This is a genomic window from Gilliamella sp. wkB195 (genome assembly GCF_001690445.1).
In the GTDB taxonomy this organism is placed as follows: domain Bacteria; phylum Pseudomonadota; class Gammaproteobacteria; order Enterobacterales; family Orbaceae; genus Gilliamella; species Gilliamella apicola_E.
Window position 1 is genome coordinate 1 of sequence record NZ_LZGP01000007.1, and the last position, 57,671, is coordinate 57,671.

At 34.6% G+C, this 57,671-nt stretch carries 59 protein-coding genes and 2 rRNA genes (1 of these 61 running past the window's edge); 33 read left to right on the forward strand and 28 right to left on the reverse strand.

Going from position 1 to position 57,671, the window contains the following annotated elements; genetic code table 11:
- The 13 genes from A9G08_RS01360 to gltP form a co-directional block, all read left to right on the forward strand.
- Nucleotides 1-483, forward strand: a 23S ribosomal RNA gene (locus tag A9G08_RS01360); the annotation flags it as partial.
- A gap of 151 nt (nucleotides 484-634) precedes the next feature.
- Nucleotides 635-750 (forward strand): 5S ribosomal RNA (gene rrf, locus A9G08_RS01365).
- Between the two features lie 116 nt (nucleotides 751-866).
- Nucleotides 867-1,427: a YgjV family protein gene (locus A9G08_RS01370; protein ID WP_065561971.1), complete on the forward strand. Its 561-nt coding sequence runs from the start codon at nucleotides 867-869 to the stop codon at nucleotides 1,425-1,427.
- A 98-nt stretch (nucleotides 1,428-1,525) separates the two neighbouring features.
- Entirely contained in the window at nucleotides 1,526-2,098 is a 573-nt protein-coding gene (rppH, locus tag A9G08_RS01375; RefSeq protein WP_065561972.1) for an RNA pyrophosphohydrolase, read from the forward strand.
- A complete protein-coding gene (lgt, locus tag A9G08_RS01380; RefSeq protein WP_065561973.1) occupies nucleotides 2,095-2,964 on the forward strand; it encodes a prolipoprotein diacylglyceryl transferase in 870 nt (289 codons plus the stop codon). Before rppH ends, lgt begins: the two co-directional genes overlap by 4 nt.
- Complete coding sequence (thyA, locus tag A9G08_RS01385) at nucleotides 2,961-3,755, forward strand: thymidylate synthase (RefSeq protein WP_065561974.1); 795 nt, start codon at nucleotides 2,961-2,963, stop codon at nucleotides 3,753-3,755. The genes lgt and thyA overlap by 4 nt, the downstream gene beginning before the upstream one ends.
- A gap of 239 nt (nucleotides 3,756-3,994) precedes the next feature.
- Nucleotides 3,995-4,939 carry an LpxL/LpxP family Kdo(2)-lipid IV(A) lauroyl/palmitoleoyl acyltransferase gene (gene lpxL / locus A9G08_RS01390; protein WP_065561975.1) on the forward strand — a complete coding sequence of 315 codons (945 nt, stop codon included), beginning with the start codon at nucleotides 3,995-3,997 and terminating at the stop codon, nucleotides 4,937-4,939.
- 38 nt (nucleotides 4,940-4,977) lie between these two features.
- Nucleotides 4,978-6,060: a 23S rRNA (cytidine(2498)-2'-O)-methyltransferase RlmM gene (gene rlmM, locus A9G08_RS01395; RefSeq protein ID WP_065561976.1), complete on the forward strand. Its 1,083-nt coding sequence runs from the start codon at nucleotides 4,978-4,980 to the stop codon at nucleotides 6,058-6,060.
- A 20-nt stretch (nucleotides 6,061-6,080) separates the two neighbouring features.
- Nucleotides 6,081-7,934 (forward strand): penicillin-binding protein activator, encoded by a 1,854-nt coding sequence (locus A9G08_RS01400; protein ID WP_176701503.1) that lies wholly within the window; start codon nucleotides 6,081-6,083, stop codon nucleotides 7,932-7,934.
- Nucleotides 7,897-8,271 carry a YraN family protein gene (locus A9G08_RS01405; protein ID WP_065561978.1) on the forward strand — a complete coding sequence of 125 codons (375 nt, stop codon included), beginning with the start codon at nucleotides 7,897-7,899 and terminating at the stop codon, nucleotides 8,269-8,271. The genes A9G08_RS01400 and A9G08_RS01405 overlap by 38 nt, the downstream gene beginning before the upstream one ends.
- A 16-nt stretch (nucleotides 8,272-8,287) precedes the next feature.
- On the forward strand, nucleotides 8,288-8,866 hold the full coding sequence (locus A9G08_RS01410; RefSeq protein WP_065561979.1) for an SIS domain-containing protein: 579 nt from the start codon (nucleotides 8,288-8,290) through the stop codon (nucleotides 8,864-8,866).
- Between the two features lie 97 nt (nucleotides 8,867-8,963).
- Nucleotides 8,964-11,657: a DNA topoisomerase (ATP-hydrolyzing) subunit A gene (gyrA, locus tag A9G08_RS01415; protein WP_065561980.1), complete on the forward strand. Its 2,694-nt coding sequence runs from the start codon at nucleotides 8,964-8,966 to the stop codon at nucleotides 11,655-11,657.
- A gap of 91 nt (nucleotides 11,658-11,748) precedes the next feature.
- On the forward strand, nucleotides 11,749-13,059 hold the full coding sequence (gene gltP, locus A9G08_RS01420; protein WP_176701505.1) for a glutamate/aspartate:proton symporter GltP: 1,311 nt from the start codon (nucleotides 11,749-11,751) through the stop codon (nucleotides 13,057-13,059).
- A 122-nt stretch (nucleotides 13,060-13,181) separates the two neighbouring features.
- Here the strand turns inward: gltP and rpmG are convergent, their stop codons facing one another.
- A complete protein-coding gene (rpmG, locus tag A9G08_RS01425; RefSeq protein WP_034884348.1) occupies nucleotides 13,182-13,349 on the reverse strand; it encodes a 50S ribosomal protein L33 in 168 nt (55 codons plus the stop codon).
- A 15-nt stretch (nucleotides 13,350-13,364) separates the two neighbouring features.
- A complete protein-coding gene (rpmB, locus tag A9G08_RS01430) occupies nucleotides 13,365-13,601 on the reverse strand; it encodes a 50S ribosomal protein L28 (protein WP_025314527.1) in 237 nt (78 codons plus the stop codon).
- Nucleotides 13,602-13,983: 382 nt separating this feature from the next.
- Here rpmB and aroE point away from each other — a divergent pair, with 382 nt between their 5' ends.
- The 4 genes from aroE (at nucleotide 13,984) to argA (ending at nucleotide 17,514) form a co-directional block, all read left to right on the forward strand.
- Nucleotides 13,984-14,814: a shikimate dehydrogenase gene (aroE, locus tag A9G08_RS01435; RefSeq protein WP_065561982.1), complete on the forward strand. Its 831-nt coding sequence runs from the start codon at nucleotides 13,984-13,986 to the stop codon at nucleotides 14,812-14,814.
- Between the two features lie 133 nt (nucleotides 14,815-14,947).
- Complete coding sequence (locus tag A9G08_RS01440) at nucleotides 14,948-15,301, forward strand: Aca2/YdiL-like domain-containing protein (protein WP_065561983.1); 354 nt, start codon at nucleotides 14,948-14,950, stop codon at nucleotides 15,299-15,301.
- Nucleotides 15,302-15,502: 201 nt separating this feature from the next.
- On the forward strand, nucleotides 15,503-16,018 hold the full coding sequence (gene aroL / locus A9G08_RS01445; RefSeq protein WP_065561984.1) for a shikimate kinase AroL: 516 nt from the start codon (nucleotides 15,503-15,505) through the stop codon (nucleotides 16,016-16,018).
- Between the two features lie 167 nt (nucleotides 16,019-16,185).
- The gene (gene argA / locus A9G08_RS01450) at nucleotides 16,186-17,514 is read left to right on the forward strand and encodes an amino-acid N-acetyltransferase (RefSeq protein WP_065561985.1); all 1,329 of its coding nucleotides are present in this window, start codon (nucleotides 16,186-16,188) and stop codon (nucleotides 17,512-17,514) included.
- Nucleotides 17,515-17,554: 40 nt separating this feature from the next.
- Here the strand turns inward: argA and A9G08_RS01455 are convergent, their stop codons facing one another.
- The 11 genes from A9G08_RS01455 to A9G08_RS01505 all read right to left on the reverse strand — a co-directional run bounded on the left by A9G08_RS01455 (nucleotide 17,555) and on the right by A9G08_RS01505 (nucleotide 28,256).
- Nucleotides 17,555-18,808: a PTS ascorbate transporter subunit IIC gene (locus tag A9G08_RS01455; protein WP_065561986.1), complete on the reverse strand. Its 1,254-nt coding sequence runs from the start codon at nucleotides 18,806-18,808 to the stop codon at nucleotides 17,555-17,557.
- Between the two features lie 616 nt (nucleotides 18,809-19,424).
- Entirely contained in the window at nucleotides 19,425-20,837 is a 1,413-nt protein-coding gene (locus tag A9G08_RS01460; protein WP_081299443.1) for a glycoside hydrolase family 28 protein, read from the reverse strand.
- Nucleotides 20,838-20,994: 157 nt separating this feature from the next.
- Entirely contained in the window at nucleotides 20,995-21,966 is a 972-nt protein-coding gene (locus A9G08_RS01465) for a sugar-binding transcriptional regulator (protein ID WP_065561987.1), read from the reverse strand.
- A gap of 102 nt (nucleotides 21,967-22,068) precedes the next feature.
- On the reverse strand, nucleotides 22,069-23,313 hold the full coding sequence (locus A9G08_RS01470) for a zinc-binding dehydrogenase (RefSeq protein WP_065561988.1): 1,245 nt from the start codon (nucleotides 23,311-23,313) through the stop codon (nucleotides 22,069-22,071).
- Nucleotides 23,314-23,470: 157 nt separating this feature from the next.
- A complete protein-coding gene (locus A9G08_RS01475; protein ID WP_065561989.1) occupies nucleotides 23,471-24,307 on the reverse strand; it encodes a mannose/fructose/sorbose PTS transporter subunit IID in 837 nt (278 codons plus the stop codon).
- Between the two features lie 17 nt (nucleotides 24,308-24,324).
- Complete coding sequence (locus A9G08_RS01480; protein WP_065561990.1) at nucleotides 24,325-25,131, reverse strand: PTS mannose/fructose/sorbose transporter subunit IIC; 807 nt, start codon at nucleotides 25,129-25,131, stop codon at nucleotides 24,325-24,327.
- A gap of 24 nt (nucleotides 25,132-25,155) precedes the next feature.
- Nucleotides 25,156-25,650: a PTS system mannose/fructose/N-acetylgalactosamine-transporter subunit IIB gene (locus A9G08_RS01485; protein WP_065561991.1), complete on the reverse strand. Its 495-nt coding sequence runs from the start codon at nucleotides 25,648-25,650 to the stop codon at nucleotides 25,156-25,158.
- Nucleotides 25,651-26,070, reverse strand: a complete 420-nt coding sequence (locus A9G08_RS01490; RefSeq protein WP_065561992.1) for a PTS sugar transporter subunit IIA — start codon at nucleotides 26,068-26,070, stop codon at nucleotides 25,651-25,653.
- Between the two features lie 214 nt (nucleotides 26,071-26,284).
- Entirely contained in the window at nucleotides 26,285-26,962 is a 678-nt protein-coding gene (mutH, locus tag A9G08_RS01495) for a DNA mismatch repair endonuclease MutH (protein WP_176701504.1), read from the reverse strand.
- 69 nt (nucleotides 26,963-27,031) lie between these two features.
- Nucleotides 27,032-27,580 (reverse strand): NADPH-dependent FMN reductase, encoded by a 549-nt coding sequence (locus tag A9G08_RS01500; protein WP_065561994.1) that lies wholly within the window; start codon nucleotides 27,578-27,580, stop codon nucleotides 27,032-27,034.
- Nucleotides 27,581-27,659: 79 nt separating this feature from the next.
- Complete coding sequence (locus tag A9G08_RS01505) at nucleotides 27,660-28,256, reverse strand: Dps family protein (protein ID WP_081299444.1); 597 nt, start codon at nucleotides 28,254-28,256, stop codon at nucleotides 27,660-27,662.
- Nucleotides 28,257-28,524: 268 nt separating this feature from the next.
- Here A9G08_RS01505 and srlA point away from each other — a divergent pair, with 268 nt between their 5' ends.
- From srlA to srlR, 6 genes are all read left to right on the forward strand, one after another.
- Nucleotides 28,525-29,073, forward strand: coding sequence for a PTS glucitol/sorbitol transporter subunit IIC (srlA, locus tag A9G08_RS01510; RefSeq protein WP_065561995.1), 549 nt, complete (start codon nucleotides 28,525-28,527; stop codon nucleotides 29,071-29,073).
- 31 nt (nucleotides 29,074-29,104) lie between these two features.
- Nucleotides 29,105-30,094 carry a PTS glucitol/sorbitol transporter subunit IIB gene (gene srlE, locus A9G08_RS01515; RefSeq protein ID WP_065561996.1) on the forward strand — a complete coding sequence of 330 codons (990 nt, stop codon included), beginning with the start codon at nucleotides 29,105-29,107 and terminating at the stop codon, nucleotides 30,092-30,094.
- Nucleotides 30,095-30,189: 95 nt separating this feature from the next.
- On the forward strand, nucleotides 30,190-30,558 hold the full coding sequence (srlB, locus tag A9G08_RS01520; protein ID WP_065561997.1) for a PTS glucitol/sorbitol transporter subunit IIA: 369 nt from the start codon (nucleotides 30,190-30,192) through the stop codon (nucleotides 30,556-30,558).
- 10 nt (nucleotides 30,559-30,568) lie between these two features.
- Nucleotides 30,569-31,348 carry a sorbitol-6-phosphate dehydrogenase gene (gene srlD / locus A9G08_RS01525; RefSeq protein WP_065561998.1) on the forward strand — a complete coding sequence of 260 codons (780 nt, stop codon included), beginning with the start codon at nucleotides 30,569-30,571 and terminating at the stop codon, nucleotides 31,346-31,348.
- Nucleotides 31,349-31,422: 74 nt separating this feature from the next.
- Nucleotides 31,423-31,791, forward strand: a complete 369-nt coding sequence (locus A9G08_RS01530; RefSeq protein WP_065561999.1) for a transcriptional regulator GutM — start codon at nucleotides 31,423-31,425, stop codon at nucleotides 31,789-31,791.
- A 100-nt stretch (nucleotides 31,792-31,891) separates the two neighbouring features.
- The gene (srlR, locus tag A9G08_RS01535) at nucleotides 31,892-32,671 is read left to right on the forward strand and encodes a glucitol operon DNA-binding transcriptional repressor SrlR (RefSeq protein ID WP_065562000.1); all 780 of its coding nucleotides are present in this window, start codon (nucleotides 31,892-31,894) and stop codon (nucleotides 32,669-32,671) included.
- 177 nt (nucleotides 32,672-32,848) lie between these two features.
- On the opposite strand, the gene serA is transcribed toward srlR, so the two are convergent.
- Nucleotides 32,849-34,090, reverse strand: a complete 1,242-nt coding sequence (gene serA / locus A9G08_RS01540; RefSeq protein WP_065562001.1) for a phosphoglycerate dehydrogenase — start codon at nucleotides 34,088-34,090, stop codon at nucleotides 32,849-32,851.
- A 70-nt stretch (nucleotides 34,091-34,160) separates the two neighbouring features.
- Nucleotides 34,161-34,820, reverse strand: coding sequence for a ribose-5-phosphate isomerase RpiA (rpiA, locus tag A9G08_RS01545; RefSeq protein WP_065562002.1), 660 nt, complete (start codon nucleotides 34,818-34,820; stop codon nucleotides 34,161-34,163).
- A gap of 208 nt (nucleotides 34,821-35,028) precedes the next feature.
- Between rpiA and A9G08_RS01550 the strand changes: the two genes are divergently transcribed.
- The 4 genes from A9G08_RS01550 to A9G08_RS01565 all read left to right on the forward strand — a co-directional run bounded on the left by A9G08_RS01550 (nucleotide 35,029) and on the right by A9G08_RS01565 (nucleotide 38,119).
- Entirely contained in the window at nucleotides 35,029-35,934 is a 906-nt protein-coding gene (locus A9G08_RS01550) for a LysR family transcriptional regulator ArgP (RefSeq protein ID WP_065562003.1), read from the forward strand.
- A gap of 76 nt (nucleotides 35,935-36,010) precedes the next feature.
- Nucleotides 36,011-37,081 (forward strand): uroporphyrinogen decarboxylase, encoded by a 1,071-nt coding sequence (gene hemE / locus A9G08_RS01555; RefSeq protein WP_065562004.1) that lies wholly within the window; start codon nucleotides 36,011-36,013, stop codon nucleotides 37,079-37,081.
- On the forward strand, nucleotides 37,078-37,671 hold the full coding sequence (locus A9G08_RS01560) for a YjaG family protein (protein ID WP_065562005.1): 594 nt from the start codon (nucleotides 37,078-37,080) through the stop codon (nucleotides 37,669-37,671). The genes hemE and A9G08_RS01560 overlap by 4 nt, the downstream gene beginning before the upstream one ends.
- A gap of 175 nt (nucleotides 37,672-37,846) precedes the next feature.
- On the forward strand, nucleotides 37,847-38,119 hold the full coding sequence (locus tag A9G08_RS01565; RefSeq protein WP_065562006.1) for an HU family DNA-binding protein: 273 nt from the start codon (nucleotides 37,847-37,849) through the stop codon (nucleotides 38,117-38,119).
- 120 nt (nucleotides 38,120-38,239) lie between these two features.
- Here the strand turns inward: A9G08_RS01565 and ybaK are convergent, their stop codons facing one another.
- From ybaK to glyQ, 4 genes are all read right to left on the reverse strand, one after another.
- On the reverse strand, nucleotides 38,240-38,725 hold the full coding sequence (gene ybaK / locus A9G08_RS01570; protein ID WP_065562007.1) for a Cys-tRNA(Pro) deacylase: 486 nt from the start codon (nucleotides 38,723-38,725) through the stop codon (nucleotides 38,240-38,242).
- 96 nt (nucleotides 38,726-38,821) lie between these two features.
- Nucleotides 38,822-39,646, reverse strand: a complete 825-nt coding sequence (locus A9G08_RS01575) for a hypothetical protein (protein ID WP_065562008.1) — start codon at nucleotides 39,644-39,646, stop codon at nucleotides 38,822-38,824.
- 60 nt (nucleotides 39,647-39,706) lie between these two features.
- Nucleotides 39,707-41,779, reverse strand: coding sequence for a glycine--tRNA ligase subunit beta (gene glyS / locus A9G08_RS01580; RefSeq protein ID WP_065562009.1), 2,073 nt, complete (start codon nucleotides 41,777-41,779; stop codon nucleotides 39,707-39,709).
- A gap of 10 nt (nucleotides 41,780-41,789) precedes the next feature.
- On the reverse strand, nucleotides 41,790-42,722 hold the full coding sequence (glyQ, locus tag A9G08_RS01585) for a glycine--tRNA ligase subunit alpha (protein WP_065562010.1): 933 nt from the start codon (nucleotides 42,720-42,722) through the stop codon (nucleotides 41,790-41,792).
- A gap of 202 nt (nucleotides 42,723-42,924) precedes the next feature.
- On the opposite strand from glyQ, the gene envC reads away from it, so the two are divergent.
- Together envC and A9G08_RS01595 are read left to right on the forward strand one after the other, a co-directional pair.
- On the forward strand, nucleotides 42,925-44,133 hold the full coding sequence (gene envC / locus A9G08_RS01590; RefSeq protein ID WP_065562011.1) for a murein hydrolase activator EnvC: 1,209 nt from the start codon (nucleotides 42,925-42,927) through the stop codon (nucleotides 44,131-44,133).
- Entirely contained in the window at nucleotides 44,130-44,927 is a 798-nt protein-coding gene (locus tag A9G08_RS01595; protein WP_065562012.1) for a divergent polysaccharide deacetylase family protein, read from the forward strand. The genes envC and A9G08_RS01595 overlap by 4 nt, the downstream gene beginning before the upstream one ends.
- Before the next feature lie 6 nt (nucleotides 44,928-44,933).
- Here A9G08_RS01595 and rapZ read toward each other — a convergent pair whose 3' ends face one another.
- The 4 genes from rapZ to dsbB form a co-directional block, all read right to left on the reverse strand.
- Nucleotides 44,934-45,782 (reverse strand): RNase adapter RapZ, encoded by an 849-nt coding sequence (gene rapZ / locus A9G08_RS01600; protein ID WP_065562013.1) that lies wholly within the window; start codon nucleotides 45,780-45,782, stop codon nucleotides 44,934-44,936.
- Nucleotides 45,783-45,875: 93 nt separating this feature from the next.
- A complete protein-coding gene (locus tag A9G08_RS01605; protein ID WP_065562014.1) occupies nucleotides 45,876-46,472 on the reverse strand; it encodes an XTP/dITP diphosphatase in 597 nt (198 codons plus the stop codon).
- Between the two features lie 74 nt (nucleotides 46,473-46,546).
- Complete coding sequence (gene rluA / locus A9G08_RS01610) at nucleotides 46,547-47,203, reverse strand: bifunctional tRNA pseudouridine(32) synthase/23S rRNA pseudouridine(746) synthase RluA (protein WP_065562015.1); 657 nt, start codon at nucleotides 47,201-47,203, stop codon at nucleotides 46,547-46,549.
- Nucleotides 47,204-47,278: 75 nt separating this feature from the next.
- Nucleotides 47,279-47,812 carry a disulfide bond formation protein DsbB gene (gene dsbB, locus A9G08_RS01615; protein WP_065562016.1) on the reverse strand — a complete coding sequence of 178 codons (534 nt, stop codon included), beginning with the start codon at nucleotides 47,810-47,812 and terminating at the stop codon, nucleotides 47,279-47,281.
- A gap of 146 nt (nucleotides 47,813-47,958) precedes the next feature.
- Between dsbB and rluC the strand changes: the two genes are divergently transcribed.
- Together rluC and A9G08_RS01625 are read left to right on the forward strand one after the other, a co-directional pair.
- Nucleotides 47,959-48,933, forward strand: coding sequence for a 23S rRNA pseudouridine(955/2504/2580) synthase RluC (rluC, locus tag A9G08_RS01620; RefSeq protein ID WP_065562017.1), 975 nt, complete (start codon nucleotides 47,959-47,961; stop codon nucleotides 48,931-48,933).
- 26 nt (nucleotides 48,934-48,959) lie between these two features.
- Nucleotides 48,960-49,619 carry a histidine phosphatase family protein gene (locus A9G08_RS01625; protein ID WP_081299445.1) on the forward strand — a complete coding sequence of 220 codons (660 nt, stop codon included), beginning with the start codon at nucleotides 48,960-48,962 and terminating at the stop codon, nucleotides 49,617-49,619.
- 61 nt (nucleotides 49,620-49,680) lie between these two features.
- Here the strand turns inward: A9G08_RS01625 and A9G08_RS01630 are convergent, their stop codons facing one another.
- The 3 genes from A9G08_RS01630 to proS form a co-directional block, all read right to left on the reverse strand.
- Nucleotides 49,681-51,135: a M48 family metalloprotease gene (locus A9G08_RS01630; RefSeq protein ID WP_065562019.1), complete on the reverse strand. Its 1,455-nt coding sequence runs from the start codon at nucleotides 51,133-51,135 to the stop codon at nucleotides 49,681-49,683.
- A 134-nt stretch (nucleotides 51,136-51,269) separates the two neighbouring features.
- Nucleotides 51,270-51,821 (reverse strand): tyrosine-protein phosphatase, encoded by a 552-nt coding sequence (locus tag A9G08_RS01635; RefSeq protein WP_065562020.1) that lies wholly within the window; start codon nucleotides 51,819-51,821, stop codon nucleotides 51,270-51,272.
- Between the two features lie 33 nt (nucleotides 51,822-51,854).
- Nucleotides 51,855-53,570, reverse strand: a complete 1,716-nt coding sequence (gene proS / locus A9G08_RS01640; RefSeq protein ID WP_065562021.1) for a proline--tRNA ligase — start codon at nucleotides 53,568-53,570, stop codon at nucleotides 51,855-51,857.
- Between the two features lie 170 nt (nucleotides 53,571-53,740).
- On the opposite strand from proS, the gene A9G08_RS01645 reads away from it, so the two are divergent.
- Together A9G08_RS01645 and A9G08_RS01650 are read left to right on the forward strand one after the other, a co-directional pair.
- Nucleotides 53,741-54,121, forward strand: a complete 381-nt coding sequence (locus A9G08_RS01645) for a hypothetical protein (protein WP_065562022.1) — start codon at nucleotides 53,741-53,743, stop codon at nucleotides 54,119-54,121.
- Nucleotides 54,122-54,358: 237 nt separating this feature from the next.
- Complete coding sequence (locus tag A9G08_RS01650; protein ID WP_065562023.1) at nucleotides 54,359-55,717, forward strand: L-serine ammonia-lyase; 1,359 nt, start codon at nucleotides 54,359-54,361, stop codon at nucleotides 55,715-55,717.
- 254 nt (nucleotides 55,718-55,971) lie between these two features.
- Here A9G08_RS01650 and mpl read toward each other — a convergent pair whose 3' ends face one another.
- Nucleotides 55,972-57,354, reverse strand: a complete 1,383-nt coding sequence (gene mpl, locus A9G08_RS01655) for a UDP-N-acetylmuramate:L-alanyl-gamma-D-glutamyl-meso-diaminopimelate ligase (RefSeq protein ID WP_065562024.1) — start codon at nucleotides 57,352-57,354, stop codon at nucleotides 55,972-55,974.
- A gap of 121 nt (nucleotides 57,355-57,475) precedes the next feature.
- On the reverse strand, nucleotides 57,476-57,671 hold the 3' portion of the coding sequence (gene recJ / locus A9G08_RS01660) for a single-stranded-DNA-specific exonuclease RecJ (RefSeq protein ID WP_065562025.1). It continues 1,535 nt past the right edge of the window; only the last 196 of its 1,731 coding nucleotides appear in the window; its start codon lies off the right edge, out of view — the gene reads right to left on this strand; it ends in the stop codon at nucleotides 57,476-57,478.

Sequence of the window (57,671 nt, forward strand, 5' to 3'; positions counted from 1 at the left end):
CATCGCTCAACGGATAAAAGGTACTCCGGGGATAACAGGCTGATACCGCCCAAGAGTTCATATCGACGGCGGTGTTTGGCACCTCGATGTCGGCTCATCACATCCTGGGGCTGAAGTAGGTCCCAAGGGTACGGCTGTTCGCCGTTTAAAGTGGTACGCGAGCTGGGTTTAGAACGTCGTGAGACAGTTCGGTCCCTATCTGCCATGGGCGTAGGAAAATTGAGAGGGTTTGCTTCTAGTACGAGAGGACCGAAGTGAACGCACCGCTGGTGTTCGGGTTGTGATGCCAATTGCATTGCCCGGTAGCTACGTGCGGAATAGATAAGTGCTGAAAGCATCTAAGCACGAAACTAGCCTCGAGATGAGTTTTCCCTGAAGAGATTCAGTAAGGTCCGTTTGAGACTAAGACGTAGATAGGTCAGGTGTGTAAGTGTAGTGATACATTGAGCTAACTGATACTAATGAACCGAGAGTCTTAACCTTACAACTCGGAGTTGTTTTGGGATACGCGAAGTTGAGATTAAGAAATCATCGAAAGATGGTTAAAGATTAATAAAACAGTTTGTTCCGGATTGAGCGATTGGTGAAGATATGTGATAATCATCATCAGTTGAAAAAGAGAAGACAGAATATGTCTGGCGGTAATAGCGCGGTGGTCCCACCTGACCCCATGCCGAACTCAGAAGTGAAACGCCGTAGTGCCGATGGTAGTGTGGGTATTACCCATGTGAGAGTAGGGTGCCGCCAGACTTTTAAATTAGAGCGAAAGCCCAGCAGCAATGCTGGGCTTTTTTGCATTCTACAATTAGTAAAAGTATATTCATGAATCATTTATTATTCAGATCCATTTGTCTAAGGAGTAAACAGTGGATAATTTAAACTTTTTATATCAATTTTTTGGTTCAGATTTTATTGAAAAATACACAACAGTTCCTCAACTAATTGGTATATTAGGTTATCTTGTCGGTGTTAGTGCCTTTTTGCAACGTAATGATAATGCATTTCGATGGCAATTAACGATTGTTAACGTCATTATGACGCTGCATTTTTATTTATTAGGTCCTGAATCCTATCCTGCTGCTATACTCAATATTGTAAATATTTTTAGAAATGTTACTTCGACTTATACTAAGAATTTTTTAGCAATGTTTTTCTTTATTGCATTGATGTGGATATTTTATTTTTTTACAACGCCGGATTGGAAGCAATTCATTAATTATTTCTCGGTTATTGGAACGACATTAGTCACCATTGCGCTATTTCGATTTGAACAACAAAAGATGCGATTACTTATATTATTGAGTAGTGCTTTATGGATCATTTATAGTTTATGGATAGGATCTTTAGGAAGCCTAGCGATAGAGATAACATTTGCGCTAATTAATATAATTACTATTATTAAATTATCTCAAAAATCTCGTATATAATATTAGATTTAGTCGATTAATATCAATTTCCTATTTATTTATTAGTGTATGTATGAAACAATTCAGTTATATAAAAAAATAAATTTTTGAGGTAGTCAGTGATCGATAATGATGGCTACCGTCCAAATGTAGGAATCGTTATTTGTAACAGGTATGGTCAAGTACTTTGGGCTCGTCGATACGGGCAAAATTCTTGGCAGTTTCCTCAGGGCGGAATAAAACAAAACGAAACGCCTGAACAAGCAATGTTTCGTGAACTTAATGAAGAAGTAGGATTACAACCCAAAGATGTAAGAGTTTTGTCGGTTACCAATGGTTGGCTAAGGTATAAACTACCTAAACGAATGATTCGTTGGGATAATCAGCCAGTGTGTATCGGCCAAAAGCAGAAGTGGTTTTTATTAGAATTAATATCTGATACATCGGTAATAAACTTAAATATTTCACCAACTCCAGAATTTGATGATTGGAAGTGGGTAAGTTATTGGTATCCTATAAGGCAGGTTATTGCTTTTAAGCGTGATGTATATCGTAAGGCGATGAAAGAGTTTTCTTTACCAGTTTTTACTATACAATCTGACATAGAAGATCCTATAACAAATCTTTCTAAGAAAAAACGATTTAACTTCTTTACTCATAAACGAAAAAATAAACAGCGTGTTAAAAAATGAACCAATTTTTACAATTCCCCAATTTTGATCCCATTGCTTTTTCAATCGGACCTATTTCCTTACACTGGTACGGTGCAATGTATTTATTTGGCATACTTGGCGCCTTATATTTAGCTAAGCGTCGAGCTAACAAACCAAATAGTAATTGGACATCGCAACAAGTTGAAAATTTACTATTCTGGGGATTTTTAGGTCTCTTCATTGGTGGACGATTAGGCTATATATTATTTTATAACTTTGATGCTTTTATTGATGAGCCTGCAATCTTATTTCGAGTTTGGGAAGGCGGCATGTCTTTCCATGGTGGATTGATTGGTGCAATTTGCGTAATTGCTATATTTGCTAAAAAGACCCAAAAAACATTTATGCAAGTAGCTGATTTTGTTGCACCGTTAGTTCCGATCGGTTTGATGTTTGGTCGTTTTGGTAATTTTATTAACGGTGAACTTTGGGGGCGTGTAACTAACTCATCAATTGGTATGTTATTTCCGACTTCGACTCATGCCGATTTTATGTTTGTACAATCACATCCCGAATGGTTTTCTTTATATAGCCAATTAAATGGTGTTTTACCAAGACACCCATCACAAATTTATGAAATGGTATTTGAAGGTATAGTCTTATTTATTATCTTGAACCTTTTTATCCGTAAACCACGTCCAACAGGTGCTGTGTCAGGGCTATTTTTGGTTTGCTATGGAATATTCAGATTCATCATAGAGTTCTTCAGACAACCAGATGAACAGTTAGGATTATTTTTGAATTTTATTAGTATGGGACAAATTCTCTGTCTACCAATGATTATTGGTGGGATATTGATCCTTTTATATGCATATAGATTTAACAATAAGGTTATCTCAAAATGAAACAATATTTAGCATTAATGCAAAAAATTTTAGATGAGGGAACACCTAAATCAGATCGAACAGGGACAGGTACATTATCGATCTTTGGTCATCAAATGCGATTTAATTTGCAAGATGGCTTTCCGTTGGTAACAACAAAAAAATGTCATTTACGTTCAATTATCTATGAATTGCTTTGGTTTCTTAAAGGGGATACCAATATTAATTATTTAAAAGATAACAAAGTAACGATATGGGATGAATGGGCAGATGAAAATGGTGATCTTGGCCCAGTTTATGGTAAACAATGGCGTGCTTGGGGAGCCGCTGATGGCCGTCAGATAGATCAAATCTCTCAATTAATTGAACAAATTAAACATGATCCTGATTCAAGACGAATGATCGTTTCTGCATGGAATGTTGGCGAACTGGATCAGATGGCATTAGCGCCATGTCATGCTTTTTTTCAGTTTTATGTTGCTCAAGGTAAACTCTCGTGTCAACTTTACCAACGTTCATGTGATGTATTTTTAGGATTACCCTTTAACATTGCCAGTTATTCATTATTGGTTCATATGATTGCTCAGCAGTGTGATTTAGAAGTTGGTGATTTTGTTTGGACTGGTGGTGACACACATCTCTATTCTAACCATATGGAACAGACCCATTTACAATTAAGTCGTGAGCCGAAACCATTGCCTAAACTTGTTATTAAACGTAAGCCACCTACAATTTTTAATTATGAGTTTGAAGATTTCGAAATTGTTGGGTATGACCCCTACCCTGCAATTAAGGCGCCTGTAGCTATTTAGAATCAAAAAAAGTTGAGGAGCGGCCTTTTTGAGCATGTTTCAATACAAAAATTACTAAAAATTATAGAGCAGGGATTAATCAATTTAATCCCTAACATCTTTTTAAAAACATTATCTTTACAAAAAAATCTATTAATAAAATGATGTTCCATCATGCTTAATTATTTTATTTTTCTGCCGCTTGATTCAAGATTGGTATATAATGATTCACTTTGTTTAAATTGTTATTTAATCTTAATATGAGTCAAGAAATTCATCCTACTTTTACAAAACGGTTATTACATCCTCGTTACTGGTTAACGTGGTTTGGTATTAGTGTTTTATATCTAATCGTATTGTTGCCATATCCAATAATTTATCAAATAGGAAAAGGCTTAGGATTGCTTTCAATGAAGTTAATCGGTAAGCGTAAAGAAACCGCAAAACAGAACTTGAAACTATGTTTTCCTGAAAAAACTGATCAAGAACGCGATAAAATATTAAGAGATAATTTTATTTCAACTGGACTTGCTATATTTGAAACGGGTATGGCTTGGTTTTGGTCAGATAAAAGACTTGCTAAACACTCTTCAATTGTAGGTGATTCGCATATCACTCGCATACAACAATCAGGACAAGGTGTTCTATTAATTGGGATTCATTTTTTAACATTAGAGCTAGGTGCACGTATTTTAGGAATGAGCCATCCTGGTGTTGGTGTCTATCGACCAAACGATAATCCCGTTATGGATTATATTCAATTAAAAGGACGGTTAAAATCAAACAAATATATGTTGGATCGCTATAATACTAAAGGCATGATTAGAGCACTAAAAAATGGTGAATTGTTATGGTATGCCCCTGATCATGATTATGGCCCTAAAAATAGTGTATTTGCTCCACTTTTTGCTGTCGAAAAAGCCGCAACCACAATAGGGACGAGAATTTTAGTTAAATTAGGTCAACCAGCAATTATACCTTTCACCCCTAAACGTGAAACAAAAGGTCATTATACCGTTTATGTGACTCCTGAACTTAAGGGATATCCTATCGATGATGATGTTCAAGCAGCCACGTTTATGAATAAAGCAATTGAACAAGAAATCCTTAAAGCACCAGAACAATATATGTGGTTGCATCGACGATTTAAAACTCGTCCTAAAGGTGATGCGCCTTTATATACTGATAAAGTTCAATCAGATTAATTTAACAAATTCGATTGTGAAAAACGATAAGATACGATATGCAAAAACTAAATAAAATAATTTTGTATTGCCGGCCTGGATTCGAAAAAGAATGTGCGGCAGAAATAACTGATAGGGCAATACAAAAAGAGATATTTGGATTTGCGAAAGTTAAAGAAAATAGTGGTTATATAATATTTGAATGTTACCAAGATGGTGATGCTCAATTGTTGATTAAAGAAATTTCATTTCGAACACTGATTTTTGCCAGACAAATGTTTGTTGCAGGTGATTTATTAGTTGATTTACCAACTGAAGATCGTATCACACCTATAATCGAGGCGTTATCTGGCATTGTTGATAAAGCTGGTGATTTGCGGGTCGAAGTTGCTGATACGAATGAAGGTAAACAGTTAGCAGGGTTTTGTCGAAAATTTACGGTCCCTCTTCGACAAGCTTTACGAACTAAGCGCATCCTTTTAAAAGTTCAAAATCCATCGCGACCAGTAATTCATCTATTATTTATTAACAATAATAGTTGCTATGTAGGATATTCTTTAAGTCAAAATAGTTCGCCTTTTTATATGGGAATACCAAGATTAAAATTTCCAGCCGATGCGCCAAGCCGTTCAACGTTAAAACTAGAAGAAGCTTTTCATATTTTTATTCCTTATGAAGAGTGGGATGAACGACTAAAAGGTGGTTTAAATGCAGTTGATTTAGGTGCGTGTCCTGGAGGGTGGACTTATCAATTAGTCAAAAGAAGCATGATGGTATATGCTATAGATAATGGTCCGATGAATGAAAAACTTATGGAGTCAGGGCAAGTTAAACATTATCGTGAAGATGGCTTCAAATTTATACCTAAAAAGCATAATATTTATTGGCTAGTGTGTGATATGGTTGAAAAACCAGCCAAAGTAACAGAATTAATTGCCAAGTGGCTTATTAATGGTTGGTGCCGAGAGACAATTTTTAATCTCAAGTTGCCAATGAAAAAACGTTATGAAGAAGTAAAACAAAATTTACAATTACTAATAAAAGAACTAAATAATAATCAAATCAATGTACAAATTCAGGCTAAGCAGCTTTATCACGATCGTGAAGAAGTGACTGTTCATGTGCAACGAATTTGGGGATGAAAATTTATAAGAGAATGGGTATGAAATTAAAACAATCCTTTTATGCTATTGTTATGTTAGCATTATTTTCGCTTTTAATTGGCTGTAATCTCAGCTTATCGAAAAGTGGTAAATATGATGAGACTAAAGATTCCAATTATTATTTGTCGCAAGCTGAATCAAGTTCAGGAAATGCCAAAATCGATTGGCAATTGTTAGCTGTGCGGGCTTTAATAAATGAGAATAAATTGTCTCAAGCAAACAAATTATTATCTGAGCTCCCTACTAATCTTAATGCTGAACAACAAAAAGACCAATTGTTATCTCAAGGCGAAATAGCCTCCAGAAAAGGACAGCCATTTAATCTTAATCAACTATCTGCTGATAAATTAAATGATTCACAATCATATCGTTATTATTCAATAAAATTAGCTTTAGATCGCAAAGCTAGAAATATAAATGAACAAGCTCATGATTATTTATCTTTACAAAAATTTGCCCCAGAAAAACATCAAAAGCAGATATTAAATAATACTTGGAAATTCTTTAGCAAACTATCTGCAAGTCAGATAAGTCAAATTTCTGCTGCTGATAATGAAGTAATATTAAGGGGTTGGATTGATTTAAGTTATACATATAAAAGTAATAATAAAAAAGCATTAGCTCAGTCAGGTGATAGTACTGATGTTGTTGATGCAACAAATAGTAGTCAAAGTGCACAATTAAAACAAGCTATTGAAGATTGGTCATCAAGATATCCAAATCATCCAGCTCAAGAGATTGTTTCGGCGCTAATAGGTGGCCAAAAGCTTTCTGTTGATAATGTAAATACGAAAACAGTTGCTTTATTATTACCTTTAAATGGCTCTTCTCGTATATTTGGTAATACAATTCGTCAAGGTTATGTTGATGCAGTTAAATTTTATCCACAAGAGCCGCAACAAAATGTTGTTGTTTTAGATACCGCATCATTACCAATGGAAAGCTTAATTGAACAAGCTCAAGCACAAAATGCTGAATTAATTGTTGGTCCATTATTGAAAGAAGAAGTCATTAAAATAAAACAGTTAGCACCTTCTATTCCTGTTTTAGCATTAAATAAAGTGGATGATGGCACTGTTTCCTCTAATAAGATGTGTTTCTTCGCATTATCTCCTGAAGATGAAGCAAAAGATGCAGCTGACCATATTTATGCTCAAAATAAGCAAAAACCACTGTTAATTGTTCCACAAACTGATTTAGGTAGACGAGTTGCTAAAAGTTTTGCTAAACAATGGTCACAAATTGCTAATGGTTCTCAAGCTTATGTCCAGTATGTTGGTAGTATCGGTACTTTAAGGGGCAATATGAATCATAATAGTGGAATAAGTTTAACTGGCCGCCCAGTCTCTTTTGATGATGGCAGTGCTACGACATCATCAAGTTCCGCTGGTTTTGACGCGATTTATGTTTATGCATCATATGACGAATTAACGTTAATAAAACCAATGCTTGATTTGGGAGCGGGCAAAACTATTGGTAATGGATCATCATCAGTTACGCTTTATTCTAGTTCTAAAAGCCATGTGGCAAGCGCTTCAAATGATTTTAATTATGATATGAATAAAACTGAGTATGCTGATATTCCATTGATTATTAAGTCATCTGATAGAACGTCTTCCCTTATCCCTGGCAATATTCAAAAAGATTATTCTTTAACTCGATTATATGCTATGGGTATTGATGCATGGAGACTAGCTAATCGTTTCAATCAATTGGATTCTTATCAACCTAATTTTTTAGATGGTATGACCGGTAAATTGTCAACAAGTAATCAATGCGAAGTAACGCGATCACTTTCTTGGCAAGAATATATTTATGAAGCATCTGATCAGTCCTCACAGCAAAGCGAATAGTAAAAAAATTGGTCAGTATTATGAACAATTAGCTTGCCAATTTTTAACCAAGCAAGGACTTGTATTATTGGAACAAAATAGCCTATACCAAATTGGTGAAATTGATTTAATTATGCGAGACAAGACCTGCTTGGTCTTTATTGAAGTTAGATATCGAAAAAATGCCCATTTTGGTGAAGCTGAAATGACAATATCGTTTAATAAACAATCTAAAATTAAACAAGCTGCACAACTTTGGATGTTAGAAAATAACTTTAATATTGAAGAAACAGAGTTTAGATTTGATGTTTTTGCCATAACGGGCAAAGATCAAAAATGGATAGTTAATGCGTTTTAATGGTTAGGTGAAAAACGTGCAAGATTTAATAAAAAATTATTTTACTGAAAGTATTCAAACTCAAATAGTGATGGCGGAATCACTAGGCTCTTCAATTGAAAAAGCAGCTAATATTATTGTTGGTGGATTACTTAATGGTAATAAGATTATGGGGTGCGGTAATGGGGCAGCAGCTGCCAATGTACAAAGCTTTACTTCACGCTTAATTACAAGTCTTGACATTGAAAGGCCAAGTATTCCTGCTATTGCTTTAGTTTCGGATAATGTTTTGTTAAGTGCAATATCAAATCATGAAGAGATATATGCGCGACAAATTCAAGCTTTAGGGCAACAAGGTGATATTTTGATTATATCCACTTGTGAAGGTAATAGTCGCTCAATTATTCGTGCCGTCCAAGAAGCTGTGATAAAAGATATGAAAATTGTTGCATTAACCGCATTTGATGGTGGTGAAGTTATCGGGCTGCTTGGTCAGAATGATATTGAAATTAGAATTCCATCTTACAAAAAGGTGATGGCTTACGAAATGCACACAATGATTTTGAACTGTTTATGCCAATTAATTGAAAATACTTTGTTTATTCATACAGAATAAGTTGAAATAAAAACAGTTTAGTTCTGCATTAATAGCGTTTTTTGTGCTATAATTATAAGCTATTTTAAGATTTAAATTAATAAGAGAACATGGTGTTATGACCGAACTAGCCAAAGAAATAACTCCCGTCAATATTGAAGACGAATTAAAATCCTCTTATCTTGATTATGCAATGTCTGTTATCGTCGGGCGTGCTTTGCCTGATGTACGTGACGGACTAAAACCCGTCCATAGACGAGTTTTATTTGCTATGCATGAAGCTGGATACGACTGGAATAAACCTTACCGAAAATCTGCTCGTGTTGTCGGGGATGTAATCGGTAAATATCATCCACATGGTGATTCTGCTGTTTATGACACTATCGTTCGTATGGCACAACCATTCTCATTACGTTATATGCTTGTTGATGGTCAAGGTAACTTTGGTTCTGTTGACGGCGACTCTGCTGCTGCAATGCGTTATACCGAAATTCGTATGCAAAAATTTGCCGGTGCATTGTTGACAGATCTTGACAAAGAAACCGTAGACTTCTCGCCAAACTATGATGGATCAGAAATGATCCCTGATGTCCTTCCAACTCGAATTCCTAATCTACTCATTAATGGTTCATCGGGTATTGCAGTTGGTATGGCAACTAACATTCCTCCTCATAATTTAGCTGAAGTGATTAATGGCTGCTTGGCATTCATTGAGGATGAAAATATCTCTGTCGATGGTTTAATGGAGTATATTAAAGGTCCAGATTTTCCTACCGCAGCATTAATTAATGGACGTAAAGGTATTGAAAATGCCTATCGAACTGGTCGTGGTATCATTTATATTCGTTCTAAAGCAACGGTTGAAGTTGATGATCACACTGGTCGTGAAACGATTATTGTTAATGAAATTCCTTATCAAGTTAATAAGAAAAAATTAATCGAAAAGATTGCAGAGTTAGTCAAAGATAAAAAAATTGAAGGCATTTCAGCACTGCGCGATGAGTCAGATAAAGATGGTATGCGTATCGTTATTGAAATTAAACGCGATGCCGTTGGTGAAGTTGTTCTAAATAATCTTTTTTCATTAACTCAACTACAAGTTTCTTTTGGTATTAATATGGTGGCTTTACATAAAGGCCAACCAAAACTATTAAATTTAAGAGAAATGATCGAAGCGTTTGTGCTTCACCGCCGTGAAGTGGTAACGCGTCGAACTATTTATGAACTTCGTAAAGCTCGTGAACGTGCGCATGTATTGGAAGGTTTAGCTATTGCATTAGCTAATATTGACCCAGTGATTGAATTAATTCGTGCTGCAGCTACACCTTCTGAAGCTAAAGCTAAATTATTATCACAAGCTTGGCAACTAGGTAATGTTGCTGCAATGCTTGAAAAAGCTGGTAATGATGCAGCTCGCCCAGAAGATTTAGCGCCAGAGTTTGGTATTCGAGATGGCCATTATTATCTTTCAGAAGCTCAAGCTCAAGCCATTTTAGATCTTCGTTTACATCGCTTAACCGGGCTTGAACACGAAAAAATTCTTGATGAATATAAAGAGTTACTAATTCAAATTAGTGGTTTACTCCATATTCTTGCAAGCCCTGAAAGATTAATGGAAGTTATTCGTGAAGAGCTTGAAGCGGTTCGCGATCAATTCCAAGATGCAAGAAGAACAGAGATTACTGCAAGCAGCGCAGATATCAATATTGAAGACTTAATTGCTCAGGAAGATGTTGTCGTTACACTTTCTCACCAAGGTTATGTGAAATATCAACCGCTATCTGATTATGAAGCGCAACGTCGAGGTGGTAAAGGCAAATCGGCAACAAAAATTAAAGAAGAAGATTTTGTTGAGAAGTTATTAGTTGCTAATACTCACGATACTATACTTTGTTTCTCTAGCCGTGGCCGTTTATATTGGATGAAAGTGTATCAATTACCAGAAGCCAGCCGAGGTTCTCGAGGTCGTCCAATTATTAATTTATTACCACTTGAAGCTGATGAACGCATTACAGCAATTCTACCTGTTCGTGAATTTGATGATGAACATTGTGTATTTATGGCAACAGCACAAGGTACGGTTAAGAAAACCTCTCTAATTGAATTTAGTCGTCCTCGAAGCGGTGGCATAATTGCTATTAACTTACGTGATGATGATGAACTTATTGGCGTTGATTTAACAAGTAATGAAACATCTGATATCGTTGATGATGAAGAACTAAACGATGATGTGGTTGTTGAAGAGACTGATAGTGATGATGAAGTCTCTCAAATCTCTAATACTGAAGACATTATGTTATTCTCTGCTAATGGTAAAGTGGTTCGATTCCCAGCGAATAAAGTTCGTTGCATGGGACGAACTGCGACAGGTGTTCGAGGTATTAAATTAGAAGGTGATGATAAAGTTGTATCACTAATTGTTCCTCGAGGAAATGGTGCAATCTTAACTGCAACTCAAAATGGTTATGGAAAACGTACTGAACAAGAATTATATCCAACTAAATCACGCGCTACAAAAGGGGTTATCTCTATTAAAGTGAGCGAACGAAATGGTGCAGTAGTTGGTGCAGTACAAGTTGAAGAAACTGACCAAATCATGCTGATTACTGATGCGGGTACCTTAGTACGTACTCGTGTATCTGAAGTAAGCATAGTGGGTCGAAACACTCAAGGGGTAACCTTAATTCGAACAGCTGAAAACGAAAAAGTGGTCGGATTACAACGAATTGCTGAAACGGAAGATGATGATGAATCGGAATTGTCCCAAGAGGCTTATGATAGTGATGATTCCGCTCAAGAATCCGAAGAATAATTTTTAATTATAAAAAAGGATTAGCCACACAGACTAATCCTTTTTTGTTTTCGAAAACCACGACAAGGAATAGAATTACATGTCTTTCTCAATAAAAAAAGTTGTAACTAATCTTGCTTGGCAAATATTAATTGCCTTGGTCTTAGGTATAGTGGCAGGTGCTTTTCTATATGAATTAGCTGATCCTAGTCATGTATTACATTCATATTATCAATTTGCAATTGTTAATATTTTCCAACCAGCAGGTGATATCTTTATCCGCTTAATTAAGATGATTGTATTGCCAATTATTCTTAGTACTTTAACGTTAGGTATAGCAGGCATTGGTGGTTCAAAACGTTTAGGAATGCTTGGTTTTAAAACTATTCTTTATTTTGAAATTATTACTACTATTGCTATTTTGTTAGGTCTTTTTTGGGGAAATTTCTTTGCACCTGGCGCGGGAATTGATTCTTCAACGTTAGCCTCAGCAGATATTAGTAAATATACTAAAGCTGCTGAAGAACTTAGCGGTAAACCGCATGGTTTAATAGTTATGATTTTAGATATGATCCCAGCTAATATCTTTAAAGCAATGTCTGATGGTGCAGTTTTACCTGTTATCTTCTTCTGTGTCTTTTTTGGCTTAGGCTTAATGTCGTTACCGGATAAACAGCGTGATCCATTTTTATTCTTGTTAAAAGTGGTATCAGATACAATGTTTAAAGTCACTAATATGATTATGCGTTACGCACCTATTGGGGTATTTGCATTAATCACGGTGACTGTTGCCAAATATGGATTCGCTTCATTATTGCCATTACTGAAATTGATTTTAACTGTTTATTCAGCAATGATTATATTTACCTTGGTCATATTAGGTTTAGTTTGTAAATTGTGCCGATTTAATATTTTTACCTTATTAAAAATATTGAAAGAAGAACTCGTCATTGCGTTTTCAACTGCAAGCTCCGAAACAGCTTTGCCTAAGATCATTGAAAAAATGGAAGCTTATGGTGCACCGAAAGCAATTACGAGTTTTGTTATCCCTACTGGATATTCATTTAATCTTGATGGTTCAACACTATATCAAAGTATAACTGTTATTTTTCTCGCGCAATTATTTGGTATGGATTTAAGTATTCTGGATCAAATTATCATTGTTATAACATTGATGATAGCATCAAAAGGGATAGCTGGTGTACCAGGTGCTTCAATTTTAGTGTTATCAGCTACACTTGGTAGTGTTGGTATTCCAATCGAGGGTATTGGTTATATTATGGGTGTTGAGCGTATTTTAGATATGGGTAGAACAGTAGTTAATGTTGTGGGTAATGCATTGGCTGCTATCGTTATAGCCCGCTGGGAACATGCTTTTGATGATAAAAAAGCAAGAGCATATGAGCAAGAATATTTAAAATAAGACATCATTTAATTTATAAAGCTTCAGTTGAAACTGGAGCTTTTTTATTAATTTAATCTAATTATCACAATCATAGATATAAAAAAACCCAGCTAAGCTGGGTTTTTTATTTAAAAGTAAAATTATTTAATTTTAGCTTCTTTATAAACAACGTGCTGACGAACAACAGGATCGTATTTTTTGATCTCCATTTTTTCAGGCATTGTTCTTTTATTTTTGCTAGTGGTATAAAAATGACCGGTACCAGCAGAAGAAACTAATCTAATTTTCTCACGTACACCTTTAGCCATGATATGGTTTCCTTATTAGTACTTTTCACCACGGGCACGAAGTTCAGCTAAAACTGCATCAATACCCTTTTTATCGATAGTTCGCATACCTTTAGCAGATATACGTAATTTTACAAAACGTTTTTCACTCTCAACCCAAAAACGGTGAGTTTGAAGATTTGGTAGAAAACGACGTTTAGTAGCATTCATCGCATGAGAACGATTATTTCCCACTAAAGGACCTTTTCCTGTTACTTGGCATACTCGTGACATGTCAATAATTCTCCGAAATTTCTATGCTTAAGCCTTGGGCGTAATATGTTAATGGAATTAACCTCGTCAGGCTTTTAGTTTGCTGCAGTTCTATTTGAGAAGCAGTCTAACCTCTCACACTACACCCATAATAATGAGGTAGCGAAGTATACGCTTTTACTGGTAAATTCTCAAGCATTATCTTATCTAAGCTTAAAAATAAGTTTTTAATTGAAAAAGATTAATAATTTTAAGTTCATTATTATGATTAAATAATTATCTCATAATTCAGATTGTTTTTGTTCAATATAAAACGATTTAATCTTATAATAACCTTGTTTTAATACTATGGATTTTAAATTTCATCTATTAGTCTGAATTTATTTACTTTCAAGGAGATAGTATGAGTCAGTTTACGCCATATAGCATCTATGGCATTATCGGTTATCCTTTGGGGCATAGTATGAGCCCACTTATTCATACTACATCTTTCCAAGATTATGGTATTCCTGCCGTACTTGTACCTTTTCCTACACCACCAGAGGAAATTGCGACACTTTTTAAATCAGTACGATTACTAAATATCCGTGGTTTGTGCGTTACGATCCCTCACAAACAAACTATTATTCCTTATTTAGATGAAGTCACTAATCATGTTAAAAAAGCGGGTGCAGCTAATTTAGTTTATTGGGATGGTGATAAGCTTTGTGGCGATAACACCGATATTATTGGTTTTATGCAACCACTAGCGCAAAAAAAATTACCAGCTGAATATAAAAAAGTGTTAATACTTGGGGCGGGCGGTGCAGCACGTGCGGCGGTTGTTGGATTACAAGATCTTGGATATAGTGATATAACAGTTACCGATATTGTCACTGATTTACCCGAAGCATTAGCTAAAGAATTTAATCTTAAAACGGTAGCTTGGTCGGATAGAGATAAAGTTGAAGCACAGATTATTGTCAACTCTACTCCATTAGGTATGCAAGGTAAATTTGAAGATCAAACCCCTTATGAACAAGCATGGTTTAAAGGTAAAGGCATAGCTTACGATATTGTGTATACACCATATAACACGAAGTTTAGACAAGAAGCTGAAAAAGCAGGATGGGAATCGATTTCTGGACGTGAGATGTTTATTGGTCAAGCAAATGCTCAATTTAAAATTTGGACAGGAAAAGAGCTTTCAGATAGGGCAAAACAAGCTGTGATTGATGCTTTATCAGGTAAATAAAAGCTAAAAATTAACCATCTCATTCAATTGGGATGGTGACTGAATATTTAATCTTCATCTTAAAAATTTATTAAATCGACTAAGATTGTTAAAGTGATTAGTAAATTTAAAATGTGATTAAAAGGGAGTATTTATGACTAATTTAGAGTTACAAGCATTTCGCCGTTTTCTGATGCTAAAAGTATCAGAGGCAAGTGAGTATATCGGTAAAACGGACGTAAAAACTTGGCATGATTGGGAAAACGGAGTTTTACCTGTTCCTGAAAATGTCGCAACTACAATGAAAGAATTAAAAAATCTTCGTAGTGAAAAAATAAAACTGATTATCAATAGTATTAATGATCGTGTTGGAAGTAATACCATTCGATATTTCATGACATATCAAGAGTTTAAAAAAGTGAATCCTGAATTAGATGTGATTCAATGGCGATTGCATCAATCGATTGCTACTGAACTTTATTTTAGAGGTTTAGAAAAGTTGTGTTGATTGTTATGCTCAACACTAGATTATGTTTAAAGAATGCTAGGTAAATTGCATTAAATTATTTACACTTTTTTGGATATTATTATTCATTAAATCATATGGATAATAAAATCAAATTGTAAAAAAATATTGCAAAAATAAAAATGAATCACTAGCATACATAAATAACTTATTTTAAGATCTGTATATCAAGAAGGGCCCAAAATGAAAAAAATAATTTTTTTAGTTGGCGCAAGAGCTGCTGGCAAAACAACAATGGGTAAAATGTTAGCCAAAGAGTTATCATTTTCTTTTATCGATACAGATTGTCATTTACTTGAAACCACGCAAAAAACGGTTGCTGAGATTGTAGAAAAAGAAGGTTGGGAAGGTTTTCGTGCTAGAGAAAGCCAAGTCCTTATTGATACCGCTAAGCCAAATCGCGTTATTGCAACTGGTGGCGGTATGGTATTAGCTGAGAAAAATCGACAGTTTATGAAGCAAAACGGTGTTGTCATATTTCTATCTGCGCCTGCTGAAATATTAGCAGCTCGTTTGATGAAAGATCCTAATATTGCTCAACGACCATCATTAACGGGTTTATCAATTTCTGATGAAATGGAGAAAGTTCTTGCTGAACGTTTACCTTTATATCATGATGCTGCTCATCATATTGTAGATGTTGATCAAGATGAAAATTTAATTCTAAATCAAATGATTGAAAAACTGAAAAATCATTAACTCTACTTCTTTCATTTTCTTCCATTAACTATTCGCTAAGCTATTTTTATAAATTAGTTTTTATCTATTTTATGTTCTTGAATTTTAAAAAAAAGACTTGCCATTGGATAAAAAATAAATAAAAATACAAAAAATATGAATAAATATTCATTTTGGATGGTGGTGCGATGAAAGAAAGAACAACTGAACTCGTTGATGGTTTAAGGCATTCAGTACCTTATATTAATGCACATCAAGGAAAAACATTCGTTATTTTATTAACTGGTGCAGTTTTAAAAAGTAATAATTATACAAGTATCATTAGTGACATTGGTTTATTGCATAGCTTGGGTATTAAACTGGTCATTGTTAATGGTGCGCGTAACCAAATAGATGAATCACTGAAAAATTATAATATTAAACCTAAATACCATAAAAATACTCGGATCACTGATGGCCCAACTCTAGATGTAGTTAAACAGGTAACAGGGTTATTACAACTTAATATTACCGCCAGCTTATCAATGAGCTTAAATAATACACCTTTGCAAGGCGCACATATTAATGTGGTTAGTGGTAATTTTGTTATAGCACAACCATTAGGTGTTGATGATGGTGTTGATTATTGCCATACAGGTAAAATACGTCGAATTAATAACGAAGCAATAGATGAGCAATTAAATCGTGGTTCGATTGTACTATTAGGTCCTGTAGGTGTGTCAGTTACAGGTGAAAGTTTCAATTTATCGTCAGAAGATGTTGCAGCCGAAGTAGCTATTCGACTTAAAGCCGATAAACTAATCAGTTTTTGTGCAGAACAAGGTGTACTTGATGAACAAAATCATGTAATAACTGATCTGTTCCCAGTGGATGCTGATAATTATGTTAATCGCAAAGAAGAATGTGGTAAACACCTATCTAGTGAGGCTCGTTTTTTGCGTGCGGCATCCAAAGCATGTCGTAATGGTGTCCGTCGTAGCCATTTAGTTAGTTATCTGGTAGATGGCTCTATTTTGCAAGAACTGTTTTCTCGCGATGGTATTGGTACACAAGTTGCAATGGAACATTCAGAGCAAGTTCGCTTGGCAACAATCAATGATATAGGTGGGATATTGGAGCTGATTCGACCACTTGAAGAGCAGGGTATCTTAGTTAAACGTTCACGAGAACAATTAGAGATGGAAATTGACAAATTCACTATTATTGAACGTGATAATATGACAATTGGTTGTGCTGCGCTTTACCCTTATCCAGAAGAAAAAATGGGTGAAATGGCTTGTTTGGCTATTCATCCGCAATATAGAAACTCATCACGCGGTGATTTATTATTAGAAAAAATTTCAGAAAGTGCTAATAATTTAGGATTAGAAAAAATCTTTGTGCTTACCACTCGAAGCATTCATTGGTTTCGTGAAAAAGGTTTTAATCCAGCTGAAGTGGATGATCTACCGATTAAAAAGAAACAACTCTATAATTATCAAAGAAATTCAAAAATATTAATGTTTGATTTAATTTAAATCTAGCTAAAAAAAGTCCGTATAGCAACGGACTTTTTGATTAACTAAATAGCTTAACAATAAATTCAGTGATTAACGATAAGGATGTGAAATCAGGATCAGCAAAGGTTACACCTTCAACACCTAAAAATTTAAAGAGAGGTAATGCGAGGGCTGGCAACACACATAAAAGTAAACCATTAACGAAAGAGGCAATAACCGCTCCTCTTGCTCCACCTGTTGAGTTACCAAATATTGCTGCTGTTCCACCGGTGATGAAGCTTGCCATAATTCCTGGAATGATAATAGGTAAACCAATAAAAGGGAAAACGACCACACAAGCTATTTCAGTAAAGAAACTCACAATAAAACCAACTAATACACAATTTGGTGCTTTATCAAATAACACCATTGGATCGACCGCCGGCACACAACCAGGTGCGACAACTTGGGCAAATCCTTTAAAAGCTGGGATGATTTCTTCAGTAAAAATAGCGACCCCTTTTTTGGCAATATAGAGGCCTCCGGCAAAAATAGCTGATTGTTCCAACGCAAAAATAATAAACGTATTGTTTTTAAGTATCTCTTTCAAATACTCAGCGGATGAAAAAGCACCGGATAAGCATAGTAAAACAAACATGGTAATAAAAGTCGCAACATCTGATTGCCTCAAAAAGCTAAAACGATCATTTATTTTAATCTTTTCGATATCATTTTTTTTATTTCCTAACCATTTACCTAAATAGGAGCCTAATAAATATGAAACGGTACCCGCATGGGCAATACAATAATCATTATTCCCTATTATTGTACGGCTAAATTTAGAGAGTAAAGTTGGAAATATCGCCATATAAAGACCAATAATAATAGCGCCAGTTGCAACAATGATATAGCCATTATAGCCCATACCTTGTAAAACTGCGGTAAATGAAAATGCCATGAATAGCACTAAATGCAATGATAAATAAATCGATTTAAAGCGGGTAAATCTTGCTAATAGTAGATTAATTATCATCGCAAAAAAGAGGATAAAGGCGGCACTAGTACCTAGTGATTCCATCGTCAATGCGGTAATGGCTTCATTACTTGGTACGACCCCATGCATTCCAAATGCATGAGTAAACATGTTACTGAACATAATTAACACGCCACCTAAAATTTTTCCACCCGTTTTAATTAACACAAAACCAATGAATGAAAGTAGGGTGCCAGTAATAATTTTAGAAAGTTTTGCTCTCTGTAGTACCAAACCTATGAACGCAACTAAAGCAATAATGATAGCTGGTTGACCAAATATATTTAGAAAAAGATCCATGTTTTTGCTCCAAATTTAACAACAAAACTTAAGATCATTATAATTAAAACGGCGTTTCAAATTGTGTTTTGGATCACAAATTAACAAATGAAATATGCAAATAATCAATTAGTAGCAATTATTCATCTTGATTATGCGGTATTAATTGAGCTTTTTAGTTGATGATTTTCTGGATTGATTGATGTTTATTTGTAAAAATAATTGAGGAGTCTATACCATTTCATTAAGTTTTGGGTCTTATATTAAATTACTTAATTTGCATTAAACTGATAAAAATGATTTTAGAAGCGAGCTATTAAAGCCAAAACGATGTATGAGATATCATGTTGTGGTAAAAAGAAAAATTAAAAAACAGCATAATGAACAAAAGTGTGATGTCTTGCTTGCGATTAATCGATATTGGTTTTGTGGAAATTAATGATAATTAATGCACTTTTTAGCGAAGATCAACGAAATATTCTGTAGTTTTCAAGTAAATTTAATAAGATTATTTATTGCGTTAATTTTGAGTCAGAAATATAAGCGTTACCTGTTTTGTTTGTCGATTTGACAGTTTCAATTGGTAACGCTCTAGTTTGTGAATTTTTTATTAGCTCAAATCTGAGCCATCAAATTACTATTGATGAGTAATATGACTTCCTTTTTCTTTAATAATATCTGATCCTTTTTCTACATTAATTTTAGTGTGGCTAAACTCAACTGATGCGTTACGAATTTTAAAACCGTTTTCCGCTTCAATATTGATGTTTGAAAATCTAATATTATTGAATGGCTTTTCTGGTGTTCCAATAATAAAACCAGCGTAATTACTTTTACCTTTTACAGTAAGATTATTGAAGCTAATGTTATTGAAGTATGGGGTTTGTTTATGCTCTTTTGGTTGTTCAGTATCCGCAGGATAAATCTGATCGCCTAACATAAATCCACCAGCAAATTCACCTTCTTGCAACGCTTTAATTTTTGCATCTTTTGTTGTTGGGCCGCCTTTATAATAAGCTGACAAAACAATTGGCGTTTTTACATTGACCATTGTTGTATTGTTATACTCAATATCTTTAACTTCACCACCTTTGCCTCTTGGCGATTTGATTCGAATACCATACATGGCATCGGTAAAGGTATTATTTTCTGCCAGTAAATTGCTCACACCGCCATATGTTTCTGAACCAATAGATAATCCACGACCGAGCATAAAGTTATTATCTGCAATATAAAAATCATGGCTAAGGTTGTTTACTGTTGATTTAATTGCAACATGGTCATCACCCACACTTATTGTGTTTTTTGTAATACTGACTCTTCTACTATCCATTGGATCAATGGCATCCGTGTTTTGCCACCAAGCTGGAGCGGATATTGTTGTTTTATTAATTGTAATATCTTCCACATTTTTAAAAACAATATGAAAACTTGGCGAATTTTGTATTGTGACGCCTTCAACTAAAATATCGTTAGCGTTTTTAAATAAAAGTAGACGAGGGCGATTGGTTGGTCCCTTTTTTCCGGCTTGACGAGTCTCGGCGCGGTATTTTTCTAAAAGCGTTGAACCTTGCCCATCAATAATTCCTTCACCGGTGATAGCAATATTTTTTTCTTCTGCAATATTAATAAACCCAATCCATTGTTTTGTTAGTGGTAATGATTCATCTGATGATGACCATTTTTTTTGTTCTTCTGAAGGATGATATGCACTTTCCTCTGCTGAAGCTTGTACTACCGCCCCTTTTTCTAAATGAAATTCAATATTACTTTTTAAAAATAGAGGTTCAGATAGGTAATAACCCGCAGGAACAATAACTTTACCACCGCCATTTTGCGCACAATCATTAATAGCGGTTTGAAATGCTTTTGTATCATACCAAATACCTGTTGCTTCAGCGCCATAATCTCTAACATTACATTGTTTATTAGGAATATTAAGTTTGTCCAAAGTAACTGGAACAAATGGTGGTGAAGCTATCACAGCGAAACTAGCGGTAAGCGTGAGTAAACTAATAGATAATCCATTTTTTATAATTAAACGATACATGTTTTTTCCTTAATGAAGAATAAAAAAGATGAAGTATAAAAATGATTATCTAGGTTAATAGTCTAAGAATCTGTTAATAGAGTCACAAATTTAAAAAATAATTTATAAAAATTGAAATGACGTTTTAATTTACGCAAGTGTCAGCTTTTTTATGAGATCAATTAACTAATTGATTTGCCATTTCATCACTAATGACTAATACATCAATATAATTTGCATTTAATGCAGCGATTAAACTGTTAAGTTTTTCAGCGTCGCCACTTGCACATATTTTTAGAGGGATTTTTTTTAAATTTTCTAACGTCACGCCAATAATTTGATCATGGAATGGCGTTTGTAATTCTTTACCATTTTTGTCATAAAATCGCGATAAAATGTCGCCGACAATTTTTCTGTTAGTAATTTTTTGAAAAAGTTCACCATAAAAACCATACCAAATTGAGCTTTTGGATATAGCTGGACAACCAATACTAAATAAAGCAACTGTGATCTTATTCCACCAATCATTGAGTTCTTTCATGTGTTGAGTTTTTTCAATTTCAGTTTTTAAATTAGCGGTATCAACGATAGCGGGGTAATCAATTAATATTGCTTTACTTTTAAGTTTATCGGAAAGTTTACAAGCTATATTATTTACGTGGTATTTTGTTTCGATCTTGCCAGAAGGGCCACCAATCATTGGTACGATGGTAACATTTTCAAATGTAGCATTATCATTTTTTAAACTATTCACAATATAATTGATCGAGCGTCCCCAGGACACACCAATCACATCATTATCGGTAATATTTTTGAGTAGGACACTTGCTGCCACATTACAAACAATCTGATTTTTACTTTCATTGTCTATATCAGTGTTGACGGGTACAACAATGACTTGTTTTAAATGATATTTATTACAAATTTTTTCTTCTAACGCTATATCAGGTAACAGATTATAATTAATCGAAATTGAAACAATGCCTAGCTCGCGTATTGTTTTTAACATTCGACTAATGCTTGAGCGATGTATGTTAACTATTTTTGCTATTTCGGACTGTGTTTTATTCTCTTCATAATACAATTGAGCAATCTTAATTAACATCTTATGCTGTTCAAACTCGTCGTTGCTAAAATTTTGATTAATCATAGTAGCGTTATCTTATTATCTTTAGTTATTAAAAAACTCCATATTTTTATTCAAATCAAGATGTCACAAATAAATGTCATCTTGATTTGAATAAAGTATAAATCAAGAATCAATATCAGGAAAATAATTTAAAACATAATCTTCAGCTTCTTTTGACCAAATACCATTATTTTTAGAGAGTATTTTTTGTAAAGTAATATCATCCGCATTTTTATCTAATGATTCTATGCATTTAAGATCAAACTTTTTATGGGTATAAACTAATTTTTTTCCACCTTTAATCTGATCCTGTATTTGAGTGACTTTACTTGCTTGGTCTATACCCATAATGTGAGTTACGATTTTTGCCACATCTACCGAACCTGATTCGATTAGTTTCACCGCTTCTCGCATATCATTAGTATTACCGCCTGAAGTGCCAACGATATGGGTAAAGTTATAATGGACATCGTAAAAGTTAATTTCAGCCGAAAAGTTTTTATCTTGGGGTCCAGCAAAAAAGTTAAGGCAACCGTCAATCGCTAATAGTTGAGAGGCGAGTTGAATTAACTCTTGAGAGGGTAAGAAAACAAAAACATCATCAAAACTTCCTGTGGTGGATTTATCTTTTAATAATTTCGCTTGATCATCGACATTAGAAATATCCACAAATTCTAATTCAATACCATTACGAGATTGATAAAGGGTTTTTAGATGTTCTATTTTCTCTTTGCTACGACCAGTTACGACAACCTTTTTAGGTGCGATGGGTCCCCCTAATGCATAATCTATTGCTAGCATACCCATAGGGCCCGTACCACCTAAAATAATCAGATTACCATTAGGCTTAATGCCCATAATATGTTCATAACTATTTGGCTTTAAATGAAAATTGGCATTGAATGCCCCAATGATACACGACAATGGTTCAATTAACGCACCTTCGAAATAAGTTTGTCCATCATAAGGAATCAAACAGTCTTGTTTTAGTACATCATGGTTAATTATCATGTAAGTTGCACAACCACCAGTATAAGGATAAGAATAACCTACGCAATATGGGCTATCAGAAAGTTGTAAATTGGCCTGAACGACATATTTTTGTCCTGGTTTGAATTTATGTTGCCATTTTTTACCCACTTGTATAATTTCACCGCAGCATTCGTGCCCAATAATAATGGGATTATTTTTTAAGTCGGGTGGCGTTTTCTTATGATTTTCACCTTGATTGACTAATTTTAATGAAGACATACACATACTATCTACAATGACTGTAACTAGAATTTCATCATCAGTAATTTCAGGAAGTTGAAATGACTCCAATCGCAAATCATTTTTTCCATACAGTCTAACTGCTTGAGTTTTCATATATTCCTCTAATTCTCTAATTTGGTTAAATTTATTTAGGAAAAGGTTTAAAGCGTTTTTATTTCAAAAAATCAAATTACTATTAATAAAGTTCTCGGTAATAGCTTTAAACCTTTTTATTCATTTTCAACGGTCAATTTTTTATTTCTTTAACGCTTTAACCTTTAGCAAGAATACCTAAACCATAGCCAATAATACCTACCGCAAATAATGCAAAGATTAAAATTATTGGACTGACTTTTTTCCTTAACAATTTCATCATCAAAAGTGTTAACGCTAATGGCAATAATCCTGGTACAAGGTCATTGAGAATGCCTTGTACTGTCATAATGACCTCTTCTCCATTCATGCCGGTCGTTTGGGATACAATAAGTGGGACATTTATGGAGGTCCATTTTGTGACTAAGACACCCATGATAAATAGGCCTAAAATTGTTGCGCCTTCTGTTAATTTTGGAAGAATATTACCTGAAAGATCTTTAACAATTCCGATTCCTTTAGATAATCCATACGTTAATCCATACCATTTCATGGCAAGTCGAATTAAGTTAAATAAGATAAAAAACAGTAATGGCCCAGCTATATTTCCGGTTAGTGCTAGTGATGCCCCAAGCGCTGCAGTTATTGGACGTAAGGTTCCCCATACTAATGGATCACCCACTCCCGCTAACGGTCCCATTAAACCAACTTTTAAACTGTTAATTGTGCCATCAGAGATATCAGCACCATTTGCTCTAGCTTCTTCCATTGCCATGGTAACGCCTATAACGGGTCCACACATTGCTGGAGTCGTATTGAAAAACGTTAGATGTCTTTTTAATGCTTCACGTTGCTCCTCTTTGGTTTTGTATACTCGTTTGATTGTAGGAATCATATCCACACAGAAAGCTAAGGCATGAATTCGTTCATAGTTGAAAGATGCTTGTTGAAAATTAGATCGAATAAATGTACTAACAATATCTTTCTTTTGAATGGTATTTAACATTTCTTTCATAATAGAATCCTTATTTATTAATCGTCTAACTCGTCATCAGCAATGATTGAATTTGCCACAATACTTTTTTCGCTATTTTTAGTCGTGTTAAACTTTGAATTTAATTGGACATAAATGGTGGCAAAAATAACGCCTAAAATACCGAATGAGAGTAAACTGAAGTTTAAGTAACCTCCAAGAACAAAGCCTAAATAGAAGAAAGGTGCTAAATATTTAACCATCATCATGTTTAATACCATTGCATAACCAACTACCACAATAAATCCACCCGCAACAGCAAGACCACCAGTAACAATATCTGGCAACATGCTTAATAAGGTGTTAACGGTATTGGCATCAACATAAATGGCGACCAATGTTGCCGGTATTGCTACTCGTAAAGCTTGTACAAAAAGCGCGCTATAATGTAAAAGTTCTATTTTTTTGAATTGAACTTTTTCTGCGGCATTATCAGCTTCATGTTGGAAGACAACCGTGATTGTTCTTGCAAATACCGTTAGAACTTGACCCGCTGCTGCAACGGGGAGGGCGATTGCGATTCCAGTTTGAATATCTTGTTTACCTACTACAACTAATATCGCGGATATAACACTAGCCAGTGCTGAATCAGGTGATTGTGCCGCACCAATATTCATCCAGCCTAATGCAATCAATTCAAGCGTACCACCTAAAATGATACCTGTTTTTATATCACCTAATATTAAGCCTATGACGGTACAGGCAATTAATGGGCGATGAGTTTGAAACTCATCAAGCACACTTCCCATACCTGCTATACAAGAGAAGATGAATATTAATACAATTTGAAATAATGAAATTTCCATTTTTTGCCTCCTTGTTTATTCCTATTAATTAATAGGGAATTCTTGTTCAAGTAGCTTGATAAAATCGACGTTAGGATCGGTAATTACCACTTTTAAGCAAAGATCAACTCCCATCTCATGCATCTTTCTAAATGCCGATACATCGTTTTCATCCACTGACACCGCTTTAGTAATCTGCTTTTTACCTGCTTTGAAAGACATACCACCAATATTGATACTCTTAATTGGTACACCTTGTTCGATTAATCGCAGAATATCGGTTGGATTGGTAAAAAGATAAAACACGGTATCGTTTTCATATTTTGGGTTTTTATAAACCGCTGCCGCTTTTTCAATACTCACAACAGAAACTTTAATTCCAGGAGGTGCAGCTTGTTTAACTAATGTGGCTCGGATTTCGTCATTAGCAACTTCATCACTAACAACAATGATTCTTTCTGCTTTTGCTTCTTTGGTCCAAACTGTTGTGACTTGACCATGTATTAAACGGTCATCAATGCGTACTAAATTTATAATCATTTAAAGTTCCTCTTCTTCAGCGATATTTTTAGCTATTTTTTTGAAAGATTTGATGAAATCGGATTTCATGTCATTAAGTTGTTCAAAAGTTTCTTCAAGGCTAATTGAAGAGTAATCAAGATGTAATAACGCTAAACAAAGTGGTAAAGATAAACCACTGATGACTTCGATGTTTTCTGATTGCATTGCCAACATTGCCGCTGCGTTATAAGGGCTACCTGAAAAAATATCAGTAATAATGATGAATGGTTGCTCAGTTGATTGATTAATAATTTTTAGATATTTGTCTTTTAATGTCTCAATACCATCACCTAACTGAAAAGTGATAGCCCGTACATTTGGATACTCACCAGCTATCATTTCAATGCTATTTTTCATTTCCACGGCAATGTTTCCATGACCCGCTAATATAAAGTTCATCTCACACCTCTTTCACAAATTCTCTTGTTGCTTCACAAATGTTTAAATGAATTTATATGCACAAATGCTCAAAGTAAATCACTAATGTGCAAAAATGTGACGTAGATTTGATTTTCTTGCAAAATAAAAGAAATGGTTTTTTTCTTAACGAAAAAAGGAGTATTTTGTAAGGCTAAAAAAATAAGGGTGATTGAAATTAAATGATCATTTCTTCTTAACTTAAATGATCAATGGAATTCTGTAGGATTTGTGAAGTAAATGACTTTTTAAGATAGAACCCTCTTGGGCGAGTTAAAATAATCTCGCCATTTTCACCAATGGCTTCAGTTAAAGCTTTTCCATTGGCAGCTTTAGGTCTGATCTGTAAATAGGTGCCATAACGCGCGGTGATTTTTTCAACTTGACCAAGAGCTATCATATCCATTAATTCTTGCCAATCTTGTTTAAGTTGTTGCTCTTGTTCTAAAGTTGGTGTCCAAAGTATTGGTTTTCCAACTTTTCTTTCTGCAAGAGGTATACTTCTTTCCCCTTCAATCGGGATCCAAAGTACTTTGCTAAGCTTGTATTTAACATGGCTGGTTTCCCAAATCACACCGTGATTTGCCATTAAAGGAATAACACTAACAAAAGTAGTTTCTAATGGTTTACCTTCTTTATTGACTGGAATTGTTTTTAGTTCAATGCCTAAATTAGAAAAGTCTTGTTCTGCTTTACTGCCGGCATTCGCACCAAGATAAGTTTCAATCAGATTGCCTACCCATCCTTTTTGTTTATTAAGATTAGCAGGGATAGGAATATTGACATATTGAGCTATCTCAGCAAAGCTATAGCCAGCGGCCATTTCTGCTCGATTCAATAACTCTTGTTCATTAGAAGGATAAAAGTTTAGCATCTGTTTCGAATAAATTTAATAATATCCACAATCAATTATATTGGTTGTGGATATTAAAATAAATCATTATTAACTTAGCTGTTCAACCCATTTAGCATAACTTTCAATGATTGATGAAAGAAAAGACTTGGTTTTTTCGTTAATATTGCCATTTTCATCAAAAGCTGTACCAATATTACCGATATAAGCTTCCGGTTGTTGTAGGGTAGGCATATCAAGAAAAACTAAAGATTGTCGTAAATGATGATTTGCACCAAAGCCACCAATAGCGCCTTGTGATACAGAGACCACAGCAGCTGGTTTTTTAGACCAAACACTTTTACCATAAGGGCGTGATCCAACATCAAGTGCATTTTTTATGACAGCGGGTAATCCGCGATTGTATTCTGGTGTAACAAAAATCACACCATCACAATTGGCAATTTCTTGGCGAAAACGATTATAGGATTGTGGCGGTGTATCAGTATCAATATCTTCGTTATATAAAGGTAAATCACCGATTTGGATGATATTTAGTGAAAGTGATGATGGCGCAATTTGTTGAAAAACTTTGGCTACTTTTAAGTTATAGGAATCTTTACGTAAACTACCAACAAGTACTGCAATTTTTTTACTCATTTTTGGTTCCTCTTAAATTGAAAATAAGAGACACCATAAGTGTCTCTTATTTATGATAATTACAGAACTTCACAGAGCTTTAGTGTCCTGATGAGTCCATTCTACGACCTGTTTCAAATAGGAACCATGCGCGTCTTTCAGTTTGATCAATCCACTCTTCAATTAAACTAGCTGTTGCGGTATCGTTATATTTGTCACAGATATCATGTGCTACGCGCATACGTTCTGTAAGTTTGATGTTATCTTGACAAAGTTCAGCAAGCATATCTGATGGTTCAACAAAATCAGCATTGTTGTCTGAAATGCTTTGTAATTTAGAAATATGACCAATTGAACGTAAAGTTGTTCCACCTAATTTACGTACACGTTCAGCAATTGGATCTGTCATTGCAAATAGTTCTTCACCATGGTCATCTAACATTAAATGGTAATCACGGAAATGTGGACCGCTGACATGCCAGTGGAAGTTTTTAGTTTTTAAATATAGAGCAAACACATCTGCTAATACAGAGTTCATTGCGCCAGAAATATCTTTTGAAGCTTTTTGGCCTAAATCAGTTGGAAATAAAATTGCAGATTGCTGTAATCTTTTGGCAGAACTTACATTTTTTAAAACTTTTGGAGCTGTTGATGATTTCGAAGCCGTTGTGCTTTTTTTAGTAGTACTTTTAGCCATGTAATATTCTCCTATAGGTGAATTAAATGATTATTTAACAAACACCAAATTACGCCAACTCTTTATTAAAGTCCAATCAAAATGAGCTATTTTTAACTATTACTGCTATATCAACTATCTATGAATGATTAATTACCCTATTTTTTTCTATTGTTTAAAATATTTCTTTCAAAATAAAAGAAAATGTTTCAAATTGTGATCCAGTTAAAGTTTTTTTGATTTCATAATTGTTAATATTTCTTTGCAATTTAAATCAATAGGAGAAAATATGATTGATACAATTTCATTTGGAGCCGAGTGGTTTATCGGTTTATTCCAAGAAGGCGGTAAAGTGTTAGTCGGGATGGTCACCTCGATTTTACCTTTATTAATTTCATTGTTAGTAGTTATGAATGCGGTCATTAAATTTATTGGACAAGACCGTATTGAACGTTTAGCTCAAGCTTGTGCGGGTAACCCTGTTTCACGTTATTTATTACTTCCTTTAATTGGTACATTTGTATTTTGTAATCCGATGACACTAAGCTTAGGTCGCTTTATGCCAGAGTTTTACAAACCTAGCTATTATGCAGCATCCTCTTATAGCTGCCACTCAATGAATGGTTTATTTCCACATGTAAATCCGGGCGAACTTTTTGTTTATTTAGGGGTAGCTGCTGGATTAACTACATTAAATTTACCATTAGGTCCATTAGCTGTTAGTTATTTCCTTGTCGGTTTAGTTACTAACTTCTTTAGAGGTTGGATTACTGACTTTTGTACAGCCATTTTTGAGAAAAAAATGGGAATTAAACTAGATAGAAAAGTTCATTTATAACAATTATCTATCACGATATAAGGAAAATAAAATGGCTAAATATATTCATATTGAAAAAGGTGAAGCAGGTTGGGGGGGGCCATTAGAGCTTCCAATCGTTGCTGGTAAAAAAATTGTTTACATTGCAGCTGGTACTAGACCTGCAATAGTCGATACTTTAGTTGAACTAACTGGTTGGGAAGCAATTGATGGTTTTAAAGAAGGTGAACCACCAAAAGACGAAATAGGCGTTGCTGTAATTGACTGTGGCGGAACTCTCCGTTGTGGTATTTATCCAAAAAATCGAATACCAACTATCAACATCCACGCAACTGGTAAATCAGGACCACTTGCACAATATATTGTCGAAGACATTTATGTTTCTGCTGTTAAGCCAAACAATATCAAACTAATTGAAAAGGAAGGTGATGTTGTAGGAGAAACAGCTCAAGCAAATACTAAAGCGTCAGAATTTAAAGATTATGACAGTAGTAAAAAAATCACTGAACAAAGTGATGGCTTATTAGCCAAAATTGGTATCGGTATGGGGTCTGGTGTAGCAGTTTTTTTCCAAGCTGGCCGAGATACTATTGATACTGTTCTCAAAACGATTTTACCTTTCATGGCATTTGTTTCAGCCTTAATCGGGATCATTATTGCATCTGGATTAGGTGACTTCATTGCCCATGGATTAGTCCCTTTAGCAGATAATCCACTTGGTTTAGTGATATTAGCATTAATTTGTTCTTTCCCATTACTTTCACCGTTCTTAGGTCCTGGTGCGGTAATCGCGCAAGTTATCGGTACATTAGTTGGTGTACAAATTGGGTTAGGTAATATTCCACCTCATTTAGCACTACCAGCATTGTTTGCCATAAATGCTCAAGCTGCATGTGACTTTATCCCTGTCGGTTTATCACTAGCAGAAGCAAAACAAGATACTGTTCGTGTAGGTGTTCCTTCGGTTCTAGTAAGTCGATTTTTAACTGGTGCACCAACCGTATTAATCGCTTGGGCAGTGTCATTATTTATCTATCAATAGACATATTTAAGTATTTAGGGATGAACATCATCCCTCTTTAGCAAACAGTGAAATTTGAAAATTTCGCTTCAACTAAAAATTAAAGAAGGTTAACGATGTCGAATGTTATCTATCAATCAAAAATTAATCAAATTGGTGAGTTTGCCCCAGATGCATTGGCTGATGGCATGCTAATACTATTTAAAAATGGAGCGCCATCAGACTTAGCTGATTACTGTTTTGTACATAGTCATGATGATTTAAAACAAGATCTACAAGTAGGGCAAGTATTTCAAATTGGCAAACATACTTTTCAAATTACCTCCGTTGGCGATGTTGCTAGCACCAATTTTCGTGAATTAGGGCATATCACATTAAGGTTTGACGGCAGTAGCCAAGCAGAATTACCGGGAACTATCCATGTAAAAGGTGACATTCCAAATCAACTTTTTGTGGGTGATGAAATTAAAATTTTAACTAATTAAGGAACAAAGAATGAAAAAAGTTGCAGTTGTTGTAGGTGGAGGACAAACTTTAGGTGAGTTTTTATGTAAAGGGATTGCTGATGCTGGTTATAATGTAGCTGTTGCTGATTTAAATATTGAAAATGCAAATAAAGTAGCAGATGCTATCAATCAGAAACATGGAGCCGGTACCGCAAAAGGCTTTGGTGTTGATGCAACAAATGAAGAGAGTGTGATTAAACTTGCACAAGATGTTGATAATACATTTAACCGAGCTGATTTAATGGTTTATAGTGCAGGTGTTGCTAAAGCAGCTCCTATTACAAACTTTGCTTTAAGCGATTTTCAATTATCAGTAAATGTTAATCTTACTGGTTACTTTTTGTGTGCTCGCGAGTTTGCTAAATTAATGCTCAAACATAAAACGGCTGGACGAATTATTCAAATAAATTCAAAATCTGGTAAAGTTGGTAGTAAACATAATTCTGGTTATAGTGCTGCTAAATTTGGTGGTGTTGGTTTAACTCAATCATTAGCACTTGATCTTGCAGATTATGGTATTACTGTAAATTCATTAATGTTAGGTAATTTATTAAAATCACCAATGTTCCAATCATTAATTCCTCAATACGCTAAAAAATTGGGTATTCCAGAAAACGAAGTTGAGCAAGTTTATATTGATAAGGTGCCACTTAAACGTGGTTGTGATTATCAAGATGTGCTTAATGTCTTATTATTTTATGCAAGTGATAAGGCTTCATATTGTACTGGACAATCAATTAATATTACTGGTGGCCAAGTAATGTTCTAATTAAAATAAAGTGCGAAAGTGTTTGTTATCACTTTCGCATTTTTATTTAGCCTAAATTATTAATGGAGATAGCCATGAACATGACGACAACTTTAATTATTTTTGCGCTTATGGCCTGGTGTGTCCAAATCATATTTAGTTGGTTGCAAATTCGCCGATTTAATCAAGCCTTTTTAGCGATGAAAAAAGGGCGATATTTGGGGGTTGGTCGTAGTCAAACTAAATGGTTTAAGCCAAGAGTCTTAATTGCTATCTCATTAGATGAAAACCAAAATGTAATTGATTCAGTAAAAATGAAGGGCATTACAGTATTTGCATTACCTAAGACTATTCCTCAATTACATGGACTTAATGCAAAAGAGATTATACCTGAAACGATTTACCCAAACGATCCTGCTTCGCGAAGTGCATTATCAGTTGCGTTAACCGCGAGCAATAAATAGTATTTAACTTTTATTTTGAAAAGTATTTTCTTTTATATTGAAGTATACTATCTTGCAAAGTAAATGATCTTATTTACTGTGAAAATAATGGAATCTTGGCATGAAAGTTAAACAAAGGCAAACCGCAATTTTAGAATATTTACAAAATCATGGACAGGTTAGTGTAGATGAATTAGTCGCACATTTTCGGACTACTGGAACCACTATAAGGAAAGATCTTACTCAACTTAATGAGAGTGGATTAGTTTTAAGGACTTATGGTGGAGCAATGCTAAATCGAGAAATCGGTGACAGAGCTATTGATCATAAAACCTACATTAATACTGCTGCTAAAAAAGCGATTGCTCAAGAAGCCGCTAAATTGATCCATGAAGGTGATTCAATTATTTTCGATGCAGGCAGTACTGTCGCACAGATGATTCCAATGTTAGCCCAGTTTAATAATTTAACTATTATGACCAATAGTTTACATATGGTTAATGAACTGGTAGCTAATGATAACGATCAAACCATTATTTTGACGGGAGGCACTTTTCGCCGAAAATCAGCCTCCTTCCATAGTAATCATGCATCAGCAATTGCGGCCTTTGAATCTTATACTTTTGATAAATTATTTATGGGTGCTGATGGTGTTGATGTAGTTGGTGGTGTGACAACATTCAACGAAAGCTATCATGGTAGTGTGGCGATGAGTAAAGCCGCTGCAAAATTGATTTTACTCGTTGACTCAACTAAATTTGGGCGGCGTAGCCCAAATGTCGTTTGTGATATAGAATCAGTTGATACGATTATTACAGACAATAATTTAGATGATAAATATTACGACGCATTAATTCAAAAAGGTATTAAAGTTATAAAAGTAAAACCTTTAGATAAGTAAAAAGACATTAAAATATAAAAAAAGTTGAGGAACGGGGTTTTTGACGTTAATAATAGTGGTAATTTTATTAAAATTGGTTTGATATTAACGATCTATCTGAAACACTCGAATAATTTCTAAACCTAATATTATGCGTTCGGACATGGAAATAATTGCCGAACGCCTTAGCAAAGTGGATTAGAACAATAATCTTGCTCGAATTGTACCAGCGACATTTTTTAGTTTAACTAATAACTCTTCTGCTTTATTTTGTTCTACTCTATCAATATCAATCACAACATAACCAATTTTAGAATCAGTCTGTAAATACTGAGCTGAAATGTTTAGACCTTGTTCTGCAAATAGCGTATTTATTGCAGTCAACACGCCCGGTTGATTGTGATGAATATTAATAAATCGGCTAGATCCTTTTGCCGGAATCGGTAATGATGCTTCAGGGAAGTTAACCGCTGAAAGTGTTGCGCCTGTATCAGAATATTTTGCCAACTTGGTTGCAACTTCAATACCGATATTTTCTTGTGCTTCAGTAGTTGAACCGCCGATATGTGGGGTAATAATGACATTATCAAATTTACACAGTGGTGATTCGAATGGATCGCTATTAGTTGCCGGTTCACTAGGGAAAACGTCAATAGCAGCACCACTAAGTTTATTGTTTTCCAACGCTTGAGTTAAGGCTTCAATATCAATCACACTACCGCGAGAGGCATTAATCAATATAGAGCCTGATTTCATCATGTCGATTTCTGATTTGCCAATCATTTTAATTGTGGTTGAGTTTTCTGGAACATGCATACTTACAATATCACTCATGGCAAGTAATTCTTTCATGGATGAAATTTGTTTGGCATTGCCTAATGGTAATTTAGTTTCGATATCATAAAAATAAACATTCATGCCTAATGATTCAGCCAATACGCTTAATTGACTACCGATATGGCCATAACCAATGATACCTAAATTTTTACCACGCGCTTCATGAGAACCTGTGGCTAATTTGTTCCATTTTCCCTGGTGAGCTTTGGCATTAGCTTCAGGTACTCGGCGAAGTAATAAAATCGCTTCAGCCAATACTAGCTCTGCAACAGAACGCGTATTAGAAAACGGTGCATTAAAAACAGGAATTCCTTTAACGGTTGCAGCATCAAGTTCAACTTGATTGGTTCCAATACAGAAACAACCAATTCCTGCAAGTTTTGGGGCAGCATCGATTATATCTTTTGTTAAATGTGTTCTTGAGCGAATACCAATAAATCTTGCATCTTTAATTGCCGCTTCAAGTTCGGATTTGGATAGCGCACCTTTATGATATTCAATGTTGTTAAAGCCTGCCGATTTAAGTGTTTCAATCGCGCTAGGGTGGACACCTTCAAGTAATAGAAACTTGTTTTCATCTTTGGTTAACGCTTGAACAACCATTTCTTCCTCTCTATCTTTAATATTTAAAACAATTTGTCATGCAAAGTTATTAATTAAAAAAAGTAATTTATTATTTTTTTATTTCTTTCACACCAGAACTCGTGCCTACCAAAGCGATATCAGCGCCTTTATTAGCGAATAACCCTACTGTGACTACACCGGCGATACTATTAATCCTATCTTCTAATTCCATTGGTTTTGCTATTACAAGGTCGTGAACATCTAAAATAACATTGCCATTGTCAGTGACCACTCCTTGACGGTAGATAGGTTTGCCGCCAAGTTTGAATAATTCTCGAGCAACGTAAGAACGGGCCATCGGAATGACTTCTACTGGAAGTGGAAATTTCCCGAGAACGTCGACCACTTTTGACTCATCAACGATACAGATAAATTGTTTTGCCAGAGCCGATACTATTTTTTCACGTGTTAACGCGGCTCCTCCGCCTTTAATCATTTGCATATTATGATTAATTTCATCTGCTCCATCGACATAAATATCTAAGCTATCAACGTCATTACAGTCTAAAACTGGAATACCATAGCTTTTTAATTTTTGGGTTGACGCTTCTGAACTAGAGACAGTTCCTTTTATCTGATCTTTTATTGTTGCAAGAGCATCAATAAAGTGAGCCGCAGTAGAACCTGTGCCTACGCCTACTAATGAATCTGGTTTAACAAATTTAAGGGCTGACCAACCTACTGCTTTTTTTAGTTCATCTTGTGTCATGATATCACCGTGTGTAAATATAATTTTGATCAAAAAATTAAAATTTTAAAAGCAAAATTGTTTAAGATATGGCATAGTACCCAATTGGAAAGCAAAAATCATTAGTATTTTAAGAAAATCTATAAGGTTTTAGATCTATTTCAAATTTTTTGCAAAATTAAAATAGCTTGAATGACCAAGCGAAGATCAAATCATTAGTAAAGAGATTATGAAGCGTCCAGATTATAGAGCATTACAAGCATTAGATGCAGTGATAAAAGAACGAGGATTTGAACGAGCAGCTGACAAATTGTGTATTACGCAACCAGCAGTATCGCAACGCATTAAGCAATTAGAAAGCTTTTTTGGTCAGCAACTATTAGTAAGAACGATTCCTCCAAAAGCGACTAAACAAGGTGAACATCTTTTAGGATTATTGCATCAAGTTGAATTATTAGAACAACAATGGTTAGGTGACAATGAGCAAAATACTACGCCATTGTCATTATCAATTGCAATTAATGCTGACTCTTTAGCAACTTGGTTTTTACCCGCTTTAAAACCAGTTTTAGATAAAAATATTTTACGCTTTGATATTCAAGTCAAAGATGAAGAGCATACGTTAGAACTTCTACGCTTAGGTACTGTCGTTGCTGCAATTAGCATTCAACCCAATCCTTTACCGGGATGTTTATCTGATTTATTAGGGGCATTGGATTATATTTTTGTTGCTTCTCCTGAGTTTGCTAAAAAATACTTTCCTAATGGTGTTACTCGGTCATCGCTTTTAAAAGCGCCTGCAGTGGCATTTGACCATTTGGATGATATGCACCAAGCCTTTTTGCAAGAAAATTTTAATCTTACACCAGGTAGTGTTATTTGTCATATTACTAGTTCATCTGAAGCTTTTGTCCAATTGGCTAAACAAGGTTCTGCATGTTGTATGATACCAATGTTACAAGTTGAACAAGAGTTAAAAAATGGTGAATTGGTTAATTTAACGGAAGGCTTATTTCAAAGACGTATGCTGTATTGGCATCGCTTTGCTCCAGAAAGTAGCGTGATGCAAAATATTTCTGAAACATTGATTTGTTACGCTCAACGTATATTGTCGCAGCCTCAAGATCGGAAATAATTGTCAAATTAGCTATTTTGAGCTAAATGTAGAACTGTCCCATTTACCCTATCTCACAATTTATAGAGCTAAAAAGATGAGCCAATTGAAAAACGATCGTTATTTACGTGCATTACAATGTTTACCTGTGGATTACACGCCAATTTGGATGATGCGCCAAGCCGGTCGATACTTACCTGAATATCGGCAGCTTAGGGCTAAAGCTGGTGATTTTATGACGATGTGCCAAACACCAGAACTTGCCTGTGAAGCAACTTTACAACCCATTCGGCGATTTGATCTTGATGCTGCCATTATTTTTTCAGATATTTTAACCATTCCCGATGCAATGGGACTTGGTTTATATTTTGAAACAGGCGAAGGGCCTAAATTTAAAAAAACGATTTCTTGTTTAGATGATATTGCACAATTGCCTATACCTGATCCAGGACAATCTCTCAAATATGTAATGGATGCTATTGGGTTAACGAAAAAAGAGTTAGGTGGCAAAGTTCCATTAATTGGCTTTTCTGGTAGTCCATGGACTTTGGCAACTTATATGGTTGAAGGCGGTAGTAGTAAAACCTTTACTAAAATAAAAAAGATGCTTTATTGTGAACCTAAAGCATTACATTTGCTGCTAGAAAAATTAGCTAACAGTGTAATATTGTATTTAAATGCTCAAATTGAAGCTGGCGCCCAATCGATTATGATATTTGATACTTGGGGCGGGGTGCTTAGCCATGAAAGTTATCGAGCGTTTTCTTTGCATTATATGGAACTTATCTTATCTCAACTAAAAAGGGGTAAGAAAAGCCAGAATATCACTTCTTATGTTCCTGTGACGCTATTTACAAAAGGTGGCGGTTTATGGCTCGATACTATTTCTAAATCAGGGGCTGATGCCATCGGTGTTGATTGGACAGTGGATTTGAATCAGATAGAACAAAAAGGTAAGATTGCCATACAAGGTAATTTAGATCCTTCTATATTGTATGCCAATAAGGAAACGATTGAGTCTAACGTTGAGTCAGTTCTAAGTGAATTTGGCTATCATAATGGTCATGTCTTTAATTTAGGTCATGGTATTCACCAAGATATTCCCATTGAGCATGTACAATATTTAGTTGAATCAGTACACACACGGTCAAAAAGGTTTCATTCATGATTAAAAATCCTATTCAATTAAGAATAGCAAAATTGCTAGTTTGGAAGCAGCGTTTATTTATGGTTTGTCTATGCGAACGAATGTATCCAAACTTTATTTATTATTGCAATTTACAACAAGATGAACAATCAGCAGTAGGATATAAAAAAATTCTAGATCTTATTTGGGAATCACTATTGGTTGAGAATGTGAAAATTAATTTTGATTTACAACTTGAGAAACTTGAATCGTTAATTCCAGTCATCAAGGAAGATAGCCCATATATGGTTTACCCTGCTATTGATGCTTGTCAGGCTCTTAGTGAAATTCTACACTCTTATATAAGTGGTGAAATAGATGAACACTCAGCCAAAGTTAGCTCTATTTCCGCAACTACTGTAGCTGAATTTGAAATGACAAAAGATAATATTGAACTTTCAGAAGATGAACAAGTAACTTTGCCTAGTGTAATTGATGAATTTGATTTGCAGTGGGAAATTTTTCGCTTATTAAGTGATGAAAATAATGAAATGTTAGACTTGATTAAAGGCTTGAAAATGGACATTCGGTCTGCAGAAACTAGCAATATTGGTGTTTTTTTGAGCAATTAAAGCGGTTAAAGCGTGATTTTTTTAATTTTTATTAAATTTTTCTTTAACATTAGGCAAATATAGACTACATTTAACAACAATGTAATCTAAATCACGTTTACAGAAGCAAAGTTGGGTTTTAACTTTGTTTATTAATGTTAACTTTAACAATAAAATAAATATGTAAGGATATTCCATGAATAAAACAGAACTTGTAGATGCTATTGCTAGCAAAGCTAATATTACTAAAGTTGCAGCAAAAACTGCTTTAGAAGCAACTTTAGCTTCTATCACTGAATCATTAAAATCTGGTGAGCCAGTTCAATTAGTTGGTTTCGGTACATTTAAAGTTAATGCTCGTAAAGCTCGTACTGGTCGTAACCCAAAAACTGGTAAAGAAATCAAAATTGCAGCAAGCAAAGTACCAGCATTTGTTTCTGGTAAAAGCTTAAAAGAAGCAATCAAATAATTTTATTGCTTTCTATTAGAGAATTTTTTAAGGCCATAACTAATCGTTATGGCTTTATTTTTAACTCCAACTTTTTAATCTATTTTTTCTTGAGTTTTTAGAAACGATTTTACTTATTATCTAAACCGTTAATTTAGCAAATTTAGCATTTAATTGATCAGCTAAATCTTGCGGTGATATTTCGATTTCTAATCCTCTTTTACCCCCTGATACCATCATCGTTGCATATTGTTTAGCACTATCATCAATAAGTGTAGGTAATAGCTTTTTTTGCCCGAGAGGACTTATCCCACCGACTAAATAACCTGTTGTTTTTTGTGCTAGATTCGGGTCAGCTAATGCTACTTTTTTGCAATCAAGAATTTTAGCGGCTTGTTTAAGATCCAATGTACAATCAACCGGTAATACACAGACTGCTAATGATTTATTGTCCCCATTTATGCATACAATCAGTGTTTTAAATATCTGACCTGAAACAACATTTAGTTCTAATCCAAGTTTATCCGCAGCTTCTTGTCCATAATGGGTTTGTTGTGCGTCATGTTGATATTGATGGATATTAAATTTAATTTTATGCTTTTTGAGCAATCTAATGGCTGGCGTCATAATAGTAAGAATTATTATAAGTGAGAATGATGATCCCTATTAATTGCCATTAATAGGGATTTTTAGGATTAAACTAAACTATACTACATAAAAAAATTAAGAGATGATTTGTTGATTGTTTTGATTATTATCATCTAGTTTCGGTAATTCAACATTATTAGATACGTTGTATAAGCGATAGAAGAAGCTATATACAAAGAAACTAATAAACATAGATACTATTGAAGTAATAGTCGCTACAATAATATTATTACCCAATAAATAATTAATAAGCCCTAGAACGATAGTAATCCCAAAAGAAATTAATACCATTAGTAAAGGTGCTTTCCATTTTGTTACAGCTAATTTATGGCTTCCAGCAAATCTTTGAAAAAATCCTATTGAATCTGGAACTATTAATGAAGCACAAAAGTAATTCACAATGATGCTTATGATAAGATATATAGCAAAACCTATCAATATAGTTAATAATACAACTAACTTTTGGGGTAATATCATTCCGATAATCCACATAATTAAAGAAAGCAAAATTCCTGCTATAATAAATATAATAAAATAAATAGCGGTAAATCCTGCAAGATTTAGAAAAGCAGGTAATATGCGTTGTGACACTAATTTCGTATCTAATTTGTCACTAGCAGTTAAATTATAAATAATACCAATTGCCACGGCACCAATAAAGATGAAGACAATTGTTAAAAGCAATAATCTTCCAAATAATGCACCAAGAACTTGAGCTGGATTTGAGTAATAGACCATGCTAGCTACAAGAGCAGCTGGATCAAAAATAAGATACGATAATAATGAACTAGCTAATGCAAGCACTACGCTTGCGATTGCGATTAGTGGGAATCTATTGCGAATAAAGTTAACTGTTTTTTCAAAAGTAACTAAAAATGATAAATTGTTTTGTGAGTCCATCGTTTTTCCTTATGGGTGGTAATACTAGTATTACCACGGTCTTTATATTTAATTCAAAAGTTATGATTGTAGTATAGAAATATCGGCAACCTTTAAAAATAAATTTTGTAATTTTTTCAAAAGAGCCAATCGGTTTAGTTTAATTTTTTCGTCATCAACCATTACCATTACTTTCTCAAAAAAAGTATCAATAGGTGCTTTAAGTGATGCTAATTCAATTAAGGCATCTTGATATCGACCTTCAGTAAAGTAAGGTGCTAACTTATCTGTCAATATTGCTATTTGCATAGCTAATTCGCTTTCAGCTCCCGTTTCAAGAAGTGAAGCGTTAATATTTTCAGGGATAGCGTTTTCAGATTTAGACAAAATATTTGATACACGTTTATTTGCTTCTGCTAATGAAGAAGCTTCAGGTAACGTTCTAAAATGTGTTACCGCATTAACGCGGGTATCAAAATCTGCAGGCTTGGTTGGATTAATTGCCAAGACAGCCTGAATGGTATCTATCGCAAATCCTTTTTCTTGATACCATGCTCGGAATCGACCTTGCATAAAATTAACAATATCTATAACAACATTGTTGTTGGTTAATTTATTTCCATATAAAGATGTGGCAAAACTTGCTAGCTCAACTAAATCAAGAGGTAAGCTTTTTTCAACAATAATACGTAATACACCAATAGCTGCACGGCGAAGTGCAAATGGATCTTTATCACCTTTAGGATGTTGACCAATACCAAAAATACCGGCTAATGTATCCATTTTTTCGGCAATAGATACCGCACTAGACACAGGAGTACTTGGTAGTTCATCGCCTGAAAAACGAGGTTTATATTGTTCTTCAATAGCGGTAGCGACTTCAATACTTTCACCATCTTTAATCGCTATATATCGACCTATGATGCCTTGTGTTTCAGGAAATTCAAACACCGTGTTAGTAACTAAATCACATTTAGTTAATTTCCCTGCACGTTTGGCTTGTTCAGTGTTAGTACCAATTTTTTCAGCGATGAATCCAGATAAGGCCTCAATACGAAGTGCTTTATCTTTAACTGTACCAAGTTGTTGTTGAAATAAAACCGTCTCAAGGCGAGGAAGGCGATCTTCCAAACGTTGTTTTAAGTCTGTTCTATAGAAAAATTCGGCATCAGCTAAGCGTGGACGAACTACTTTTTCATTACCAGAAATAACAACTTGAGGATCTTTCGATTCAATATTGGCAACGAAAATAAAGTTTGGTAATAGTTTTCCTTGTTTATCATAGACAGGGAAATATTTTTGATCGCCTTTCATCGTATATACCAATGATTCAGCTGGAACTTCTAAAAATCTTTCTTCAAATTTTGCTGTTAATACTACAGGCCATTCAACCAATGATGAAACTTCCTCAAGTAAGCTTTCAGTTAAATCTGCTTTACCATTAAGTTTTTCAGCAGCTTCTTGAGCTTGCTGCTTAATGATTGATTTTCGCTTGTTATAGTCAGCAATAACTTTGCCTCGTTGTTCAAGGATTTCAGGATATTGGTCAGCATTATCAATGGTAAATTCTTGTTCACCCATAAAGCGGTGTCCGCGAATAATACGATCTGATTGAATGTCTAAAATGACGCCCGGTACAAGTTGATCACCATATAGCATAGTTACAGTATGGCTTGGTCTGATAAATTCAACTTGGCGAGCTGCCCAGCGCATAGGTTTAGGAATAGGTAATTTATTTAATGCATTTTTAACCATATCACATAATAAATTAACAACAGGCTGTCCTTTTTGATTATGAGTATAAGATAACCATTCGCCTTTATCTGTTTGAATGCGCTCTGCTTGAGAGATATCGATGCCACACCCTCTAGCCCAGCCTTCTGCTGCTTTTGTTGGTTTACCATTTGCATCAAATGCGGCACTTACCGCAGGACCGCGTTTAACAACTTGGCTATCTGGTTGAGTGTCATTTAAATTCAATACTTTTAAAGCTAAACGGCGCGGCGATGCAAACCAAAGTACCTCACCATGTTCTAAGTTAGCATTATCAAGTTGTTCAATAAAATTAGCTGCAAAGCTTTCAGCCAAAGTGCGGAGTGATTTCGGTGGTAACTCTTCAGTACCGATTTCTACTAGAAATGTTTTTTGCATAATATATCAATTCCTACTTTGATGCATTTTGGTTAGAACGTTTATTTTGGCACATTGGAAATCCAAGTGCTTCACGAGAGGCGTAATATGCTTCAGCAACCATTTTTGTTAATGTTCTGATACGCAATATGTAACGTTGTCGCTCAGTTACTGAAATAGCTTTGCGGGCATCAAGTAAATTGAAGCAGTGAGCTGCTTTTAAAATACGTTCATAAGCAGGTAGCGGTAGAGGTTTTTCTAATTCAAGTAACATTTTTGCTTCTTTTTCATGTTGTTCAAAACAATAAAATAAGAAATCAATATTAGCGTACTCGAAATTATAGGTAGATTGTTCAACTTCGTTTTGGTGAAAAACATCACCATAAGTGGTTTTACCAAATGCGCCATCACTCCAGATTAAATCATAAACGCTATCTACGCCTTGAATATACATAGCAAGGCGTTCTAAACCATAAGTAATCTCGCCAGTCACCGGTTTACACTCAAGACCACCAACTTGTTGGAAATAGGTAAATTGGGTCACTTCCATACCGTTTAACCAAACTTCCCAACCTAATCCCCATGCACCTAATGTTGGATTTTCCCAATTGTCTTCTACAAAACGGATATCGTTAACAGTTGGATCAAGACCAAGCTCTTTTAGTGATCCTAAGTAAAGTTCTTGGATATTATCTGGTGATGGCTTTAAGATAACTTGGAATTGGTAATAATGTTGTAACCTATTAGGATTTTCACCATAACGACCATCAGTAGGGCGGCGAGAAGGTTGAACGTAAGCAGCATTAATCGGTTCAGGACCAAGTGCTCTTAAACAGGTCATTGGATGAGAAGTACCTGCGCCGACTTCCATATCTAATGGCTGAATCACTGTACAACCTTGATTAGCCCAATAATCTTGTAACGTAAGTATTAAACCCTGAAAGGTTTTGACATTAAACTTTTGCATGATGTTATCTTTGTGGTTAAATTAATTTTTACTACAAATTAAATAGTGCTACATTTTATACTTTTTATTAGTGCTTGTGAAATGCCTAATTACTTTTATTAATAAAGTTACATAATATAGTTTTCATTTTGCATCTTTACACATTTGTAGGTATAGTAAAGTTATCTTTATTGCTTGGTAATAAATCATAAATAAAAAGGCCATGTCTATTTATCGTAATCTATTGATTATTTTATTTATTGGATTAATTAATACACATTTTGTGTATGCTGATGATAATCAACAATTAGAATCATTGCGTCGTTCAATTAAAGAGCATGAAAAGCGCCTAGCAGAACAAACAAAAGAACGGACTCAATTGGTCAATGATCTTAAAAACCAAGAAACTGAAATAGCTAATTTACTTACATCGATTGAAAAAAATGGTCTTACGCTAAAAAAATTAGATGGGGAAATTACTAATTTAATCAAGCAAATTGATGAATTAACCATTAAACAAAATCAACAACGAGATGAGTTATCCAAACAGCTAGAAAGCGCATTTAAATTAGGAAAAAATACCAATTTTAAGTTGATCTTTGCTAGCGAACAAAGTGAGCGTAATGAACGCCTTATTACTTATTTTCGTTATATTAATGAAGCAAGACAACAACAAATAAATAAGCTTCGTGAAACGCAATTACAACTCAATGAAAAGAAAAATGCTTTACAAAAAAAGCAAGCCACTCAAAAAACACTACATAACAAGCAAAAACAAGAGCAAATAGCCTTAGAAAAAAATCACCAAAAACGCCAAAAAACTATCAATTCTCTTGAATCATCAATGCAAAAAAATCAACAAAAATTAGCTCAACTTAAAGATAATGAAGCGAAATTACAGGCTAAGATTGCTCAAGCAGAAAGAGAAAACCGTCGAATTGCGGAAGAAGAAGCAAGACAAGCCAAAAATATCCAAGAAAAACAAAAGAACACAAATTATACACCTAACGCGGATGAACGTGCATTAATGGCTCGAGTTAGTGGTATTGGTAAACCACAGAATCAATTTCTTTGGCCTGTAAATGGTAGTATTGCTCATCGATTTGGTGAGGCTTTGCAAGGTGAACTTCGTTGGAAGGGAATGGTGATAAATGCCAAAGATGGCACACAAGTCAAAGCAATTACTGATGGTCGAGTTATCCTAGCCAGCTGGCTGCAAGGTTATGGTTTTGTGGTTGCGCTTGAGCACGGTAAAGGCGATATGAGTTTATATGGCTATAACCAACGTGTTTTAGTAGAAGTCGGTGATAATGTTAGGACAGATCAGCCGATTGCAATTGTTGGTTCAAGCGGAGGTCAAAATACTCCTGGGCTTTATTTTGAAATTCGCCGAGATGGTAAAGCATTAGATCCTAGTGGTTGGTTAAAATGATTAAACGTATATTATATATAGGGATATTATTATTAAATGTAAATAGTGCATATGCAGCGAAACTAGCGTTAGTTATTGATGATTTTGGTTATCGTCAACATAATGAAGAACAGATTATTTTATTTTCACCCAACATTACAATTGCTGTTTTACCACATTCACCAAATGCCAAACATATCGCAACCTTTGCTCATCAGCATGGTAATGATGTGATTATTCACTTACCTATGGCTCCTATGGGGAAACAACCTTTAGAGAAAGATACTCTATTTCCTTATATGGATGAAGCAGAAGTAAAAAGAATTGTTGATGATGCAGTATCCCTAGTTCCATATGCAATAGGTGTAAATAATCATATGGGCAGTTTGATGACATCAAATTTCAATGGTATGCACAATGTTATGAAAGCATTAAGTCATCACTCAATGTTTTTTTTGGATAGTAAAACGATAGGTAAAACTCAAGTAAAAAACGCCGCAACTGATTATAATATAACTGTAATTGGGCGTGATGTATTTTTAGATGATCAGCAGATAGAAAGAGCCATTAGTCAGCAGTTTGACCTGGCAGTTAAAATTGCGCAAAAAAATGGTTATGCTATCGCCATTGGCCATCCACATCCTCAAACAGTTAATGTTTTAAGAGCAAAATTAGCTAATTTGCCTGACAATATCGAATTAGTTAAAGTCAGTGAATTAATTAAACCGGCTAAACCTAAGCTAACTCTGAAAGATATTTTTGAAAAATATAAAAAACGATTTGAGGAGTTACCAAATTTTGAACTTTCAGAGTAGTAGTAATTATTTTTTTTCAAGTGTTCGATGACGAATTTGCACTTGTTTATTTTGCGCTTTAAAAAACTCGGCTAATTGTTCTGCAATAAAAACAGAACGGTGTTGCCCGCCTGTACAACCGATGGCTATCGTTAAATAGCTACGATTATTTTTTTCTAACATTGGTAACCACTGTTGTAAATAATTGGCTGTTTGATAAATGAAATTGGTAACTTCATCATGTTTTAGTAAGAAATTTTTAACAGGCTCATCTAAGCCAGTTAATGGACGTAATGATATATCCCAATGCGGGTTAGGTAAAAATCTTACATCAAATACGAAATCAGCATCGACAGGTAAACCATGTTTAAAGCCAAATGATTCAAAAATCATGGTTAATTCCCGCTCTTTTTTTCCTAAAATCCGTGAACGAAGAATATTAGATAACTCATGAACTGAAAGATTATCAGTATTTATAACTAAACTTGCGTGTGATTTTAAAGGCTCTAAATACTTCTCTTCAAGATCAATGGCTTCTTCTAACGAGTATTTTTGATTGGTTAGCGGATGTATTCGTCTTGTTTCGCTATAACGTCGGATCAGAGTATTACGACTACAATCAAAAAAGATTATTTCAGGAGTAACAGAGGATGGTAATCGCTGAAAAATATCATGATCAAAATTAAAGTTAGCTGGTAAATTGCGAATATCGATACTAACCGCAACAGGTGTATTGTTATCTTTTAATGATTCTGCAAGTTGCGGTAATAATGCGACGGGAATATTATCAACACAATAAAAACCCATATCTTCTAATGCGCGTAATGCAATTGATTTTCCTGAACCAGAACGGCCACTTACTATCAACAATATCACAATATCGACTCCAAAATAATTGGTGCACTAGTATATACTGTTTAGTTCAACATGTGCAATTCATGAAAAGAAACAATAAGCTAAATAAATTCTCTAATAATCTATTTTTATTTTAGCTATTAACTGTTTTAAAGCCTGTCCACGATGAGAAATTTGGCTCTTATGTTCTTTAGTTAGCTCTGCTGCACTGCAATTAAGCTCAGGAATATAAAATAAAGGATCATAACCAAAACCACCATTTCCATGAGGTTCATTCATAATTAATCCATTCCATTTCCCTAAACAGATGATTGGTGTAGGATCATTTTCGTGTCGCATAAAAGCGAGTGCGCAATAAAAGTATGCTGTCCTTTTTTCTTTAGGCACATCTTTTAATTCAAGTAATAGCTTGTCATTATTGCTTTTGTCATTACCATGTTCTCCTGCATAACGAGCGGAATAGATACCAGGTTGCCCGTTTAGTGCTTGAACAACTAAACCTGAATCATCTGCTATCGCCGGTAGTTGAGTCACTTTTGCGGTATGTCTTGCTTTTAAGATGGCATTTTCAATAAATGTTAGGCCTGTTTCTTCTATATCAGGAACATTGAAGGTATTTTGGGCTATAACATCAAATCCAGCATCGGCTAAAAGCGTTTGTAATTCATTGACCTTTCCTTGGTTATTAGTGGCTAAAACAATTTTCTGCATTTAATGACTCCATGATATTAGTTTTATATCGTAATTAGTTAATCAAGTATAGCAAGTAGATGTACGCTTAAGTTTTAAAAATCAGGTTCACAACGGAATGTCAGAGTTTCACCGGTTTTAGGATGATTTATTGTTAGATGTTGAGCATGTAACAATAACCTTTTTGACATTGAAAATGCTTCAGGATGAGCATAAAATTTATCGCCTAAAATAGGATGCCCTATAGCTTGCATATGCACTCTTAATTGATGAGAGCGCCCTGTAAATGGAAACAATGCCACCCGAGTTGTATTATCATTATTGCGTGAAATAACTTGATAATGTGTTAATGCATATTTGCCATTTTCATGATCTACCATCTGTCTTGGGCGATTAGGCCAATCACAAATTAATGGGAGTTCGACTTGGCCTGCGTCATCCTTAAGGTGACCGTGGACCACAGCAATATATGTTTTTTTAGGTATACGCTCTCTAAACTGCTTTTTAATTTCTCTATCTGCTAATTTAGATAAAGCAGCAACCATAATGCCACTCGTAGCCATATCTAGACGATGGACTGATTCAACATAACTATATTTTTGTTGTAAACGATGAATAATACTATCTATAAATTGCGGTTTATTTCCTGATACCGACAAAATACCAGGTTGTTTGTTAACCACAACAATATGATCATCTTGATATAAAATAGTTAACCAAGGATCAATAGGGGGATGATATTCCAAAAGCATTTAGTGTGATAATTTGTCAAATTAAATTGTCACACATTCTAACAAACTCGGTAAAAAGTGCCAGTTGAAATAAACTTATTTACTCCAGATTGACTTTTTATTAGCTGAAAACAATTGGCAAAATAGGATGGTTAAACTAACAAAAAGATAGCAAGCAAAAATGATTATCATCCATTGCGACATTTCAATAGTTAAGAACGACCAAATTTTTTCAGAACAAGAACCATAAGCATTAAACATGCTTGGTAACCATTCATTTAATGGTAACCAAGAAGGGAATTGGACATTAATTGCACAGGTGTCACTCAAATCTGGTTCGAACTGCAAATGGGCATGAAAAGTTGCTAATTCAAACCCTTTAAAGGCGCTAAATAGCCAGATTAATATGCCAGCGAGTCTAAATATTAATTTTTGGGGATTGATTAGTCCAACGATGCTGCCAAACATAATACCGTAAATTGCACAGCGCTGATAAATACATAAAGTACAAGGAGCTAGTCCTAAACCATGTTGAAAATAGAGAGCGGTCAATTCAAAAATAGCAGTGGAAAGAAACAATAAAAACCAAGCAAATCTTCCTCGAGAGTATTGGTTGAGTAAATACAACATACTATTTTATTCCTCCATATTCCGCTATAATTATTTTATACTAGGTTATTAAAATTAACCAATCTTATTCTTTTTACCATTAGTGTAGTTTATTTTTAAGTAATGTAAACGACTTTTATTTATTAAAGGTGGATTAATCTTTTCTTATGGACTCAAACGTTCAACAAACAAAATTACAAGTCTCATTTGTCACAATCACCGAAGAAAATGTGACACAACGAATTGACAACTTTTTAATAACATACCTTAAAGGTGTGCCTAAAAGTATGATTTATCGCATACTTAGAAAAGGGGAAGTGCGTGTCAACAAAAAGCGGATTAAGCCAGAATATAAATTAGCTGTTGGTGATGAAGTTCGAATTCCACCTATTCGTGTTTCAGAAAAAACAGTTCCTGAAATTTCAAAAAAACTGAATAAAGTTGCTGATTTAGAAAAATCAATTATTTATGAAGATGATGTGATTCTTGCGATTAATAAACCATCTGGCATTGCCGTACATGGTGGAAGTGGCTTAAGTTTTGGCGTTATTGAAGGATTAAGAGCATTAAGACCTGAAGCCAAATTTTTAGAATTAGTACATCGTATCGATCGTGAAACATCTGGTGTTTTACTTATTGCTAAGAAACGTTCTGCACTAAAAGCATTACATGAACAACTTCGTTTAAAACAGATGCAAAAAAATTATTTAGCTTTAGTGAAAGGTAATTGGCCTTCTGAATGTAAAGTTGTACAAGCACCACTATTAAAAAATGTACTCAAAAGTGGTGAGCGTGTGGTTAAGGTAAATGCAGAAGGTAAGCCATCTGAAACACGATTCAAAGTGGAAGAACGCTTTGGTTTTGCAACCTTAATTAAAGCTAGCCCAGTAACTGGACGAACGCATCAAATTCGTGTACACACTCAATATGTTAATCATCCAATAGCATTTGATGATCGTTACGGTGATAGCCAATTTGATGAATTATTAGCTAAAAGCAAACTTAACCGATTGTTTTTACATGCTGCTAATGTGAAATTCATTCATCCAAAAACTTTACAAGAGATGCAATTACATGCCCCGATGGATAATATATTGCAAAACTGCTTGATTCAGATTAGAAATGATAAATATCAACAATGATTTAAATGAGAAGGTAATCAACAATAATGAAAGATCTTAATTTATATTTAATTAGACATGGTCAAACCGAATGGAATATTAAAGATCAAATGCAAGGATCGAAAAATTCGCCTTTGACAGAAAATGGTGTTTTAGGCGCTCAAATCACTGGAAAGCATCTGAAAAATATACCTTTTATACAAGCCTACTCAAGCCCACAACAACGGGCTAAAGAGACTCGAGATTATATCATTCATGAAAATGACAATGTCATTCCGACTTTTGAACTTGATAATCTAAGAGAAATGGATTTTGGTCTTTGGGAAGGCAAACATGTCCCTTCATTAAAAAAAGAAATACCAGAATTCACGACTTATTTAACTGATCCTGAAAACTTTGACTCATCTATTAACCAAGGTGAAAACTACCTTGATATACTTTCTCGTATGAAAGAAGCTTTAAATGTTATCGTAAAAAATGCACCGCAAGATCAAGGTAATATTTTAGTTGTATCACATGGTACGGTTTTAAGAATATTACTTTGTGTTTTAAATGGTGGAGATTGGCGTAGACATCGTGATGAAGATTATTTCCCACGAGTGTTAAATACCAGTATAAGTGTAGTTAACTATAAGCAAACTGATGATAAGCCTGATGGGGAATTTTCAGTTAAGTTTTATAATAATGTCGATCATTTAAACAATTAATTACCGTTAATTTTGTCATGTATACTCGGCTAATTAAGTTATTAGCCGAGTAATATTCAGACTACCTTCTGCTATAAGCAGCGTAACGTTTCTGTAATTGTTTTAATTGATTAATTCTTGCGTCAATTTTTGAAATTAATGTTTGATTACCTTTAGCTTGAGCTCTAGCATTGGTTAACAATTGAATTGCTTCAGGGAAACGTCCTTCAAGCGCGATTGATTCTGCCCTTGCACTCATTTCTTGGGCTCTCGATTTTATTCCCCCATAAGCGGTAACCAGTAAATCCCAACCATTAGTATCATCATTGTGATCAAATGTATAACGATGTAATAAACTCACCGCTTGCTGATATTGGCCATCTTTTATATAAGCATTAGCAAGATTTAATTGTAATACAGCATTATCAGGTGATCGTTTTAAGGCAGATTGTAAACGAGCTATGGCTTCTTTATTATTATTACTTTCTAAATTGATATCTGTCATTAAATCAATATACCAAATATTATCTGGATCATTATCTAATAACGGTTGTAATTGAATTTTTGCTTGAACAAGATTTTTACTTTTGTAATTACTTAGTGCGACGGCATAGGTTAGCGCCTTTTTACCCTGATCGGTATTCAATTTGCGATAATTATCAAGTAATAGTTTAGCGGTATTATTATTTCCCATAAGTATTGCTATTCGGGCCTTAGCTAAATAATAACTTAATGAGGAAGGTACATTTTTTTTAGAATATTGCAAAGAGCGATTGCGCATATCCGATAAACGGCTATTCGGTAATGGGTGAGTCATTAAAATTTCAGGCGGTTTACTACTGAAGCGACTTTGATCAGCCAGTTTTTGTAAAAATTCAGAAGATGCATGAGGATCAAATCCGGCTTTCGCTATGGTTCTAAGCCCAACTCTATCGGCTTCTTGTTCATTTGATTGAGTAAAACTAATCATACTCTGTGTCGAACTTGCCATGGTGGTTGTCATTGCCGCCATACCCGCTTCTGGATTAGCTAATGTTAATAGTAATGAACCTAAGGCTCCTCCCCAAACATAAGGACTATTTTTATTTTGAGCCTCCATAGCGCGAGCTAAATGGCGTTGAGTAACATGCCCAATTTCGTGAGCCATAACCGAAGCTAATTGGCTTTCATTATCAGTATCCATAATTATTCTTGAATGAATGACAACATTACCGCCAAAAAAAGCAAAGGCATTGAGCACATTACTTTTCATTATATAAAAATGGAAAGGGGTTTGAACTGATTCAGATTTAGAAACTAATTTTTTCCCTAAATTATTAATATATTGATTTAAGACAGGGTCATTGGCTATAGGAGCACTGCCTCGTAACAATCGCACATAATAATCACCCATCTCTTTTTCTTGCCCGATGCTTAATGTGGTTGCAGCTGCGGTTCCCATCTCAGGTAGTGTTATATTATCTGCTGCATAAACAATAGGTGTATTTTGTAAGAATAGTGATGTTGATAGTACCAATGCGATTGCTTTTTTTAACATATTTATGACTCATAAAAAAATTTGATTATGAAACATTTTAGCTTAAAAAAAAGACAATATCACTTTGAATTTTTTATCAAATTGAGCTATTTATTTGATAAAGACTATTTAGTTTATTAAATTAAATAATGAAATTATTCAAATACAGCATGGCGAATATATTCTACATCAACGTTTTCAATGTATTTTCGTATGTTAGGATAAACATTGTAGTGGTGACCAAATTCAGTTTGCATTAACTCATTAATTGCTTGAGATTTAGTCCAATTTTCAAAAACCAAACGGTACATAGCAATAGTGACGCCGGTACGATCACTACCTTGCCAACAATGGATTAATATCGGTTTAGGGGAGCTATGAATTGCTTTCATTACTTGGATCATTTTCTCATCAGTAATATCACCTGCTCGCATTCGAATCCAAACTTCTGACATCTGTGTATTTTCGACTAACTCTCGATCGCTGTGAAATAGCCGTAAATTTATAATGGTTTTAAAGCCAAGTTTATCAAGTTGCGCTATCTGCTCTACACTGGGTTGATCAGAGCGATAGACATCATTAGAAACTTGATAAAAATTATCGGGGAGATGTAAAGAATTGATATTAGATTGACAACCACTAATAATAAAGCACAAGTAACACAATAAAAAAATATTAGTTATTTTGGATATTTTATTACAGGCCATTTGTGCTCCAATATTAAAATCTAATTCTTAAATTTATTGTTGACGTTTTTTAATAAATTCAACGATATCATCAACTTTAATTAATTCTTTATCGCCACCCGCACGATGTTTGTATTCCACTTCACCATTATCAAGGTTACGTTCACCAATAACGATAGTATGAGGAATGCCAATAAGTTCGGCATCAGCAAACATCACACCTGGTCGCTCTTTACGATCATCAAATAATACTTCAACACCGATAGCTTGGAGATCGGCATAAAGTTTTTCAGCAGTGGCTTGTACTTTTTCTGATTTATGCATATTCATTGGAATAATGACAACACTAAATGGTGCAATCGCTTCTGGCCAAATAATCCCTCGATCGTCATGGCATTGTTCAATTGCAGCGGCAACAATTCGGCTAACCCCAATTCCATAACAGCCCATGATCATCACATGGTTTTGTCCATCTTCACCTTGGACAGTTGCTTTCATTGCTTCTGAATACTTAGTACCAAGTTGGAAAATATGTCCAACTTCAATACCACGTTTAATTTGTAATGACCCTTTACCATCTGGGCTAATATCGCCTTCAACCACATTACGAATATCTTCAATGCGAGGTAAAGCGACATCTCTTTCCCAATTGATATTGAAATAATGTTTATGATCAATGTTGGCGCCAGCACTAAAATCACTCATTACTGCCACATCACGGTCAATGATGATTGGCATATTAAGGTTTACTGGTCCTAATGAGCCTGGCCCTGCATTCACTATCGCACGAATTTCCTCTTCAGTTGCAAATTCAAGCGGTGATGCCACAATATCAATTTTTTCCGCTTTGATTTCGTTCAACGTATGATCACCACGGACTAATAAAGCTACAAGTTGGTGCCCACTCTCTTTAGTCGCCTTAACCATGAGTGTTTTAACTGTTTTTTCAATCGGTAAATTAAATTGTGCAACTAATTCATCAATTGTTTTGGCATCAGGTGTATCAACCAGTTCCATTGCCTTAGTTGGTGCTGATCGGCTTTGCGTTGGTGCTAATGCTTGTGCCATCTCAATATTAGCAGCGTAATCAGATTCAGTTGAAAAGACGATATCATCTTCACCACTATCGGCTAATACTTGGAACTCATGCGACCAGTTGCCACCAATAGAACCCGTATCAGCACGCACTGCTCTAAAATTTAAGCCTGCACGAGTAAATACCGCACTGTAAGCCTTATACATATCATCATAGGTTTCTTGTAAAGATTCTTGTGAAGTATGAAACGAATAAGCATCTTTCATAATAAATTCACGCGAACGCATTACCCCAAATCGAGGGCGGACTTCGTCGCGGAATTTGGTTTGAATTTGATAAACATTAAGCGGTAATTGTTTATAGGAACTGACTTCATTACGAAGTAAGTCAGTAATCACTTCCTCATGGGTTGGGCCTAATACAAAATCACGGTCACCACGGTCTTTGATACGTAATAGCTCTGGACCATATTGTTCCCAACGACCACTCTCTTGCCAAATATCAGCAGGTTGCACAACTGGCATTAACACTTCAATTGCCCCTGCTTTGTTCATCTCTTCACGAACAATATTTTCAACTTTTTTAAGTACACGATAGCCAGTAGGTAGCCAAGTATATAATCCTGAGGCAACTTTACGGATCATGCCGGCACGTAACATTAATTGATGGCTTATCACTTCAGCATCAGCGGGTGTCTCTTTTAATGTAGATAGAAGATATTTACTGGTTCGCATAAATTTATCCTGAAAAAAATAATGTACTAATAATATACTAAAATGTGAGCTAGTTTAGCAGTACCTAACGTAACACTAAAGTAATTTTATTGGTTATTGTTGTTATGAGTAAAAATATAGAGTAAATTTAGATAATTATAAGATTAGAAAAATAATAAGGTTGAATATTTTTGAAATTTTTATCTCGTATTGCTCTTATTTTGTTCTGCATGATTCTACTTTACTATCCATTCAAAATCGCCAAATACCATTTAATGGATATGAGTTATGATGAAATTTCAAATGTCGGCTGGCGCTTTGATACTTGCAAAACTAAAGATGATGATTTAGTAAGCAGTGCTGATTGCCCGTGTGGTGGATTAATCGAACCGGATGATGATGTTTACATTAACAACGACGGATACATGTACTTTGGTAATAAACTCTATGGTAAGGTGACTTTGATAGAAAAACCAAGCTATTTTCAAATGGATCTTTTGACGGGGGGATTTTTAAAAATTGAACATATAGATACAGGGTTCATTTGTTACTACGACTCTGTTATGGATTAAAATAACGGGTATTATAAAATTGTTACTATGATTCTATATAATCATTTTGACATGTTTTTAAACCAAAATTAGGTGTCAAAAACCCCGCTCCTCAACTTTTTTTTAATTTATTTAAGGATAAAAATTTAATCTCAATTATTAGCTTGATTAGCTAATACTTATCACCATAATATAGCAATATATAAGTCATTTTTTATTCATAACTACGTGCATGTCAAAGATTATAAAAGGGATAAAATGGGTTCAGTTTTTGAGATATTTAAAATTGGTATAGGTCCTTCAAGTTCACATACAGTTGGTCCAATGCGAGCGGGTAAGGCGTTTATTGATCAACTGATTGATAATGGGCAAATGCCATTAGTGACAAAAATTGTGGCAGATGTTTATGGTTCTTTATCACTGACCGGCAAGGGGCATCATACTGATGTTGCAATTATTCTTGGATTATCTGGCGAAAAGCCTGATACCGTTAATATTGACCAAATTCCCCATTTTATTCAAACCATGAACCAATGTGGTAAATTACCGATATATAATGGTAAATACCAAATTGATTTTTCAAACGAAAGCATTATTTTTCATTCAACTTTTTTACCATTACATGAAAATGGTATGACGTTAAGCGCTTATCATGGTAATGAACTCATCGTCCAGAAAACCTATTATTCAGTGGGTGGAGGAAAAATTGTTGAAGAGGAGCAGTTTGGACAACAAGAACAGAATTCTGTTGATGTGCCTTATCCTTTTTCAACAGCAGCGCAATTATTGAAGCATTGTGATGATAATTCGTTGTCGGTATCGAGTATTGTGTTAAAAAATGAGTTACAACTGCATAGTTATGAAGATGTTGTAAATTATTTTTCTTTAGTTGGACAAACAATGCTTGATTGTATTAAACGCGGCATGAATACTGAAGGATTATTACCTGGTGCGCTTAAGGTTCCTCGTCGAGCAAATGCACTTTATCGCCAATTATTGACTAGCAAAAATAATAATGATCCAATGATTATTATTGATTGGATAAATATGTTTGCGTTAGCAGTCAGTGAAGAAAATGCCGCAGGGGGAAGGGTAGTGACGGCTCCTACCAATGGCGCTTGCGGCATAATACCAGCCGTTCTTGCCTATTATGATAAGTTTATCGATCCGGTCTCGCCCGATATTTTTATTCGCTATTTTTTAACTTGTGGAGCCATCGGTTTACTTTATCAAAAAAATGCATCTATTTCAGGTGCTGAAGTTGGTTGTCAGGGTGAGGTCGGTGTTGCTTGTTCAATGGCGGCTGCTGGTCTGGCTGAATTGTTGGGGGGTAATCCTCAGCAAGTTTGTATGGCAGCCGAAATTGGTATGGAACATAATTTAGGTTTAACCTGTGATCCTGTTGATGGTCAAGTACAAGTTCCTTGTATTGAACGTAATGCGATTGCTGCAGTTAAAGCAATTAATGCGACACGCATGGCATTAAGACGCACTACCGCAGCTATCGTTTCGCTTGATAAGGTGATTGAAACTATGTACGAAACCGGAAAGGATATGAATGCAAAATACCGCGAGACTTCACGTGGTGGGTTAGCAATTACTGTTCACTGTAGTTAATAATAAAGAGCTAATTATGTGAGCTTTTTGCTGTACAATGTAAGTAATCACTCACCGAAGTTACTTTAGTGAGTGATAAATGTTAAGTTATAAGTCTTACCATAATCACTGTTAAAACATTACCACTATTACTCGATGCCACTATTATCTGATTATGAATAAGAGTGGCATATTTAAGTATTACAACAATCTTTTTTGCATCTTTTAATATGCAGATGCATTTAGGAAAATTAATTATTTAGTGCGATTAATCGTTATGCATCTAATTGTTTTCTTAATTGTTGTTTTTTTAAGCTTTCTAAAATCTTGTTATGAATTCCACTAAAACCACCATTACTCATAATCAAAATGGCATCGGTTGGTTTGGCTGATTTTGTTATCATTTCAACTAATAAGTCAATATCAGCTGTCCAATAAGCCGGTTGGATACAGGCATCGACTACATCAGCAACTAACCAAGGTAGTTGTTCTGGTTGGAACATATATATTTCATCAGCGCGACCTAATGATGGAGCAAGTTCATCTTTTGAAATCCCTAACTTCATTGTGTTAGAACGAGGCTCTAATACTGCTAAAATTCGTCGATTTGCACCAATTTTGCTGCGTAATGCTTCTAATGTTGCTAAAATTGCCGTTGGATGATGAGCAAAATCATCATAAATTTCAATGTTATTGACCTCACCATATAGCTCCAAGCGTCTTTTAGCATTTAAAAATGATCCTAATGCTAAACAAGCATCTGCTGGATCTATACCAACATTGTGTGCAGCGGCAATTGCCATTAAGGCATTATGCATATTGTGTTCACCAACTAAAGAATAGTTAACTGTACCCATCTTTTTGTTGTTGTAATAAACATCAAACTGGCTGGCATCGTTAGCAATTTTCTTTGCTAACCAACCTTCTTCAGATTCGGTAAAAGATTGTTTACTCCAACAACCTTTCGCTAATACTTGTTTTAAATTAACATCTTCTTGAGGGGAAATAATTAACCCTTTACTTGGTACTAAACGAACTAGATGATGGAACTGTTTCTGGATAGAACTAAGATCATCAAAAATATCTGCATGATCGAACTCTAAATTATTCATAATCAGTGTTTTTGGACAATAATGCATGAATTTAGAGCGCTTATCAAAGAATGAACAGTCATACTCATCCGCTTCAATAACAAAAAAGTTGCCTTCACCTAATCTTGCTGATACTTCAAAATTACCCGGAACACCACCAATAACAAAACCTTGTTTGTAGCCTTGTTTTTCTAAAATCCAGTTAACCATTCCAGCCGTTGTTGTTTTACCGTGTGTACCTGCTACAGCAATAACCCAACGGTCTTTTAGTACATTATCATGTAACCATTGTGGTGCAGAGACGTAAGGAATGTTATTGTCCAAAATGTATTCAACACAAGGATTTCCTCTTGATAGGGCATTGCCAATGATAACTAGATCAGGAGTTGGTGTTAATTGTGATGGATCGTCTCCTTCAATAATATCAATATGCTCTTTTTGTAACAGCGTACTCATTGGTGGGTAAACATTTTTATCTGATCCTGTTACTTTGTGACCTAATGAACGAGCTATTAATGCAATACCGCCCATAAATGTGCCACAAATCCCAAGAATATGAATATGCATTTTTTGTCCTTAATGTTGTATAAAATGTACTAATGATAAAACTATTGTATTGCTAATTTTATTTTTGTGATTAACTGATCTGATTTTACAGAATCTAGTAATTATAGTCGATCTTAATCGCTTATGCGATAGGCCAGATATGTCTTATCATTAATTTTAGGGTTTGATTTCCTCGAAACTCATTTACATCTAAGTGATAAACAATTTTTGCTTCTTTTATCGTTTGGTCTGGCCACTTTGTTAAATTAACATTAAAACAGATCCCTTCAATTATTGGTCCCCCATTTTTGGGTTCTAATACTAATTTAAGGTGTTTT

Excerpts from the sequence above, each read along its gene's own strand:
- lgt (WP_065561973.1), top strand. The coding sequence starts at position 2,095 with ATGAACCAATTTTTACAATTCCCCAATTTTGATCCCATTGCTTTTTCA.
- thyA (WP_065561974.1), top strand. The coding sequence starts at position 2,961 with ATGAAACAATATTTAGCATTAATGCAAAAAATTTTAGATGAGGGAACA.
- lpxL (WP_065561975.1), top strand. The coding sequence starts at position 3,995 with ATGAGTCAAGAAATTCATCCTACTTTTACAAAACGGTTATTACATCCT.
- rlmM (WP_065561976.1), top strand. The coding sequence starts at position 4,978 with ATGCAAAAACTAAATAAAATAATTTTGTATTGCCGGCCTGGATTCGAA.
- A9G08_RS01400 (WP_176701503.1), top strand. The coding sequence starts at position 6,081 with ATGAAATTAAAACAATCCTTTTATGCTATTGTTATGTTAGCATTATTT.
- A9G08_RS01405 (WP_065561978.1), top strand. The coding sequence starts at position 7,897 with ATGAAGCATCTGATCAGTCCTCACAGCAAAGCGAATAGTAAAAAAATT.
- gyrA (WP_065561980.1), top strand. The coding sequence starts at position 8,964 with ATGACCGAACTAGCCAAAGAAATAACTCCCGTCAATATTGAAGACGAA.
- rpmG (WP_034884348.1), bottom strand. The coding sequence starts at position 13,349 with ATGGCTAAAGGTGTACGTGAGAAAATTAGATTAGTTTCTTCTGCTGGT.
- rpmB (WP_025314527.1), bottom strand. The coding sequence starts at position 13,601 with ATGTCACGAGTATGCCAAGTAACAGGAAAAGGTCCTTTAGTGGGAAAT.
- aroE (WP_065561982.1), top strand. The coding sequence starts at position 13,984 with ATGAGTCAGTTTACGCCATATAGCATCTATGGCATTATCGGTTATCCT.
- A9G08_RS01440 (WP_065561983.1), top strand. The coding sequence starts at position 14,948 with ATGACTAATTTAGAGTTACAAGCATTTCGCCGTTTTCTGATGCTAAAA.
- aroL (WP_065561984.1), top strand. The coding sequence starts at position 15,503 with ATGAAAAAAATAATTTTTTTAGTTGGCGCAAGAGCTGCTGGCAAAACA.
- argA (WP_065561985.1), top strand. The coding sequence starts at position 16,186 with ATGAAAGAAAGAACAACTGAACTCGTTGATGGTTTAAGGCATTCAGTA.
- A9G08_RS01455 (WP_065561986.1), bottom strand. The coding sequence starts at position 18,808 with ATGGATCTTTTTCTAAATATATTTGGTCAACCAGCTATCATTATTGCT.
- A9G08_RS01460 (WP_081299443.1), bottom strand. The coding sequence starts at position 20,837 with ATGTATCGTTTAATTATAAAAAATGGATTATCTATTAGTTTACTCACG.
- A9G08_RS01465 (WP_065561987.1), bottom strand. The coding sequence starts at position 21,966 with ATGATTAATCAAAATTTTAGCAACGACGAGTTTGAACAGCATAAGATG.
- A9G08_RS01470 (WP_065561988.1), bottom strand. The coding sequence starts at position 23,313 with ATGAAAACTCAAGCAGTTAGACTGTATGGAAAAAATGATTTGCGATTG.
- A9G08_RS01475 (WP_065561989.1), bottom strand. The coding sequence starts at position 24,307 with ATGAAAGAAATGTTAAATACCATTCAAAAGAAAGATATTGTTAGTACA.
- A9G08_RS01480 (WP_065561990.1), bottom strand. The coding sequence starts at position 25,131 with ATGGAAATTTCATTATTTCAAATTGTATTAATATTCATCTTCTCTTGT.
- A9G08_RS01485 (WP_065561991.1), bottom strand. The coding sequence starts at position 25,650 with ATGATTATAAATTTAGTACGCATTGATGACCGTTTAATACATGGTCAA.
- A9G08_RS01490 (WP_065561992.1), bottom strand. The coding sequence starts at position 26,070 with ATGAACTTTATATTAGCGGGTCATGGAAACATTGCCGTGGAAATGAAA.
- mutH (WP_176701504.1), bottom strand. The coding sequence starts at position 26,962 with ATGCTAAACTTTTATCCTTCTAATGAACAAGAGTTATTGAATCGAGCA.
- A9G08_RS01500 (WP_065561994.1), bottom strand. The coding sequence starts at position 27,580 with ATGAGTAAAAAAATTGCAGTACTTGTTGGTAGTTTACGTAAAGATTCC.
- A9G08_RS01505 (WP_081299444.1), bottom strand. The coding sequence starts at position 28,256 with ATGGCTAAAAGTACTACTAAAAAAAGCACAACGGCTTCGAAATCATCA.
- srlA (WP_065561995.1), top strand. The coding sequence starts at position 28,525 with ATGATTGATACAATTTCATTTGGAGCCGAGTGGTTTATCGGTTTATTC.
- srlE (WP_065561996.1), top strand. The coding sequence starts at position 29,105 with ATGGCTAAATATATTCATATTGAAAAAGGTGAAGCAGGTTGGGGGGGG.
- srlB (WP_065561997.1), top strand. The coding sequence starts at position 30,190 with ATGTCGAATGTTATCTATCAATCAAAAATTAATCAAATTGGTGAGTTT.
- srlD (WP_065561998.1), top strand. The coding sequence starts at position 30,569 with ATGAAAAAAGTTGCAGTTGTTGTAGGTGGAGGACAAACTTTAGGTGAG.
- A9G08_RS01530 (WP_065561999.1), top strand. The coding sequence starts at position 31,423 with ATGAACATGACGACAACTTTAATTATTTTTGCGCTTATGGCCTGGTGT.
- srlR (WP_065562000.1), top strand. The coding sequence starts at position 31,892 with ATGAAAGTTAAACAAAGGCAAACCGCAATTTTAGAATATTTACAAAAT.
- serA (WP_065562001.1), bottom strand. The coding sequence starts at position 34,090 with ATGGTTGTTCAAGCGTTAACCAAAGATGAAAACAAGTTTCTATTACTT.
- rpiA (WP_065562002.1), bottom strand. The coding sequence starts at position 34,820 with ATGACACAAGATGAACTAAAAAAAGCAGTAGGTTGGTCAGCCCTTAAA.
- A9G08_RS01550 (WP_065562003.1), top strand. The coding sequence starts at position 35,029 with ATGAAGCGTCCAGATTATAGAGCATTACAAGCATTAGATGCAGTGATA.
- hemE (WP_065562004.1), top strand. The coding sequence starts at position 36,011 with ATGAGCCAATTGAAAAACGATCGTTATTTACGTGCATTACAATGTTTA.
- A9G08_RS01560 (WP_065562005.1), top strand. The coding sequence starts at position 37,078 with ATGATTAAAAATCCTATTCAATTAAGAATAGCAAAATTGCTAGTTTGG.
- A9G08_RS01565 (WP_065562006.1), top strand. The coding sequence starts at position 37,847 with ATGAATAAAACAGAACTTGTAGATGCTATTGCTAGCAAAGCTAATATT.
- ybaK (WP_065562007.1), bottom strand. The coding sequence starts at position 38,725 with ATGACGCCAGCCATTAGATTGCTCAAAAAGCATAAAATTAAATTTAAT.
- A9G08_RS01575 (WP_065562008.1), bottom strand. The coding sequence starts at position 39,646 with ATGGACTCACAAAACAATTTATCATTTTTAGTTACTTTTGAAAAAACA.
- glyQ (WP_065562010.1), bottom strand. The coding sequence starts at position 42,722 with ATGCAAAAGTTTAATGTCAAAACCTTTCAGGGTTTAATACTTACGTTA.
- envC (WP_065562011.1), top strand. The coding sequence starts at position 42,925 with ATGTCTATTTATCGTAATCTATTGATTATTTTATTTATTGGATTAATT.
- A9G08_RS01595 (WP_065562012.1), top strand. The coding sequence starts at position 44,130 with ATGATTAAACGTATATTATATATAGGGATATTATTATTAAATGTAAAT.
- A9G08_RS01605 (WP_065562014.1), bottom strand. The coding sequence starts at position 46,472 with ATGCAGAAAATTGTTTTAGCCACTAATAACCAAGGAAAGGTCAATGAA.
- rluA (WP_065562015.1), bottom strand. The coding sequence starts at position 47,203 with ATGCTTTTGGAATATCATCCCCCTATTGATCCTTGGTTAACTATTTTA.
- dsbB (WP_065562016.1), bottom strand. The coding sequence starts at position 47,812 with ATGTTGTATTTACTCAACCAATACTCTCGAGGAAGATTTGCTTGGTTT.
- rluC (WP_065562017.1), top strand. The coding sequence starts at position 47,959 with ATGGACTCAAACGTTCAACAAACAAAATTACAAGTCTCATTTGTCACA.
- A9G08_RS01625 (WP_081299445.1), top strand. The coding sequence starts at position 48,960 with ATGAAAGATCTTAATTTATATTTAATTAGACATGGTCAAACCGAATGG.
- A9G08_RS01630 (WP_065562019.1), bottom strand. The coding sequence starts at position 51,135 with ATGTTAAAAAAAGCAATCGCATTGGTACTATCAACATCACTATTCTTA.
- A9G08_RS01635 (WP_065562020.1), bottom strand. The coding sequence starts at position 51,821 with ATGGCCTGTAATAAAATATCCAAAATAACTAATATTTTTTTATTGTGT.
- proS (WP_065562021.1), bottom strand. The coding sequence starts at position 53,570 with ATGCGAACCAGTAAATATCTTCTATCTACATTAAAAGAGACACCCGCT.
- A9G08_RS01650 (WP_065562023.1), top strand. The coding sequence starts at position 54,359 with ATGGGTTCAGTTTTTGAGATATTTAAAATTGGTATAGGTCCTTCAAGT.
- mpl (WP_065562024.1), bottom strand. The coding sequence starts at position 57,354 with ATGCATATTCATATTCTTGGGATTTGTGGCACATTTATGGGCGGTATT.